The sequence below is a fragment of the Butyricicoccus intestinisimiae genome (assembly GCF_018918345.1).
Lineage (GTDB): Bacteria > Bacillota > Clostridia > Oscillospirales > Butyricicoccaceae > Butyricicoccus_A > Butyricicoccus_A intestinisimiae.
Map to the genome: position 1 here is coordinate 55802 of NZ_JAHLQI010000003.1, position 57671 is coordinate 113472.

Sequence of the window (57671 nt, forward strand, 5' to 3'; positions counted from 1 at the left end):
TGCGGTCACCGTTCCTTTTTTTCCAGCCAGATCTTTCTCGAAACGAAATTCCAGACCATCACGACAGCAGTTGCAAAAATCTTTGTCACCATATAGAAGATGCCCAAAACGCTGACACCCAGCCACATCATGGCTTCATTGATGAGCAATCCGATGATGCTGAGCAGCACGAACGTCACAAACTCCCGCGCACGGCTGATGTCCTCTCTGCGTGTGAACACAAATTTCATGCTGCACACATAGTTAAAGATAACCGAAACCGTGAACGAAATGCACGCAGACAGCAGATAATAAACGCCGAACAGCTCGGTCAGCGCAACCATGACGCCATAATCAATAAAAAACGCCAGAACGCCGACAATGCCGAAGCGCATAATTTGATCAATGAGTTTCTTCATGTGCTTCTCTCTGCTCCTTCATCGCGCGCTGCAGCTGCATCTCAAAATCCTGCTTGTTCTTCTGCACAATGTTCTGCAGCTGCATGCCTGCAAAAAAGCACTGTACGGCAGCCAGCGCGGTAAATCCGCACACAACCAGCGTCGGAAAACGCGGAACCAAGCCGTCTGCAAAATAGGTGCACAAAATCGGAACGAAAAACAGCAGGCTGATGATGAGCAACAGTGCCGCAATTGCGCCAAAGAACTTCTGCGGCTGATAGCAGCGGAACAGCCGCGCAATCGTGCGCAGCACCTTCATGCCGTCCGACACCGTATTGAGCTTGGATTCGCTGCCCTCCGGCCGATCCTGATAGTCAATAATGACGTTTTCCACCGCCAAGTTTTTATCCACTGCATGAATGCTCATCTCGGTTTCAATCTCAAACCCGTGCGAGAGCACCGGAAACGTCTTGACAAAGCGATAGCTGAACGCGCGGTATCCCGTCATAATGTCCTTGATGCTGTTGTGAAACAGCCAGTTGATGGATTTGCGCACGAACGTATTGCCGGAATTGTGAAAGCGGCGCTTATTTTCGGTAAAATATGTGGAGGACAAGCGGTCACCCACAACCATATCCGCATTGCGCTGCAGGACTTTATCCGCCATCTCGCGCGCATGCACAGCCGGATACGTGTCATCGCCGTCCACCATGATATAGCAGTCTGCTTCTACTTCCTGAAACATGCGGCGCACGACATTGCCCTTGCCCTGCTGGTATTCGTATCGAACCACTGCGCCCGCCTTGCGCGCCAGCTCATCGGTTCCGTCCGTAGAATTGTTGTCGTATACATAAATAACCGCTTCCGGAAGCGTCTTGCGGAAGTCCGTGACAACCTTTGTAATCGTCTGACTCTCGTTATAACACGGAATCAAAACTGCAATTCGATCCATGATTTTTTCTATCCCCTTTTATTTAATCTCCATGTCCATTTCTTTTTCGACATCTTCGATATTGAGCATGAGCAGCTTGGAAACACCGCGTTCCTGCATCGTGACACCGTACAGCATATTGGCTTCTTCCATTGTGCCGCGGCGGTGTGTGATGACGATGAACTGCGTCTTGTCGGACAATCGGTGCAAATACTGCGCAAACCGTGTGACATTGACATCATCCAGCGCCGCCTCAATCTCATCCAGCACGCAGAACGGTGTCGGACGAACCTTCAAAATGGCAAAGTACAGCGCAATTGCAACAAACGCCTTTTCGCCGCCTGACAGCAGCGACAAGTTTTTGAGTGTTTTTCCCGGCGGCGTGACACGAATTTCAATGCCGCAGCCAAGAATATCGGTTTCGTCCTCCAGTGCAAGCTCTGCACTGCCGCCGCCGAAAATTTCCTGAAACGTTTCACCAAAATACCGATTGAGCTGTGCAAACGATGCCGCGAAGATTTCCTTCATCTGCTCGGTCAGCTTTTCAATGATGCCGCGCAGTTCACGCTCCGCCTGTTCCAAATCGTCCTTCTGTTCGGTCAGGAACACCAATCTCTCGCTTAACTCGGAAAACTCCTCAATGGCAGCGAGATTGACTGGCCCCAGCGATTTGATAGAGCGGCGCAGCGATGCCGCCGTCTTTTCTTCTTCCTGCCGGTCGGCTATCTCATGTGCCATTGGACGCGCCGCCGTCGGCGTCAGCTCGTAGTTTTCCCACATTTTATCCAGAATCTGCTGTTCTTCGCTGTGGATTCGATGAGCATCCGCCTCCGCTTCCGCGTGCCGGCGTTCCAACGACACGATTTCATTTCCAATTTCCCGCGCCTGTTTTTCTGTTTCTGTTTTATTTTTCTCCAACCGCATGCGGTTTTGTCCGCACTCCTGCAGCTGCACGCGCAGCTGACCGGTGCGCAGTCCGCTCTGTTCGCTCGCCTGTTCCAGCTGGGTGCGCTGGGCATCCGCCTGCACAATGGTCTGTTCGTATTCCGCAATGCGGCGCTCGTGATCGGCTGCCGTCTGGCGGGTTGTATCCGCCATCTGCTGCAAATCGTCCAGTGCCTGCTTGACCGTATCACATTCGGTCTGTGCCTGCGCCAGCTGCGTATACAGCTGCGAGGCGTCGCGCGTCAGCACGGCCATCTGCTGTTCGGTCTCCTGCGCTTGTCCGGCAGCCTTGGCCAAATCTTCGAGTGCTTGTCCGCGCTGCTGTTCCAATTGCTCTGTCTGCAATTGCAGCGCTTCCAATTGATCCTGCAATTGCTGCTTTTGCTTTCCGGCAGTCTCCTGCTCGGCGCGGAACTGCTGTTCGGTCTGCCGCACGCTGTCCAACAACAGCTGATGCTGTTTGGTCTGTGCGGAGAGCGCCGCAAGCTTCTGCTGCAATTCCCGCAGCTGAACCGCGGTTTGTTCGGTCTCCTGTTCCGCGTCGCGCACGCGGTCTGCCAAATCTCTGCCCTGCTCGGAGATTTCCTGCAGCTTTTTGCGCTGCACACGGACTTTCTCCTGCCATTGCTCCAGCTGATTGGCGCGCGACAGAATACCCGACGATCTGCCCGCAGAGCCGCCCGTCATGGAGCCGCCCGCGTTGATGAGCTGCCCATCGCGTGTGACAATGCGGAAGCGGTTGCGGTACTGTCTGGCAATTGCCAACGCACAGTCCATATCCTCCGCCACAACGGTTCTGCCGAGAGCATTGTCCACGATGTCGCGGTAATCCGCTTCACATTCGACCAGATCCGCCGCCACGCCGCAAAAACCCGCTTGATGTTCCAAGGCGGTTTCGCGCAGCGACTGCGGACGAATCGTGTCCATCGGCAAAAATGTCGCGCGGCCGCCGTCACGGCGCTTGAGCATTTGAATGGCTTTTTTGCCGTCTTCCGCACACTCGACAATGATATTGGCAGCAGCTGCACCCAGCGCCGTTTCCACCGCTGTGACATAGCGATCCGACACATGGATGAGTGAGGACAGCGGCCCACGCACGCCCTTGAGGGCGCCACTGGACGCCTGATTCATAACCAGCTTGACTGCGCGCGAAAATCCTTCATAGTCGCGCTGCAGCTCGGTCAGCATCCGCACACGGTTTTCACTGTCTGTCAGCTCGGATTTGAGCTTTTGGTGCGCATTGCGCGCGGCGTGCAACGCCAAGCCCGCTTCCTGTGCGGCGTCATGACGAGTTTTATGCTCTAACTCCGCCTGTTTGATACTGCGGCGCAGATGCTCCAGCTCATCCTGCATGGACTGCTGTGCCTGCTGCTCTTGTCCGGTTCGCTGCTGCGCACTGCGCACGTCATCTCCGACATGCCGTTCCCGCTGATGCAGCGATTCCAATTGCGCCTGTACGGCACGAACATCCGCCTGCACGGCAAACAGCTGTTCTCCAACCTCGTCCGCGTGCAGACGCAATTTTTGTGTTTCCTGCTGTCCGCCGTCCATGCGCTGTGTCAATTGTTGTATTTCCGTCTGTTTTTGCGTATATGCAGCGTTTTTGCTGTGTATTTGCAGCTGCAAATCGGTCAGTCTCTGCTGACGCGCCTGCAGCTGCACAAGCAGCGCACTGCTCTGCTCCTGCTGTGCTTCCAGCTGTCCCTTTGCCAAGCCGATGTTTTCGGCGGCATTGCGGCGGCTCTCTGCGAGCACCGCCATCTGACGTGAAAGCTCGCCCGCCTGTTCTTCTTCGCGTGCCAGCTGCACTTGCAGCTGTTCGGTCTGAATGTCCGACTGCCGCATCTGCTCGGACAGCTGCTCGGAACGCGCATACTGCTGCTTTTGCTGTTCCCGCACGGCTTCCAGCTTTTCCTCCGCTTCAATGCGCGCGGCATCGCTGTTCTTTTTCGCGTCCTGCATGCCGTCCAGCGTATCCAGCCACAGAGAAATCTCATGCAGCCGCAGCGCATCGCGCAGCTCCATATATTTTTTGGCGCTCTGTGCCTGTTTTTCCAGCGGGCCGGAACGCGCATCCAATTCATTCCAAATATCACGGATGCGCACCAGATTTTCCGCTGTCTGATCCAGTTTTCGCTCCGCTTCTTCTTTGCGGGTACGGAATCGCGTCACGCCTGCCGCTTCTTCAAAGACTTCTCGGCGATCCGTGCTTTTTGTCGCCAAAATCTCATCAATACGACCCTGTCCGATGATGGAATAGCCGTCATGTCCCAAACCGGTATCCATGAACACATCGCGAATGTCGCGCAGGCGCACGCGTTTCCGATTCAAGTAATATTCGCTCTCACCGGAACGGAAATATTTGCGGGTGACCATGACCTCCGCCGCCTCGACCGGAAATTGTCCGGCAGAGTTGTCCAGAATCAGCGTGACCTGCGCCGCGCCCATGGCACCGCGCCGCGCCGTGCCGCCAAACACCACATCTTCCATTTTTGCACCGCGCAGGCTCTTGGTAGACTGTTCTCCCAGCACCCAACGGATTGCATCAGAAATATTTGATTTTCCGCTTCCATTCGGGCCGACAATCGCCGTCATGCCGTCAGAAAACCGAATGGTTGTCTTGTCCGGAAACGACTTAAAGCCCTGTAATTCCAGTGATTTTAAATACACGCAGCTACCTCTTATACCTCATTTCACCGGCACTTGCCGATATGAATTCTATTTTATAGCATACCATGTTTTGCCTGTCAATGCAATGTCAGCGCAAAAAAAGAAACACGGCATCGTACCGTGTTTCTGTCTATATGTTGTGCAGGATTTCTATTGCGCAACGATGTGCACGGCGCCAAACTGTTCCCGCAGCCGAAGAAGATTTCTTTTCTTGTGTCCGATCGCCCGCGACAGCTCACGCGGCGCAACAGAAATCGTCCGCTCGCCTGTCATTTGGATGTGCCGACACAGCCGGCGATACCACAGTTCTCCATACGCCAGCTCTCCCATTGCCGGATGATAGGCACCTGCCACAACCGTGCTGTCCAGCTCCTCGGTCGGGTTTAGCCCGACGCGAATGACCGGAATGTGTTCCCGCTCAAAAATCTCCAGCATATCCGCGCACCAGACCGCGGCAGTCTCCACATCCAGCGGCTGATAGCGTCCCGCCTGCCAGTCGTCATACAGCGGCGTGTTCGGCAAAACAGCAACCGGATAAATGCGCACCCCATCCGGCTTGAGCGCCGCAATGCACTGCGCCGTGTATCGAACCGTCTCCCGCGTATCTCCCGGAAGCCCCGCCATTGTCTGTAAAATGAGCGAGATGCCCGCCCGCCGAATCAGCGCTGCGGCGCGTTCGGTATTCGCCGCCGTGTGTCCGCGGCGGGCATTTTGCAGCACCGTGTCATCCATGGACTGTGCACCCAGCTCAATCACAGTCACATGATGCCGCTTCATGCGCGATAAAATTTCTTCGTCTATCGCATCCGGCCGTGTAGAGATGCGAACAGAAGAAATCTTTCCCGCCGCAAAAAATTCATCCGTGACGGCGAGCAGCTCCTCCTGTTGTTCCACGGGAATCGCCGTAAAGCTGCCGCCATAAAAAGCTGCCTGCGGGATATTTCCCGCAGGCAGAATGGCATGTGCGTGTTGTAAAATCTCGCGCGCCTGTGCCGGTGTCATGCGCTGCTTTTGTCCCGCAATCGTTCGCTGATTGCAAAAGACGCACTGACACGGACAGCCCGCATGCGGGACAAAAATCGGCACAATAGACGCCATTACTTGACTTCTCCCATGAGCTGCAGAGCAGCCTTTGCCGCCATCTGCTCGGCTTCCTTCTTGCTGTGTCCCGTACCCTCTGCAAAAACATTGCTGTTGAGCAGAACCTGCACGGTAAACCGCTTATCATGGTCCGGACCGCTCTCGCCGCTCAGCTGATAGCTCAGCGTTTCCTGACGGTTTTTCTGCACAATTTCCTGCAGCGCGGTCTTGTAATCGCGGAATGCGCCGCCCTGCTCTGCCAAATCAATCTTTGCCTCCAAGAAGGACAGAATAAACGTGCGCGCCGCTTCCAAACCGCCGTCCAGATAAATGGCACCAATCAGCGCTTCCACAGAGTCTGCAAGAATGGACGGGCGCTTGCGTCCGCCGCCGTTTTCCTCGCCGCGGCCGAGCCGCAGCAAATGATCCAGCCCAAGTTCCTTGGCGACCTCATACAGTGTTTGCTCACATACCACCGCAGCGCGCAGCTTGGTCAGCTGTCCCTCCGGTACATGCGGGTAACGGTGAAATACATAATCTGCCGATACCAGACCCAGTATGGAATCGCCAAGAAACTCCAGGCGTTCGTTGTTTTGGATATGCTGATCGCGATGTTCATTGGCATATGAAGAATGCGTCATTGCCGTCGTCAGCAGTCCTGTGTCGTGAAATTGATAAATCAATTCATCTTTTTCCATTGATTTCGCTCCTTTCGTTGTCATAATGGGATAAATGCCCTCCCTCCGAGCGAGGAAGGGCATACGTTCTTTAGTCATCCTCACCGATGCGGCGAACCAGATCGCCAATCGTCTTCATGCTGGCAGCTTCTGCCTCGTCGATTTCACCGATGTCAAACTCTTCTTCGATACTCATCATCAGCTCGACCAGATCCAGAGAATCTGCTCCGAGGTCCTCAATGAACGCAGTGTCCATATTCAGGGAATTTTCTGCCACACCGAACTGGTCTGCCAGAATCTTACATACCTTCTCGAATACCATATACGCTCACCTCCCTTGTTCTTTTCTCACGCAGGGCATTGCCATACTCTTCTTATCATATGTGCCGCGCGTCCTGCTGTCAATAGGGAAATGCCGTCACAAGGTCATATTATCAATATTGCGCTGAATTTCTCCAACAACATCGGCATTTACATAGGCAATTGCCTGTTTGACCGCCGAGCGAATGGCATAAGCGTCCGACGAGCCGTGCGCCTTAAATACCGGCTTGGAAATGCCGAGGAACGGCGCGCCGCCGACTTCCTTCGAGGACATCATTTTCTTGAGCCCGCCCATCGCCGGCTTGACGAGCAGATACGCAAGCTTGGTGCGTGCGCTGGTCAGGAACACATCCTTGAGCGTACCCATCAGAAAGCCTGCCACGCCTTCCACCGTCTTGAGCAAAATGTTGCCGGTAAAGCCGTCTGTCACAGCTACGTCACACGCGCCGTTCGGGATATCGCTTCCCTCTACGTTGCCGATAAAATTGATGCGACCGGCATCGCCCGCCGCCTTGAGCACATCATATGCCGCCTTGCGCAGCGGGTCGCCCTTGGTGTCCTCTGCGCCGTTGTTGACCAAACCGACACGCGGATTCTTGACGCCCATAACCTTTTCCATGTAGAAGCTGCCCATAAAAGCAAACTGCAGCAGATATTCTTCCGTGCATTCGACATTTGCGCCGGAGTCAATGAGCAGCACATGGCCGCCCTTGCACGGCAGCTGCGTCGGCAGTGCCGCGCGGCGGATGCCGCGAATGCGCTTGGTGACCAGCGTTGCGCCGGACAGCAGCGCGCCGGTATTGCCCGCTGAAATCATGGCATCCGCCTCGCCGTCCTTCATCATGCGCAGCGCCACCGACATCGACGCATCTTTTTTGCGGCGAACAGCCGTCGCCGGATCATCGTGCATATCAATGATTTCCTGTGCGTCATGAATGGTAATCGGCAGATTTTCCGCCTGCTCCTTTGCCAGCAGATCGCGTAGAACCGCTTCCTGTCCGACCAGAATATACTCCTGTCCAAATTCCTTGGCCGCCTGCACGCAGCCGGAAACCTGTGCCTGCGGTGCGTTGTCACCGCTCATGGCATCAATGATGATTTTCACGAAAGGGTCTCCTTTCCCTCCTGTACGGCATCCAACAGCGTGTCCAGATGCTCCAGCGCACGCTGAGCAATCTGGGTATTCTTTTCCCGCTTGCCCTTGACGCGATAGCCAAGCGGCTGAATGATGCCGAAATTGATGTTCATCGGCTGGAACTTCGCATTCGCCTCATTGGAAATGTACAGCCCCAGCGCGCCGATTGCCGTCAGATCGGAAAATTCAATCGGCTCCAGTCCCAGCAGCTCGCGTGCCAGATTCAAACCGGTTTCAAAACCGGATGCTGCGGACTCGATGTAGCCCTCTACGCCGGTCATCTGTCCGGCAAAGCGAATGCGCGGCTCTGCCTTGAGCCGATAGTGGTTGTCCAGCAATCGCGGAGAATCCATAAATGTATTGCGGTGCATGACGCCATAGCGCACAAATTCCGCATTTTTCAGCGCCGGAATCATCGAGAATACGCGCTTCTGCTCCGGAAACTTCAGATGCGTCTGAAAACCGACAAGATTATACAGCGAGCCCGCCGCATTGTCGCGGCGCAGCTGTACAACGGCATACGGCGTCTCTCCGGTGTGCGGATCGCGCAGACCGACCGGCTTGAGCGGACCGTACAGCAGCGTATCGTGTCCGCGGCGTCCCATCACTTCCACCGGCATGCAGCCTTCAAATACCTTCTTGTCCTCAAAGCCGTGCACCGGTGCCTGTTCCGCCTCACACAGCGCCTCCCAGAATGCATCGTACTGCTCTCTGTTCATCGGACAGTTGATGTAATCCGCCGTGCCCTTGTCATAGCGGGACGCAAAATAGGCACTGTCCATATCCACCGATTCAAAGCTGACAATCGGTGCCGCCGCATCATAAAAATGCAGGTATTCATGTGCGCCGAGTTTGTTGTGAATGCTCTCAAACAGAGCGTCTGAGGTCAGCGGGCCGGTTGCCACGATGACATGTCCCTCTGCGGGAATTTCTGTCACTTCACCTTCATGAACTGTAATGTTCGGATGGTTTTTGACTTTTTCCGTGACCAGATTGGCAAATGCCTCTCGGTCAACCGCAAGTGCGCCGCCCGCTTCTACGCGCGTCGCATCGGCACAAGAGATAATCAAGCTGCCTGCGCGGCGCAGCTCTTCCTTGAGCAGTCCCGGCGCCGTGCAGATTTCTGCACCGCGCAGCGAATTGGAGCAGCAAAGCTCCGCAAACGCGCTGCTGTGGTGCGCCGGTGTCATTTTAACCGGCTTCATTTCGTACAGATCCACATGGATACCGCGCTGTGCCAGCTGCCAAGCAGCTTCGCTGCCCGCAAGGCCTGCGCCGATCACAATGGCATTATGCATCAACTGGTTCCTCCGTAGCTTCGGTCTTTTTCTTGCGTGTCACGCGCTTTTTGGGCGCCTGTTCGCCGTCCTCCGCCTTCTTGGTCGTTTTCTTGGTTGTCTTTTTGGCTGTCGTTTTCTTCGTCGTTGTTTTTTTCGTTGTTTTCTTGGCAGTGGTCTTTTTCGCCGCGGATTTCTTGGTCGTTTTCTTTGGCTTGTCCTCTGCCTCAGCGGTCTCCGGATTCTCGCCTGCTGCCTCTGCTGCCGCCTTTGCCTCTGCTTCCTTCTGCGCCTTGGTCTTGCGCGGAGTGCGCTTGCTGATGAACTCCTTGTAGCCGCAGCCTTCCTTGTAGCACACGAAATGTGCCTCACCGGTCTCGCGGTCATAATGGCGGAACAGCGTGGAGCCGCACTGCGGGCACTGCTTTTTCGTCACCTTATCCCACGTCATAAACGTACATTCCGGATAATTGTCGCAGCCCAAAAACGGGAATCCGCGCTTGGATTTCAGCTCAACGATATTGCCGCCGCATTTCGGACAGTTCACACCGGTCTTGATGGCAATATTCTTGGTGTTTTTGCAGTCCGGATATCCGGAGCACGCCAAAAACTTGCCGAATCTGCCGGATTTGATAACCATGTGCTTGCCGCACTTTTCGCAGATTTCATCGGTCACTTCATCTTTGATTTTGATGCGCTGCCCTTCGAGATCCTTCTCTGCCTGCTGCAGCGCCGCTTCAAATCCGTCATAAAACCGACGCAGAACCTCTACATAGCTGATTTTTCCATTTTCAACTTCATCCAGCTCTTCTTCCATGTGCGCGGTAAATTCCAAATCCGAAATCGACTCGAATTTATCGACCAGCAGCTCGGTGACGCCCTCGCCGAGCGGCGTCGGCTTAAGGCTTCTGCCTTCCTTCGCCACATAATCGCGTTCCAAAATCGTCGAAATGGTCGGCGCATAGGTAGACGGTCTGCCGATACCCTTTTCTTCCATCGCCTTGATGAGCGATGCCTCAGTATATCGTGCCGGCGGCTGGGTGAAATGCTGTGCCGGTGTCAGCTTGCTGCACTGTAAGCTGTCGCCCTCATCAAAGTTCGGCAGCGGCTTGCCGGAGGTCGTATCCGATGCCTTGGCATCGTCTGTGGACTCCTCATATACCGCCGTAAAGCCCGGGAATGCCACTTTATAGCCGCTTGCGCGGAAAATATAGCCCTCTGAGACAATATCAGACGATACGGTATCCATGATGGCATCCGCCATCTGGCAGGCAACAAAGCGGCTCCAGATCAGCTTATACAGCTTGTACTGTTCCGGCGTCAGATAGTCCTTGATTTCATCCGGAATCAGCTGTACATTGGTCGGGCGAATGGCCTCATGCGCGTCCTGCGCATTGCTCTTGGCGCGGAACGTCCGTGTCTTTTCCGGATAATAGTCTGCGCCGTACCGGCCGAGAATGTATTCCTTTGCCGCGGTCTGTGCCTCCTCGGACAGTCGCAGGGAGTCGGTACGCATGTAGGTAATCAAACCGGTCAAGCCCTGCTCGCCGATCTCAATGCCTTCATACAGCTGCTGGGCAATCGCCATCGTGCGGCGCGGCACAAAGCTCAGCTTGCGGCTGGCTTCCTGCTGCAGCGTAGAGGTGATAAACGGCGGCGCCGGTCTTTTGCGTTTTTTGCCGCGCTTGACCTTGCCGACGGTAAACGCCTTGCCGGTTACCGCTTCTACGATGTGCATGGTCTGTTCTTCGGTTTTCAGTTCGACCTTGCCCGTCGCATCGCCGTAGAATGAAGCGGTAAACATGCCGCCTTCCTGCGTTTTCAGTTCTGCTTCAAGAGACCAATATTCCTCCGGCACAAAGGCACGGATTTCCATCTCTCTATCCACAACCATACGCGTTGCAACCGACTGCACACGGCCGGCGGACAGACCGCGCTTGACCTTTCGCCACAAAAACGGCGACAGCTCATAGCCCACGATGCGATCCAAAATGCGGCGTGCCTGCTGGGCATCGACCAAATCCAAATCAATATCGCGTGGGTGTGCAATGCCGTCCTGCACGGCGTGTTTGGTAATTTCATTGAATGTGACGCGTTTGCTGAACGAATCGCTCAGGTGAAACAGCTCTTTTAAGTGCCAGGAAATGGCTTCGCCCTCTCGGTCCGGGTCGGTTGCGAGATAGACGAAATCGCTGTTGTCGATATCTTCGCGCAATTCTTCAATCAGTTTTTCCTTGCCTTCAATCGGCATGTACACCGGCTTAAAATCATGCTCGATGTCCACACTCATCTTTTTTTTCGGCAAATCCCGCAGATGTCCCATCGAAGCCTTTACCACATAGTCGGTACCGAGGTACTTTCCGATGGTCTTTGCCTTCGCCGGAGACTCCACGATGACAAGTTTTGACATATCTGTCTTTCCTCCTGTGCCGCTGCCGATGCCGGCAGACGGTTCTCCAATCTATTCGATCAATGGTGATTGTTTTCTATAGTTCTACATCGGCTGCCGCCTGATACCCGCTCTCGGTCGCGGCGATATATTGCCCGACTTCCAGCATGGTCAGCGCTGTCAGCACGCTGGCGGCGGGCAGGCCGGTTTTCTCTACGATTGCATCGACGGTTTCCTGTCCGTCATGCACGGCGCACCAAACTGTGCGCTCCTCCTCGGAGCCTTCCAGCCGCCGCAGGAGCTTTTTTCTCTCTTTCTCTCTCGGCATCTCCTGTATGGATGCCTGTTTTACCGGCTGCAGCTTGCGCTGTATGCGGCTGTCCGTCAGTTGATACTGCGCCAAAATATCCGCCGGTTCCTGTACCAATTCCGCAGCGCCCTGCCGAATGCGTGCATTGCATCCCGCACTGGACGGCCGATTGATATCTCCCGGCACGGCGAACACATCGCGCCCCTGTTCCAGCGCCAAATCCGCTGAAATCAGCGCACCGGATTTTTTAGGTGCCTCTACAATCAGTGTGCCCTTTCCCAAGCCGGTTATAATGCGGTTGCGCACGGGAAAATGCGTTCCCTTCGGCTCTGTGCCAGGCGGATATTCGCTGATGACCGCACCGTGCTGCATAATATCATCCATCAGCTGTTTGTGCTGCCACGGATAGCATACATCGACACCACAGCCGAGCACAGCAACGGTCTCTCCGCCCGCTTCAATCGCCGCACGATTGGCGGTTCCATCAATGCCAATCGCCATACCCGACACGATAATGACGCCGCGCTGGGCAAGGTTGCCCGCGAAATGCCACGCCGCCTGCTTGCCGTATCGGGTACACTTCCGCGTGCCGACAATGGAGACAGACACTCTGTCTGTGAAATCCGGCAAGGTGCCGCGCACATACAGCACGAGCGGCGGATCCGGAATCTCGCGCAGCAGCTGCGGATATCTTTCATCTTCCAATGTCACGATTTGAATGTCCTGCTTCCGGCACGTCTCCTCGATGTGCTGCGCGACCGTCAAATCTTTTTCCATCAGCGAATCCATTTTTACCTTGTTGAGCCGCGGAATGTCCTCAAACTCCTGCTGCTCCGCACGCCAAATCGCTTCCGGAGAGCCGAATCGCTCGAGCAGATGTCCGCAAAATCGCGCGCTGCATCGCGGTCGCGTTGCCAGCCACAGCCAATAGATCCCATTCGTCATCAGCCATCAGACCTTTCTGCTCATCTCATACATGATAATTGATGCAGCAACCGATGCATTGAGCGACTCTGCACGGCCGTCCATCGGAATGATGATCTGCTGGGTGCACAGAGCAGCCGCTTTTTTTGTAATGCCGCGTCCCTCATTTCCAATCATGACAGCGGCGCGGGTCAAATCAACATGCGTCAACGGCACACTGCTCTCGCTGAGTGCTGCTGCATACAGCGGCATATTCTGCTCACGCAAAAATGCCACGGTTTGTTCCAACGGCGCCGCCGCAATTGGCATGCGGAACGCCGCGCCCATCGTCGCGCGAACGACTTTCGGAGAGGTCGGGTCGACGCACCCCTCGCACAAAATGATGCCGTCCAAGGCAAATGCATCCGCCGTGCGGATAATGGTTCCCAGATTTCCCGGGTCCTGCAAGCCCTCCAGCACCATCAGACGCTTGGCGTCCTGCAAAACGCGCAGCTCTGCCACCGGTCTTTCGCAGGAAAACACCACACCCTGCGGCGTTTTGACGTTGGACACCTTACCCAGCAGGCTGGACGGGCAGATATACAGCTTTGCGCCCTGTCCTTCCGCCTGCCGCAGCAGCTCTGTGTCCAATTCTGCATCCTCTGCAAGGAGAATATCATGGATGTCCATGCCGCTGGACAGCGCTTCTCCCAGCATTTTTTCGCCTTCGCAGACCATTTCCTGCATCTCTTTGCGGAACTTTCGGTCATTGGACAAGCGAACAAGCCGCTTGACCAAAGAATTTTCACGGCTTTCTATTCGTATACTCATGGCAGTTTCTCCAATTTCCGAATATTTTGATTTTTTCCCACAACAATCAAAACATCTCTATGTTTCAGCAAAAATTCCGCTTGCGGAGAAACATAGATTTCCTTTTCCCCGCGGCGAACCGCCAGTACATTGATTCCAAACTGTTTTCTCACTCCAATTTCCGCCAGCGTCTTATCCTGCCATACATTCGGCAGCGGCAGCTCCACGATAGCATAATCTGGCGACAGTTCGATGAAATCCAGCGCGCGGCGGGACGAAATCGTCTGTGCCAGCCGCACGCCCATATCCTGCTCCGGAAAAACGATGCGATCCACGCCGATCAGCTCCAGCATCCGTGAGTGCTGCTTTGACTTCGATTTCGCAATGATATACTTCGCTCCCATATCTTTGAGCATCAGAGCAATCATCACGCTGTCCTCAATATCCGTCATACAGATAATCACACCGTCAAAATTGCGCACTCCAATAGACTGCAGCACGGATTCGTCTTTGGCATCGGCGATAATCGTATGAGTGACTATCTCTGACACGCGCTGTGCGCAGCCTTCTTCTCGGTCAATAGCCAGCACCTCATGTCCCAGCGCATACAATTCTTCCGCCACAGCGGTTCCAAATCTGCCCAAACCAATGACAACAAATGATTTCATGTGAACTCCTTATCCTACGATGACTTTGCTTTCCGGATACCGGATTTTCGGCTCAAAGATGCGCCGCATAAACACAGCGGCTCCCAATGTCAGAATGCCGATGCGTCCCAAATACATCTCCAAAATCAACCAGCATTTGGATACTACACCCAACGTCGGTGTTAAATTTTCCGACAGTCCTGTCGTGCTGAAAGCGGAAGTCGTCTCATACAAGGCGCGCTCCACAGAGACATTATCCGCCGTGTACAAGATAAAGCTTCCCATCAAAATCAAGCCCAGGGCCGCCATCACCAACGCGACGGCCTGCAGAACCAATCGTTCTTCAATCCGTCTGTGAAAGACGGTGATATCCCGTCTGCTGCGCAGCACGCTCCACGCCGCCAATATCAGCACCGCAACAGAAGTCGTCTTGATGCCGCCCGCCGTGGAACCCGAGGAGCCGCCGATAAACATCAGCAAAATACAGATGACAGCGGTACCGCTGCGCAGCGCCCCCTGATCAATGGTATTAAATCCGGCAGTTCGGCAGGTTGTTGCCTGAAACAGCGATGCCAGCACACGATTTCCGACCGGCATATTCCCCAATGTCTGCGGATTGCTGTATTCCAGTACAAATATTGCCAAGGCACCGCCAATCAAGAGCAATGCCGTCATAATCAGAACCAAACGCGTGTGCACGGACAGGCGATTCCATTTGCGGTTGGCGCGCAAATCGCGCCAGACGAGAAAACCCAATCCGCCCATGACAATCAATGCAATAATCACGAGATTGACGAGCGGGTCTTGCGCATAGTCGCTCAAATTAGAGAATGCCTCTCTCTGTCCCATCAAATCAAAACCTGCATTGCAAAACGCAGAGACCGCGTGAAAGAACGCCTTCCACAAGCCTTCTGCAATACCAAACTGCGGAATAAACCGAATGGAAAGCAAAGCGGTTCCCGCCAATTCTATTGCGGCCGTAAACAGCATCACTTCCCGCATCAAGCGGACAATTCCCGATATATCGTCCAGACTGAGCGACGCAGACATTTCCAATCGTTCCCGCACGGTAATCGTCCGTCCCATAAAGAAGGACACCAATGCCGTCACCGACATAACGCCCAAGCCGCCGATTTGAATCAAACCTAAAACAACAATCTGTCCGAATACCGTCCAGTGCTGCCACGTATCTACCACAACAAGCCCTGTCACACAGGTTGCGCTTGTCGCAGTAAACAAGCAGTCAACAAACGCTGTCACGCTGTGATCCCGCGCCGCAATTGGGAGATGCAGCAGGCAGGCACCGAATAGGATGACAAATAGAAAACCAAGTAAAATGGTGCGTCCGGGGCGTGCAGCCCGTCGATGACCCCGTTGCATCGGAAAAATATTTTGCATGATACGCCTCTTTATGTAATATGGCAAAAGCCTGAGCAGCAGACTGGCAGCTCCTCAGGCTTTCCGTATTCCATTAGTCCAGCGGCTTCATGGTCGGGAACAGCAGGACATCGCGAATGGATGCGCTGTCGGTCAGGAACATAACCAAACGGTCAATGCCCATGCCCATGCCGCCCGTTGGCGGCATACCATATTCCAGAGCGCGCAGGAAGTCTTCGTCCATCATGTTCGCTTCGTCATCACCTGCATTGCGCAGCTCTACCTGACGCTCGAAGCGGCCTCTCTGGTCAACCGGATCATTCAGCTCAGAGAATGCATTGCACAGCTCGCGGCCGTATACAAAGCACTCGAAGCGCTCGGTCAGGCGCGGGTCAGATGCCTTGCGCTTTGCCAGCGGAGAAATTTCTACCGGATAATCCGTGATAAAGGTCGGCTGAATCAGATTTTCTTCTACGGTTGCATCGTAAACCATAGCGAGCAAATCGCCCCAGCTCTCCTTGTTCTTGTCGATTTCATAGCCGGCCTTCTTGCAAGCCTCCAGAGCCTGCTCGCCGTCCATTGCCATGAAGTCCATGCCGGAGTACTGCTTGACAGCCTCTGCCATGGTCATGCGCTTCCAGCCCTTGGAGAAGTCCAGCTCGGTGCCCTGATACATCACCTTGGTCGTGCCCAGAACCTTCTCGCAGCAGTGGATGACCATGTTCTCGGTCAAATCCATCATGCCGTTATAGTCGGTATATGCCTGATAAATCTCAATGGTGGTGAACTCCGGATTGTGTCTGGTGTCCATGCCTTCGTTGCGGAAGATACGACCGATCTCATAGACACGCTCCATGCCGCCGACAATCAGTCGCTTCAAATGCAGCTCGGTCGCAATGCGCATGTACATGTCGATGTCCAGCGCGTTGTGATGCGTGATAAACGGACGCGCAGCAGCACCGCCCGGAATCGTGTTCAGACACGGTGTCTCTACTTCCATAAAGCCCTGGCTGTCACAGAAGTTGCGGATTTCGCGAACGATCTTCGAGCGGTTCTCAAAGGTGCGGCGCACTTCCGGATTGACAATCAAATCCACGTAACGGCGGCGATAGCGAATGTCGGTGTCCTTCAGACCGTGCCACTTTTCCGGCAGCGGGCGCAGGGACTTCGACAACAGCTGGAGCTTGTCCACGCGAACGGAAATTTCGCCCTTCTGGGTGCGGAATACTTCGCCCTCGATGCCGATGATATCGCCAATGTCATACTTCTTAAACTGCTTGTACTCCTCGGTGCCCAGCAGATCGCGCTTGACGCACAGCTGGATGCGGCCATACCGGTCGGTGATGTCCGAGAAGGTCAGCTTGCCCATGATGCGCTTGCTCATCATGCGGCCTGCCAGACGGACGATTTTGCCTTCCATCTCCTCGAAGTTCTCGGTGATGTCCGTGGTATAGTTGGTGCGGTCAAACCGAACTTCCGTAAACGGGTCCTTGCCCTCCTCCTGCATTGCCTGCAGTTTTGCGGTGCGGATCTCATACTCTTCGGATTCCGAGCGAACCGGCTTTGCGTTCTTCGGCTTGCTCTGTTCAGCAGCTGCGTTCTGATCCATGTTTTTCCTCCTAATTATAATGCAAAAGGACTGTCCGCCATCCGTTCCGGCGTGGCAGACAGCCTGTTGTTGGTTCTTGTTTACTTCTGGATGTCGGTGATGCGGAACTTTACCACGCTGTCGTTCGGTGCTTCTACCTCGACAACCTCGCCAACCTTGTGACCCAGAACAGCCTTGCCTACCGGAGATTCGTCAGAAATCAGACCAGCCATCGGGTCTGCTTCCTGCGAGCCGACAATACGGTACTGCTCTTCGTCACCAAACTCCAGATCCTCAATCTTGAAGGTGCATCCCGGAGATACCTCATCTGCTGCGTACTCATCTGCTGCGATGATGACAGCCTTGGAGATCATGGTCTCCAGCTCCAGAATGCGGGAGTTTACCTTGCCCTGCTCATCCTTCGCTGCATGGTACTCTGCGTTCTCGGAAAGGTCGCCGAAAGAAAGGGCTTCCTTAATCTGCGCGGTGATTTCGCGCATGCGGACGGTGCTGAGGTACTCCTGCTCTTCCTTCAGCTTATCCAGACTTTCCTGTGTCATTCTATACTCTTGTTTCATGGAATGTTTCCCCTCGATCTATTACAGATTTTTCATCAGATATCGTTTATGCAAACGTGCCTTGTTATTCATTATATAAATCCCATCGTATGATGTCAAGCACGTGTTGTACCGATTTTCACTTTTTCAGCACAGAAATTGCCGCTTGCAGCTGGTCATCTTCGCTGTCCCGCAGCACATAGAAGTGCTCTTTTTTCTCGTCGCTCAGGTCTGCTTGCTTGTCCGGCGTCACGCCTTTTCCAATCAAGCTGACGCCCTTCGGCGTGTAGTAACAGTGCGTCGAAATATTCAGGCAGCCGCCGTTGGACAGCTCAAAGCCCTGCTGGGAGTATCCCTTGCCGACGGTCTTTTCTCCGACAATCGTTGCCTTGCCGTATTCCTGCAGCGCAGCCGCGAAAAACTCCGCCGCGCTGTACGAATCCGCATTGACGAGCACCGCCATCGGCAAATCCACCGCGTTTGCATCCGATGTATATTCTTCGGTCTTTCCCGCTTTGTCTTTGAGCGAAATAATTTTTCCCTCCGGCAGCAGCGTGTCCAGACAATTGACCAGTGCCGTCAGCTGTCCGCCCGGATTGTTGCGCAGGTCAAACAGCAAGCTGGCTGCGCCCTGCTTCTGCATTTCTTTGACAGCGGCATCAAACTGCTCATCGGTATTGTCTGCAAACTTCTCAATCCGAATGTATCCAATCTGATTGTCCAGCATACGCGATGTCACATGAATTTGCTCATATTCCGCGCGCGTTACAGACAGCGTGACATCCTGATTCGTTGCATATTGGTGAATGCCCAGCTGCACAACGCCGCCCGCCTTGCCGCGGACTGCGGCAACCGCCTTGTCATAGCTGCCAAAATCGTCTATGCGCTTGCCGTTGATGGCTGTAATTTTATCGTAGCAGCCAATGCCCGCCTTTTGTGCCGGAGAATCGGTCGCCACCGTGTTTACATATAAATAATGTGTGCCATCGTCATTTTCCAGATAGCTGACGGTCACGCCGATGCCCACGGTGGAATCTGCCGAAGATTCCCGATAGCTCTGATAATATTCCGGCGTCATATAACTTGTCCAGCGGTCACCGAGCCCCTGTGCATATCCTGTCAGTGCGCCGTTGATGAGGTCATCCGTGTCGTAATCCTCGCCGACAAAGTATTTCTGGCTGATGCTGTCCGCCTGCCGCAGAACATCATAGATTTCTCCAGCCTGTCCGCTCGGATGCACGGCGTGATACACAACCACGCCGGTGACCAGTCCGCCCGCAATCGTTGCCGCCGCGCCGGCAGCCACTGCCCGACGCAGCGATACCATGCGTTTCAAATCGCTCTCGCTTCCTTTCGTATGAAATCATCTCTATAAAAAGAATACCGCAGGACAAAGCCTGCGGCAACTATTTTTTGCTGTGTTCACAAAAATATCAAATTTTGTGCGCCCTCAAAACAGAACGGAAACCGAGCTGAGCAGCATCAATACGACCAAAATCAGCGCGACAACCGCCATAATACGTTTTGCAGTCGTTGGTTTAATCAAAAAATTTCACCTCGATTACAAGATTACAGGCGTCCAGCCTCACGAGAAGCCAAGTACTTGCGTACCATCAGCGCAACCTTAAATACAATCGCATGGTCGAATTCACGCAGATCCAAGCCCGTCAGCTTTTTAATTTTCTCCAGACGGTAAACCAGCGTGTTTCTGTGTACAAACAGCTTACGAGAGGTCTCAGACACGTTCAGGTTGTTTTCAAAGAACTTCTGGATGGTGAACAGGGTCTCCTGATCCAATGCGTCAATCGAGCCCTTCTTAAAAATTTCGTTCAGGAACATCTCGCACAGGGTCGTCGGCAACTGATAAATCAGACGCGCCAAGCCCAGCGTGTCATAATTGACAATGTTCTGCTCGTTGTCGAATACGACGCCGACTTCCAGCGCAGTCTGTGCTTCCTTGAAGGATTTTGCAACGTCCTTGAGCTGGCTGCAAACGGTACCGATACCGATCAGGCACTTAATCTGCAGTTCATTCTCCAAGGTCTCCTCGATGCCCTTGGCAATCTTCATGAGTTCCTTGTCGTCGATGGTCGGTTTTACTTCCTTGACAAGAACGATATCATTTTCATTGATGTGCAGGACAAAGTCGTGCTGCTTATCCGGGAACAGCCCCTGAATGACGTCCAGTGCAGCGACGTCCGCATGTTCTTCCTGACGAACCAGGAATACGGCGCGGGTGGTGTCTCCCTCAAAGTGCAGCTCGCGGGACTTAATATAAATATCTCCCGGCAGGATATTATCGAGAATGATGTTCTTGATAAATGTAGCCTTGTCGTGCTTTTCGTCGTACAGCGTCTTGATGTTGCTGACGGCAATCGCTGCCATCGAGCAGATGCTGCGGGCATTTTCGTCTTCGCCGTGTACAAACACTGCGTACTCAAAACGAGTCGAACGGTCTGCAACCGGACGATAAGTATATCCGCCAAAGCGAATCATGTCACCGACATAGGACAGCTCAGCTGCTGCGTCCTCGCGCATCTCACCGATCCGTTTGAGGTCGGTACAGGCCACGACTGCGCCGCTGGCATTGATAATGCCGATTGTGCGGTCAACCGCATCTTTCATCTGTAAAATTATAGACTGAAACATTCTTGATGCCATCATACTTCACCCTTCTTCAACGAAATTGTTTTCTGTACCCGCATATTCTGCTGAAATCCTGCACTTGTCAGCAGCTGTTTTTATCCGCGGGAGCAAAACCATCACCAATCATATTGACAGCAAAACGCTGTCCTATCGTTCACTTTTTTTATTATATCACAAATCGACAGAAATTTGTACAAAAATTTTGACTTTATTTTGTCGACTTTTCCCTATGTAACGTGATTGCTTTTTCTCAGCCGTCTTTTCCCGCCTGGCAGGCGAGCAACTGTGCAATTTCCTCCTGCGTCAGTTCTCTCCACTGTCCCGGCTGCAGTGCCGCATCCAGTTTGAGCGGGCCTTCCGACAAGCGTTTCAGCGTCTTGACCGGCGCACCGCGGGATGCCAGCATGCGCCGCACCTGATGATACTTGCCCTCATGAACCGTTACCAAAACCTCGGCGTACCCTTCGCGCGCTTCGCAGATTTCCAGCTTTGCCGGCCGGCAGCGCGTGCCGTCGCGCAGTGTGATACCCTGCGCAAATGCCTGTACATCGGTATCGCCCAATGCGCCCTCCGTCTGCGCCCGATAGACTTTATCTACCGCGTGCTTGGGCGAGGTCAGCGCATGTCCCAGTGCACCGTCATCCGTCAGCAGCAGCAGTCCGGATGTGTCCTTGTCCAGCCGTCCAATCGGAAACACGCCGCGCTTTTTATAGCCGGCAGGCAGAAGATCCAGCACGGTTTGTTGTTCTCTGTCCTCGGTTGCAGACAGCACGCCAAGCGGCTTATGCATCATCAGATATACATGCGTCTGATAGCTGACCGTCTGTCCGCAAAAGCAAATCCGCGCGGTTTCCGGATCTACTTTTTGGGAGGCGTCCCGACACACCGCACCGTCAATGACAATCGCACCGCGTTTTGCCGCTGCCGCCGCTTCCCTGCGGGAACACAGTCCCATCGCCGTGAGCAGTTTGTCTATTCGCTGTGCCGCCACTTCATCGCCTCCTGCCAATAATCAAGAGCATTATATCACCTTTGGTACATTTGCACAAGAGTGTTTTCAAAAAAATATAAAAGCAGGCGGGATTTCTCGCCTGCTTCTTTGGGCAATGTGTTGATTTTGCGAAAAAAGCTGTTGTCAGGATGCACCAGAATCCGCTTGGCTGCTTGTGGATTCTGACGTATCCTTTGTGTCATTTGACTTCTGTCCGGTGCGATCCATCAGCCCGCGCGTAAAGCCGCCGTCCGTCTTCATGGAGCAAATATCCCCCGCAACGATTTTTCCTCGATAGATCAGCAATTCCGCCAAAACATCCGATTCTTCTGAATTTGTGACGGAGTAAACGACCTGCTTGACGCGTTTGCCTTTGAGCTTCTCCAAGTCAAATCCCTGCCGCGCCTGTAAGTCCGCATAGCTCTGATAGGTCTCGTCGAAATCCGACGGAATAATCACTTCCCGCACCGTGCAGGACGCGGCATCCACTTCCCATCCGCACGCTTTTAGGTATGCTGTGCGCTCCTCGTCTGTCAGTGCCAGCGTTGAAACCGTCTGCTGCGCAGCGTCGTTTGCCTCGCTGTCCGCACGATTTCCCATCGCCGCCACATCTCCTGCCAAGTGTGCCGCCGCGCCCGCCGTCAGCAGCAGCGCCGCCGTCACCGCAATGCCAAAGAAAAGCTTCCGCTTACTGAATTTCGCCGTTATGATAAACATAGTTTTCCCGCTCCTTGCCGTCTGTTCCAGCTGTTTCTGGTACAGCGTATGCACGCCACGGAACATTTATGATGCAAACAAGCCCCTCCGGAAAATCCGGAGGGGCTTGGATACAGCATGTTTTACTGTGCCTGTGCAGCTTCGATAACCTTCTCCTGCACTGCCGGAGGCGCGTCCTCATAGCGCTCAAACGCGGATTCAAAGGAACCTCTGCCCTGCGTCATCGAACGCAGCGTGATCGCGTAGTCGCTGATTTCTGCCATCGGCACTTCGGCAAGAATTTCCTGTCCGTCATCGGTCGGGTTCATGCCCATGATGCGGCCGCGGCGCTTGTTGATGTCACCGATGACATCGCCCATGTACGAATCCGGAATGTAAACCTTCATCGAGCAAATCGGCTCCATAATAACCGGCTTTGCCTGTGGGATGCCCGCCTTATACGCCAGCTTGGCAGCCATCTTGAACGACAGCTCGTTGGAGTCTACATCATGATAGGAGCCGTCAAGCAGAATTGCCTTCAAGCCAACCATCGGATAGCCGGCCAGCACACCGTGCTCCATGGCCTCCCGAACGCCCTTGTCAACCGCCGGATGGAAGTTCTTCGGAACTGATCCGCCAAAAATACGTTCTTCAAATACATAATCGCCGTCTGCATACGGCTCAAAGGTCATCTTGACGTGTCCATACTGACCGTGACCGCCCGACTGCTTCTTATGCTTGCCTTCCACCGTAACCGATGCGCGAATCTTCTCGCGATACGGAACAATCGGCTTGCTCAGCACCGGCTCTGCGCCAAAGCGGGACTGCAGCTTGGAGCAAATGACATCCAGATGAATGTCACCCATGCCGCTCAGCAGGCTCTGATGCGTCTCCGGATTGATGGTAAAGCCAAAGGTCGGATCTTCATCCGCGAGCTTGGTGAGACCCGCTGCGATTTTTTCTTCGCCGCCCTTGGTTTTCGGCGCGATTGCCTGTGTATAGCACGGCTTTGCAAACTGTACCGGTGTCAGATTGACTGCGCGCACACTCATCGACAGCGTATCACCGGTCTTTGTGGTCGCGAGCTTGGATACGGCACCGATATCGCCGCAGGTAATTTCCTTGACTTCGGTTGCCTTCTTGCCGCAAATCGAGTACAGATGACCAATCTTTTCCGTGGCATCCATGCGATGATTGAGCAGCGTCATATCCTGCTTGACGGAACCGGCAACAACCTTGAAGTAGCTGAATCTGCCGTACTGATCCGCAGTGGTCTTGAACACAAATGCACACGGCGTGCCGTTCGGGTTGCACGGAATCTCAACGAGATCGTCGCCTTCCTCGCAAACTTCTACTTCGCCCTGATCTGGAGACGGCATGTAATCGCAGATGCCCTTGAGCGTTGCAACGGTGCCGATGCCGGTCGCTGCAGTGCCGCAGAATACCGGAATAACCGCGCGCTCAAGCACGCCCTGACGCAGACCGGCAATCAGTTCTTCATCCGAGAACTCCTCGCCTGCGAAATAACGCTCCATCAGGTCCTCCGACAGCTCTGCCACGCTCTCGCACAGAGCGGCGCGCTGCTGGTCAACCTTTGCCATCATGGCTTCCGGAATCGCAACCTCCTTGCGTTCGTTGCCCTCCATATGGTACGCCTTGCGGATGACACAGTCGACAACGCCGACGGTCTCGCGGTTGCCCTCGAAAATCGGGATAACGATCGGAACAACGTGTGCGCCGAACGCCTTCTGCAGCTTATGCAGCGATGTATCATAATCGGAATTTTCTTCGTCAATTTTAGAAATATAAAACGCACACGGCTTGCCCTGATCTGCCAGACGCTTCCACGCCTTTTCCGTGCCAACGCTCGGTCCGGACTTGCCCGGAACGACAATCAAACCGGATTCGCACACGCGCAGTGCGCTCTGTACTTCGCCTTCAAAATCAAAGAAGCCCGGCGTGTCCAGCATGTTGATCTTGCAATCGCCGTATTCTACCGGCGCCACTGCGGTGGAAATCGAGAACTTTCTGCGGATCTCCTCCGGGTCATAGTCACAAACGGTATTTCCGTCCGCGATCTTTCCCATGCGGTCTGTCGCCTTGGTCATATACAGCATGCTTTCGATCAGGGAAGTCTTGCCTTCTCCGCCGTGTCCCATTACACAAACGTTGCGGATTTTATCTACAGAATATACGTTCAACGATTCCATCTCCTTAACTTTTCTTATCCAGAACGGGATGCCCGTCCTCATGTTCGTAATTATACCCTACTTTCACCATTATCGCAAGCAAAACATTGTGAATTTTCTCCAAATGTTTCGCAAGTCTTTTACGAACATCACCAGAACCCGTCAATTTTTTCGCACTTAAACCGTGCTTTATGCACAAAATCACGCATTTTTCGCATAAAAGCACCGCTGGCACAGATTTGAAAATTTTCTGTAAAAAAAGAAACGGAGACTTCCCGCCCGAAAACCAGGCGTTCTGTCTCCGTTTTTTCTCATTCCCGTCCTACTCCATTATCTAGGAAGAAAATCGGGATAAAGCACAAAACCATATAAATTAACAGACGAATCGGATGCGCATCGGATGGAACAAACGCATAGCACAGATACATCATCAGCAGCATGCACACAATGGATGCGCAAATACCAATGAGCACACCGGCGCGCTGCGCCTTTCGCTGTGCGCGTGCGGCGCAAATGCAGTCCGCAATTCCCATCAGGCCATCCCGCATGAGCAGTGCGCACAGCCGTGCATCCTGCACACGTGCCGGATTTTGCAGCGCACGGCTGCATTCCAGCTCTGGCACGACAACCGTTCCCTTCGGCAGACCATATAGCTGTTCTACCAGCTGCGGTGTAATCTGCTGATTGTGCGAGTTCAGCCAAATCGTCGTTTTTTGTTCCGTCAATTTCTGCATCGCATGGAACAGTACCGCCGGCACCGTATAATCAACGGTCAGAACGGCAGCCAGACTGCCATCCAGCGACAGCGCAAGTGCATTGTCTGTCATTCCGCCGACCGAGACGCCGCGCGATGTCATAAACCGTTCATTGCCCAGCAAGACCTGCAAGCCGCCAATCTGACCGCCCACACCGCCGTCATACCGCAGCACGCGGTGTGCAGCGAGCGGCGCACCATATCGCGTGCGCACTTCTTCCGCCAGCATATTGCCCAGAGACGAACCCTGCGTCAGCGCCGCCGCATAGGCAAGCGCCGTTGCATCGTTCAAATTGCTGTGCAGCTCCAAGCTGACCAACACCACAGAGCCATTGGGAAACAAATCTTCATCGGTCAGCACAACCGTCTGTGTCGTCGCCAGTTTATCCGAGCCTTCATCGCTGTCGGAAGCCGCACCGCAGTGCGCCAGACGGCGCGCCGCACTTTGCCGCGCCATGACCGACGCGCTGAGCAGTGCAACCTGACAGGAGCCGGTCACCGTCGCCGCAAGCACATAAATCAAGCGTCCGGCATCACCCGTTGACGCGCACACAATCACAGATAAAATCACGGCAACCGCAAGGGCAGACAGGGTAAACAGCCGCTCCATGCGTTTGCGTTCTTCCTGTTCTGTCGTCTGTGCGGCAAAGGTGTTGATATCCGCCAGAGGCGCCTTTACCAAATGCGGTGTTTTTTCTCTGCGGCAGAATATGCCGATTGGCTCACGCGCCGCCCCCGCAACTTTATATGTATAGTGTTTGATGGTCTCCTCGCTGACCTGTGCGCGCAGCTGTGCAAACAAAATCAGCATCGCAATGCAGGCAAACGGAATTTCTTCTCCTTCTGAAGCCAAGCGAATGCAGCAGTGCAGAATATTGAGCAGCAGCGCGGCATCTGCCAGCGTGGCAAAATTCGGACTGCCCTGCAGCACAGCTCGTATGCCGTCCCACACGACGTCATATGCCAGCGCAAGCGCGCACGCCAGCAGCAGCAAAAAAACGCCGAGCACGCGGCCGGAATGCGAGGCATAATCCATAGCACTTGGCAGCGGCAGGATGGTAAAATCCGCCGCACAGGAAATATAAATGCAAATCAACGTCAGCACGCCGAGAATCGTCGAGCGCAGCGCCTTATTTCGCGCACGCAGACGGCAGACACGGCTCTCCTGTGTCCAATCCCGCCGTATGATTTTCTTTTTTGCGGAAGATTTTGGTTTTTGTTTTCGGTCAGCAGCCGTGTTCTCCGCGGCACTGCGCGCCGGCTGTTCGGTTTTGGTCTCCGATGCCTGAATCTCTATGACGGATTCATGGGTGGATGGTTTCTGGTCGGCCGCCTCCGTTTCCGGTTTGCCGGTCGACCCCTCAGGAAAAACCGAATCTTCCTCTGTCTGTTCCTGCTCATGCATCTCGTCCAATGCTTCAGAGGCATGGATAGGCTCCATTGTCGGCTCAGGCTGCGGCTCGGATTCCGGCTGCGGCGGGTATGGCTCTCCGCGCTGCTCCGCCTGATAGCGGCGAATGCGTTCCGTAATCCATTCCTTGCAGCGCAGCACCTCGCGCGTCATAACCGGACCTTCCTTGCGCAGTACCTCCAGAGAAGGTGCTGTTTTGCAGATATCCTCCAGCGGTTTTCCCAGCCATTCCGGTTCCGGAAGTGGTTCATCCGACTCTTTCTCCGGCTCTTGTTCCGGTTCTTCCTGCTCTTGGGATCTTTCAAACAGCGGCTTTTGCTTCAGCGCCTCTTCGACGTCAAACAGCTCCGTCTGCCGCGGCTGCGGATGTTCCAAAACCTGCTTGCGAACCGGTACATCTACATAGACCGTTGTTTCTTCATCCGGAAACTCTTCCGGCATAGCGGATTTCTTGCGCAGCACATCCTGTTTTTCGTCAGAGCTCTCCTCCATGCTGTCCTCCAGCAATTGTTCGAAGCTGGCGCACTGTTCCGATTCTCCTGCATCGACATCCGACATAAATGCCGCAAATTCATCTTCACTGATAACCGGTGTATCTTCCGGACGCGGCTGCGGCGGCTGCTTTTCCGGTTCCTGCTGTGCCGATTCCGGCGGTGTCTCCTGCGCCGGTTCAGACGGCTGCGGCTGTTCCGGTGCTTCCTCGCCTTCCTCTACGAGTTCAAAGCCCAGTGCATCCATAACTCTATCGAAAATACCGGCTTTTGGTTTTTCCGGTTCTCGTTCTGATTCCTGCGGTTGTTCCGGCACATCCGGCTGTTCGGATTCTTCCGGTTCGTCATCCAGCAGCTGCGCAAATACTTCCTTCGGTGTTTCCTGCTCCAGCTGTTCCTGTTCCGTTTCCAGTTCTTCTTCCGGCTGCTCCGGTTCCAGCATCTGTGTCTCGGGTTCTTCTTCCGGCTGCTCCGGTTCCAGCATCTGTGTCTCGGGTTCTTCTTCCGGCTGCTCCGGTTCCAGCATCTGTGTCTCGGGTTCTTCTTCCGGCTGCTCCGGTTCCAGCATCTGTGTCTCGGGTTCTTCTTCCGGCTGCTCCGGTTCCAGCATCTGTGTCTCGGGTTCTTCTTCCGGCTGCTCCGGTTCCAGCATCTGTGTCTCGGGTTCTTCTTCCGGCTGCTCCGGTTCCAGCATCTGTGTCTCGGGTTCTTCCTCCGACAGACTTTCCGGTGCCGCTTCGTCCAATCCCTGCAGCTGGGTCAAATCAATCGGTGTCTCAACCTCCTCCAGCTCCTCTTGTGTCGAAAACAGCCGAGAGAACAAGCCCTTGCGCGTTTGCGGCTGTGCCGTTTTCTCGGATGGTTCGGGATTGTCCGGCTGCTCCGGCACTTCCTCGCGTCCTTCTTCGTCCAGCGCGTCCGTATCTGCTGCGTCCTCTACAACGTCCGGCGGCGCAAACAGCCGAGAAAGCAATCCCTGTTTTTCAGGCTGTTCCTCTTCCTGCTCTTGCGCAGCCTGTTCCGGCTGTTCAGACAATGCTTCTACAATTTGCGAAATCGCTTCATCGTTTGATGTATTGAGTTTCTGTTCCGGCACAGTCTCCTGTGTTTCCGATTCTTCCTCGTCATCCTCTTCACTCTGCTGCACGCGAAGGGTTGCTTGTTCTATCAAATCCTCATAGTCATGCCGGTTCATACGACGCGTCGGCATGTCCGATTCCAGAATTTGCGTTTCCGGTTCTTCATCAATTTGCACTTCCGATTCCAGAATCTGCGTTTCCGGTTCTTCATCGGCCTGTACTTCCGGTTCCAGAATCTGCGTTTCCGGTTCTTCATCGGCCTGTACTTCCGGTTCCAGAATCTGCGTTTCCGGTTCTTCATCGGCCTGTACTTCCGGTTCCAGAACCTGCGTTTCCGGTTCTTCATCGGCCTGTACTTCCGGTTCCAGAACCTGCGTTTCCGGTTCTTCATCGGCCTGTACTTCCGGTTCAGACGGAAACAGCCGTTCCATCAAGCTCGGTTCTTCCTCCGGTTCCAGCAGCGGTTCCGTCAAACGCGGATCTGTCGGTGTCTCCTCGCGTTCCAGCTCACCGAGCTGCGCGAACAGAGAACCAAACACGTCATCCTCGTCCGGCTGCTCTGCCTCTTTGTCTTCCTCCGGCTTAAGCCACTGCTGCATTTCCTGCTGTTCTTCGATCATCGCCTGCGTCTGCTCGGATGCCTGCTGCAAAGAATCCAACGTATCTTGCTCCTGCTGCTCCGGCATCTGCACGCCCAAGCTCTGCAGCAGCTGTTCCATGCTGGCACGGCTGCCGCTCTCGGAAGATCCCGCTTCCTCCATAATCTGATCCACATCATAGAGGCTGCTGCCGGAAACATCATGCAGTTCCTTTTTTAATTTTTCGAGATCCAGATCATCCATGCTGTTCCTCCCCGATTCTCTGCCGCACCGCCTCATACAGCAGGACAGCTGCAGCAGCCGATGCATTCAGAGAATTTACTCTTCCCTTCATCGGAATGCTGACAATGCCGTCACATTTCTCGCGGACAAGGCGGCTGAGACCGCTGCCCTCCGAGCCAATAACAATGGCCGTCGCGCCGACAAAATTGGTCTGGTACAGGCTGGTATCCCCGCCCGCATCCGCGCCGAATACCCAGACGCCTTTTTCCTTCAGCGTGTCAATCGCCGCGGAAAGATTGGTGACGCGTGCCACACCGATGTGCTCAATCGCACCGGCAGACGCCTTGGCAGCCGTCGCCGTCAAGCCGACCGAGCGGCGCTTCGGAATGATAACGCCGTGCGCACCGGCGGTTTCTGCCGAACGAATGACAGCGCCCAGATTGTGCGGATCGGTCAGACCATCGCAAATCATGATGAGCGGCTGTTCTCCGCGGTCTGCGGCAGTCTGCAAAATATCCTCCAGCGAGACATATTCATGTGCCGCTGCCTGCGCAATGACGCCCTGATGCACGCCGGTCTCACTCATGGCATCCAGCTTGCGGCGGTCTACCTGCGTCACAACAGCACCGGCAGCCTTCGCCATAGCGACAATATCCGCCATGCGGCCGTTCTGATCCGGTGCGACAAACAATTTATCCACAGTTCTGCCTGCGCGAAGCAGCTCCATGACCTCGTTTCTGCCCTCATACAGCGTGGTTTCGGTTTCTTCCTCATGCTGCGGGCGTTTATGAAATGTCTTTTTTGTTTTCTGACTCATATGTATAACTCCATTTATCCGTACTAGATACGTCCAGTATAACACAAAACTTTGAGACCTGACAGCAAAACCGCAAACTTTATGTCCTGTTCACGGATTTTTCACAAGCTGCTTGCCGCTCCCGCCGGGGAATCAGTCGCAGCGATAGACTCTGTGAATCTTTTTCGGGTGAACGGTATCGGCTTCCAGCCATTCGCAGAAATCTTCTACCACTTTGTATGCATTTCCCGTTTTGCAAGTCATAACTGTTTGCTCTACGGTCAACAATTCTATCACCCACTGCGTATAGTTCGTATATTTTCCTGAATGTTCTTCTTGATGGGTTTCTCTTACGTCCTCAATATATCTCTTATTTACAGCAAATACGCCATCTTCAGACAAGGCAACAAACCAATCCCCATGCGCGATAATTTCTACACCACGCCTAAGAATCCCCTGCATGCAGATACCCTGCATATCCTTATTAAAATCAACATGTAAATAATTTTCTTGTCTTTCAATCCACCGAATGACTGTTTGATTTTTCCTTCTCAATGCACAATACATCACTCCAACACACAGAAAAACCAGCAAAACTCGGCCGAACACGCCTAGTATGTCCTCTTGTGTCATGGAAGAAATATCTATGTCTTTCACAGCGAACCACATGAATCCAATCAATAAAACAACAATAAGTCCCAACATTGCTGTACTCTGCCGCCTCACGATATTTTTCTTCGTAACTGGTGTTTTCATCTTTCTCTCCTTCTTTCGGCAAATCAACTCTAATTATAAAATCGGTGAATCTCTCCCTGATGAATCGCATCGGGGAAGTGTTCCTCTCGCTCCGGTGGGAGAATACCGTTGAGGTGCATGTTGTGATATATTTCTTTCAAGTTATCCTCAAGTCCCGGCGCTTGTATCTGTTTTTGATATGCTTCAATTTCATCCAACTGCGCAAAGATCCGTTCTCGACTTTCTTTTAACCCGTCACAGATTTTCCGCCCAATTTCTTCATTTGCAAACCAACGATCTGTCATGTCATCTAAATAGCAACAGGTCTCTTCTAACATTTCCGTTAGACAGTCCACCTGATGTTCCGCGTCCGCTTGATGCAACGCTTTCTTTACTCGTTCATAGTTCTCACAAAACGGCGCATCACACGGAAATAATGTATCTGCCGTGATAAAACAGCTTTCTCTTTCTTCGTTTAATTCACATCTCTGTCGATCAATCATATAAAATATATCCCGTAACTGCTGCAAGTTATGTTCCAACAGTTCTATACAATCCGGTTTACATTTCGGATAATATTCCCGCCAATGTTCTTCCGCGGAATGCACTTTTGATTCTAATTTTTTTAACAGCCGAATCTGTTCTTGCCTATCCGACTGCTTTGCTTTTTCGTCCCACTCTCGCTGGATTTGTTGCAATTTTTCCCAAGAGCGATTCCACGCCACACGCGCATCAACAATTTCTGCCAATTCTCCGTTTCTGTCCTTGCTATTATCAACACCCCAACTCGCCAATGCCGCAACGGCAAGCATTCCCATAGCAATATTTGAGTAAATATCTGTTACCCTAAGAAAATTTCCTTTACATTCCAGCGGAAAAACCAGCATGGCAACAATCCCCAAATAAAACTGCCATCGCAAAATAAAAAATGCTATTGGCTTTTCTTTGACATATTTTGCATATCCTATATACAGCAATCGTTTGAACAGAGATTTTTCTTTTCTCACTTCTTCTACTTTCTCAGCACCAACTTCATATCTGAAAATGATATGCATAGCAACCCAAGTAGCAAGCAGCGCCGCTATCCAAAACATAAGCGGCTCACTCCATTCTCTCAATGATCTAGCCAATGTGCTCACCTTTTTCTGCCCTCTCTAATCTCCGTCATGGGATGACCCAACCATTCACACAAATCCATAATTACCTGTTCTGCATCGCTCAAGCGAAAGCGGAGCGGTGTATCATCTATGGTATCGAATACAATCGTTATTTGCCAGTGCAGTCCTCTCCCGAGGTATTTTTCCTGTTTATACACATCTCTGACAGCAGCAATATAGCGTCTATTGATTACCAGTCTTTCGACCTCCGAAAGCAGAACATACCAATCTCCGCAGGCGACCACTTCTACTGTTCCCACTTTGCCGCCGCACATAGTGATTCCTTTCATGTCTGCATCAAAGTCCACGTTTAAGCATTCTTCCTGTCTTTGAATCAGCTTGATCACCTTTTTCTTTTGCACCCATATGTATACCCAGACGAACAAAATACCAGCCAATGTCGCCGCACTGCCCAGATAGATTTCTATTCTTTTCTCATAAGATACATTGCGAACATGAAGCAGATCCCACCCAAAACCAAAAATAAAAATTACCAATATAAAGTATTTTGAAACGTATGCTATCCGCCTCACGATATTTTTCTTCGTAACCGGTGTATTCATCTCTCTCCCTCCTTGTCGTGCTTTCAGTATAACACAAAAGCAGGCCTTCTCCCAAGAGAAAAAGCCTGCCTTGCGCGTATCTGTCACTTGACGTTTTCCACCATGCGTTCGAGCATCACAGCGGTCTCTGCGCGCGTCGCGCCGGAGCGCGGAAGCAGCATCAGCGTGCCGTCGTTCATCTTCGAACCGGAAAGAATTTTATTGTTCACAGCCCACTTCACAGCATCCTTCGCCCAATCGGATACATCGTTCGCATCGGCAAACGCGTCCAAGCTGCACTGTGTCTGCTGACCGTTTTTGAAGCGATAGAGCAGCGCTGCGAACTGCTCGCGCGTAACCAAATCATTGGGAGAAAAGGTTGTCTCCGATGTGCCCGCGGTAACACCGTTCTCTGCCGCCCAGCTTACCGCCTTGCAGTACCAGTCTCCCTGCTTGACATCGGAAAAACGATTGCTGTCCGCTGTCTCCGGCTTGCCGGAATAGTTGTACAGCGTCTGTACTGCCATGGCACGGGTCAGCGTGTCCTGCGGAGAAAACGTGCTGTCAGACGTGCCGGTCATCAAGCTGTGCTGATATGCAAACACAACCGGTGCATAATACCAGTCGGTCGTATATATATCTTCAAACGGTGCATCGCCCTTGGAAGCGGCGGAATTGTTCGACTTGAGATGCAAATGATATGCTGCGACAATTGCCTTTGCATCTGCCTGTCCCATCTTTTGAATCATATCGTCCGAGGACAGATACTTCGTATAGTCATTATAATTAGAAATAAACGCGTGCTCAATAATCATACTCGGAATATTCGCCATCGTAGAATTTCGAAGAATGCTGTAATAATCCGCCTTTGAGCCGTCCGGATAGGTATTTTCGCTGCTGTTTCGCTGCAAATATCCACGGTTTCTCAGTCCCAAGCTCTCCAAATTGCTCAGCACACGGCTTGCTGTTTTCTTGGATTCCTCGAGCAGCTCCGGCCGGTAATTGCCATTTGGCACAATGACCAGCTCGCCCTGCGCGCTGCTGTTGTCAGAGGAATTGATGTGCATGCTGACCATCAATTCCGCATTGACGGACTGTGCATATCTGACACGGTCAGACAATTCCAAAAACGTGTCGTCATCGCGCGTCATGTACACTTTGACACCGGCGTATTTACTCAGTTCTTCACGGCATGCCAACGCGATTTTCAGGTTGATATCCTTTTCCATCGCGGTCGTACCATTCCATTCCTCGGTCGCGCCGCTGTCTTTGCCGCCGTGTCCCGGATCCAGTGTGACAATCAATGTGCCATTCGAACCGGACTGCTTGCTGCGTACACCATAGCTCGGCTGCAAGGTTACATCTTCCTCTCCTTCCATCTGCGGATGTTCTGCTGCCCACGCCGATGCGCTGAGCGGCAGCATCATGCAGGCGGCAAGCAGGAAACTCGTCAATCGCTTTTTCATCATATGTTTTCCTTTCTCTATGTTTTGGAAAAAGCAGACTTCACTGCGCCGGGAAGTCTGCTTTTTTTCTATTAGTTAAAAAACTTATCGTGTACGGCACGAACCGCACGGGTTGCATCCGATTCATCAATCAAAACGGAAATCTTGATTTCCGACGTGGAAATCATGCGAATATTGACCTGTGCACTTGCCAGTGCGTCAAACAGCTTGGCTGCGACACCCGGTGTTGACGTCATGCCTGCGCCGACAACCGACACCTTTGCGAGATCCGACTTTCCGGAGAAGCTCGTAAAGTGCAGGCGATCCTTGTTTTCTTCCAAAATCTGCATCGCCGCGTCCAGCTGTCCGCGCTTGATGGTAAAGCTGATGTCGCGCACATCATCATGTCCGATGGACTGCAGGATAATGTCGACATTGATGCCGTTGTTTGCCAAAAGAGAGAACAGACGAAACGCATGACCCGGCTTGTCCGGAATGCCCATGACAGCAATTCGTGCTGTATCTTTGTCGCAGGCTACACCGCTGATAATCATCTTTTCCACAGAAACAACCTCCTTAACCTTGGTTCCCGGATTTCTGGTCAGGCTGGACAGCACTTCCAAATCAATGTTGTACTTTTTTGCCATCTCAACCGAACGGTTGTGCAAAACCTGTGCGCCCAACGACGCCAGTTCCAGCATTTCATCAAACGTGATTTCCTCCAGCTTGCGCGCATTGGGTACCACACGCGGATCTGCGGTATATACACCGTCTACATCGGTATAAATCTGACACAAATCTGCGCCCAGCGCCGCCGCAATGGCAACCGCTGTCGTATCCGAGCCGCCGCGCCCCAGCGTTGTGATGCTCTGATGGCTGTTCACACCCTGAAATCCTGCGACAACAACAATCCGATGCCGATCCAGCAGACTGCGGATGCGCTCCGGCTTCACACGATGAATGCGGGCTGCGCCGTATTCCAAACTCGTCTCAATGCCGGCCTGCCAGCCGGTCAGACTCGTGGCATGATAGCCCAGCTTTTCAATCGCCATCGCGAGCAGCGCCATCGAGATCTGTTCGCCTGCGCTGAGCAGCACGTCCATCTCTCTTGCCGGCGGCTTGTCTGTGATTTCTGCTGCCTTTTCGATAAAATCGTCCGTGGTGTCGCCCTGTGCGGATACCACCACAACAACCTGATTTCCGGCGGCCGCCGTTCTGGTTACAATATCCGCGACGTTAAAGATGCGTTCTGTGTTCGCAACGGAAGTTCCGCCGAACTTTTGCACAATTAAAGCCATGTGCCTGTCTCCTACTCCTCTCTCGTATGTGCTGGGATTACAGATCCAGCTTGTCCAGCGCGCCTTCCTCCGTCGGTGTCACAAGGGCACCCACTTCGTCACACGACAGCAGAACCGGTTTCCAATTCGGAAAACGTTCTGCAAAATACATGCAGGCACGGCTGTAATAGGTCTTGTCTTCCTTATCTACCATAGCAATGATGGTCGGGCCCGCGCCGGACAGGAATGCACCGAGGGCGCCCAGTCCCTTTGCGCTCTTGACAACTTCCTCGCCATCCGGAATCAAGCCGAAACGATACGGCTGATGCAGGCAGTCTCCCGCCGCTACCATCAGATTGTGCAGATCACCTGTTACCAGCGAACCGGTCAGCAGTGCTGCGCGCGACAGATTGAATACCGCATCCTTGTGCGGAATGGTTCTCGGAATCGCCTGCCGCGCTTTTTCCGTAGACAGCTCAAAGTTCGGGATAAATGCCACAAAATCCAGCTTGTCTGCAATCGGCACGCGCACACTCCACACCTTGCCGTATTCCAGCAGCGAGGTGCAGAAGCCGCCGAGAATGGCCGGCGTCGAATTGTCCGGATGGCCTTCAATGGCAGCTGCCAGATCTATGATGTTTTCCTGATGCAGCGGGTTGCCCAGCAGGGCATTGGCGCCGATGAGACCGGCAACCGTGCACGCCGAGGAGGAACCCAGTCCGCGCGTCTGCGGAATGTCACAGTCCTCGATAAGTTTGAGACCCGGCATCGGCTTGCCGCAAATATCATACACGCGCTTTGCGCACTGATAAATCAGATTGCTCTCATCGCTTGGCACATGTTCGCCATGCGTCGCGAAAATCTCAATGGAGTCGTTCTCCTCCATATAAAATGTATTGTATAAATTCAGCGCAATGCCAATCGAGTCAAAGCCCGGACCCATATTTGCGCTTGTTGCAGGTACTCTTACAGTAATCATATCACAGCAGCCTCATGCAGCCCAGAACATTGCCGAGCTGTGCTTTCTTTTCATTCATTTCAGCAGTCGTCAGAACATCAGTCAGGACAGCAGCTTCTTCTGCCTGTACCGGTTCCAGCACCTTGCTGTTCGGGAACGCCTGTGCCAGCTTGTCTGCGGCATCTGCTCCCTGTACGCGAATATACCAGTTGGAAGCGAACGTGTCAAGCGAACGAACCAGATTTTTGCTGCCGTCACCCCAGCCAATGCTGCGGCGCTTGTTTTTGTGTACTGCGCAGTCGATGACGTCGGCAGCAACAGCGGAAGCGGTTGCGAGCTTGCCGGCGCCCTGACCGTAAAACATCGCATCACCGAGCATATCGCCGGTCACGAGAATGCCGTTAAACACGCCGGTCACGCAGGCAAGCGGGCTGCTCTTCTTGACAAAATGCGGAGCCACAAACGCATAGAACGTGCCGTCCTCCTGCAAAACGGTTCTGCCCAGCAGCTTGACAACACTGTCAGCCTGCTCTGCATATGCTACATCCTGCAGCGTAATCGCCGTAATGCCTTCGGTCTCAACCTTTTCCGGCGCCACGTTGTCTCCGTATGCGATGTCCGCCAAAATACAAACCTTGCGGCAGGCATCAATGCCCTCTACGTCAGCTGCCGGATTTGCCTCTGCATAGCCGAGCTCCTGTGCTTCCTTGAGCGCGGTCGCAAAGTCCAAGCCGCCGTCAATCATGCGGTTCAGGATATAGTTGGTCGTGCCGTTGAGAATGCCGGTAATCTGCGTCAGATGGTTTGCGGTCAGGCAGCGCTGCATCGGGCGGATAATCGGAATGCCGCCGCCGACGGATGCCTCAAACAGATAATTGACGTTTTTCCGTGCCGCAATCTCCAGCAGCTCTGCGCCGTGTGTTGCCACCAATTCCTTATTGGACGTGACGACATTTTTTCCCGCTTCCAAGCTGCGCTTAGTAAAGGTATAGGCTGCGCCCTTGCCGCCCATGGTCTCGATGACGATGCTGACCTCCGGATCATTTTCAATGACGGCAAAATCCTTGACAAATCGCTCCTGATGCGGTTCGTTCGGAAAATCGCGCAGATCCAGAATATATTTTACTTCGATTGCCTCTCCTGCATTGCGGGCAACGGTGTCCGCATTGCGCTCAAGAACTTCAAGGGTGCCGGAACCGACGGTTCCAAAACCCAAAATTGCAGCTTTCAACATGGTTTTTCCTCCTTATTTGTCATTCCTTCGCCAGAATCTCCATACGAGATACACCGGCAATGGCAAGAATCTCAGACATCATCTGCTCCACCGGCCGGTTCATTTCGCCGGTGCGCGCCGCTACGGTCACAGCCGCCTGCCCGTTGACAGGAATTGACTGGTTAATGGTCAGAATATTTGCACCGGCGCGGGCAAATACAGACAAAATCACGGACAGAACGCCCGCCTCGTCCGTGACCATCAAATTAAACGTGATGATGCTGTGTGTTGCCGCCTCAAACAGCGGTTTGATTCCATCTTTATATTTGTAATATGCGCTTCGGCTAAGCCCCACCTGCTGCGTTGCTTCGCCAATGGTTCGGCATATGCCGCTTTGCAGATTTCGATTGACCTGCGCCACCTTCAGGAATACCTCCGGCAGCAGGGACGAGTCTACAATATAATATTTCGGCTGCTGTTCCAATTGTCTCTCGGCTCCTTTCAGAAGGCGTATTTGTGTCTTTCTGTGAAAAACATTTGTTTTTGCAGCATTGCTATCATACCATAAAAACCGACAACCGCGCAACCCTTTTTCGGCAAAATTCTCATATGTCCCGCAATCTCCGCACAAAAGAAGGGAGAACCGGTGTCTTCCGGTTCTCCCTGAGAATGTTTTGGTCACTTTGTAATGTTGGTGATAATGACGGCGCTCTGTGCGCGGGTTGCGTTGCCGCGCGGATCCAGTGTTCCGTTTGCATTGCCGCTGATTACACTGGACGCAACCGCCCAGTTGACAGCCTCCCATGCGTATTCATCAATCTGATTCGTATCGGTGAATCTGCCCTCCAGATCCTGCTGCTCCGCGCTCGGACTTCCCGCACGATGGAACAGAATCACGGCGATATCTTCGCGCTTGATGGGGTCATTCGGTCCGAATTTGCCGCCCGGATATCCGCTGACCAAACCGGTCTCTGCCGCCCAAGTGACGGCTGCTGTATACCACTGGTTCTGCGGCACATCCGAGAACTGTCCCGCATACGTCACTGCCGGTCTGCCCGCGATGTTGTACAGGATCTGTGCGAACTGCGCACGGGTTACCTTGCCATGAATGCCAAAGTTGACACAGGTCATGCCTGCCATATAGCCCTTGTTATAGACATTGTGAATCTGCGAGGTGCCCCAGAAGCCTGCGTATACATCGTAGTACGGCAAAATCTTTTCCTTTGTCACGCCGGTCTTATACTGCGGCAGCGTGTCATTTGCGGAGAATGCAATCAGGCTCGGATACTGCATCCGATCGACAAAGTCCACGTCATCTACGACATGACCGTCCATGTTGTTTACCGTTGTGCAGAAATACTCCGTGCGGTCGCTGCCGGTATCATTCCATGTGACGTCTATGCCGGTCCAATACAGGCCATACTTGACATTGTTCCACATGTGATTGCCGGATTCACTGACAATCACGGTTGCATTGATGCCGAGCTTGCTGCACAGCAGCTGCAAGGCACGGGAATAGCCCTCGCACACCGGACCTACCGTCTTGCCGGAGCTGCTCAAAATCGCACCCGCCGAAGACCACGGCGCACCGGATACGTTCTTCTGGTATTCTTCCATGCTTCCATTTACTGCGTCATAATTGTACGAATTATTGTCACACAGCCAAGTATTCAAAAAATCCAGCTGCTCATAGGCGGTCTCATATCGCGCTGCCTGCTTGGTGATTTCGTTCACCTTGCTGTCCAGCGCCTGCTTCATAGCCGCACGCTCTTCATAGGTCTCAAATCCCTTGCGGAATCCCGGCGAAACATAGACCGTAATCTGGTTTTCTCGCTCTCCCAGAGAATAACCCATATACATAAAACCGTTGGAGTAGAACATCTCCGGACAATCACAGTCGATGCTGCGATATACGAGCCAGCCTATATCCATCGCGAAATTGTACAGCATCTGATGATAGTCATCCTGACTGACGCCGAGCTGCGAACGCTCCGGAACGGAAAACGTAACGCCCAGCTTTCGTTCGCCGGTGTCGTCATCGCGGAAGATGGCACTGTTGGTGCCCTTCTGCAAATCCGCCTTGATATTGTCATACATTTTTTTCATCGCAGAGCCGACATAAATGGACTTTTTGCCAAAATTATAATAGTAATTCGGCAGCTGCTCGCCATAGCTGCTAAAATTATCCGTCGTCATTTCCGCCGCATTTTTGCTCACTGAGCCATCGTTCTGTGCATAGTTTTTGCTGCACGCAATGGTCGTAAAAGTTGCATTCTTCAGCTGTGCTTCATGTTCCGCCTGCGAGTACACCTTCGCTTGGTACACCGTGCCGGACACTCCCGCCCGCGTGACGAACCGGTTGGCATCCGGTCTGACCTCGGTTTGCACCGCAAACGCCGATGGAATGCTTGCGCACAACAGGGCAAATGCCAGCAGATACGCCGTAATTCTCTTTTTCATATGATCCCTTCCTTCCATGTTTTGTGGATAGCCCTATTGTACCATATGACCGAATCAATGTCTATCTTTCCGGCTCATTTGCACATTCTTTCACAAAAAATCAATATACAAAAAAGAGAGCGCACAAGCGCCCTCTTTTTGTATTCGTCAGCAATCAAATATGAAAATCCGATTTTTCGCTCATCAGCATGACCATAACAGCCTTCTGCGCGTGCAGTCTGTTCTCGGATTCTTCGAAAATCTCATCTGCATGCTCTTCCAGCACTTCATCCGTGATTTCTTCCCCGCGATGTGCCGGCAGACAGTGCTGTACCATGACACCTTCCTTGCAGCAGGACAGCAGGTCGTGATCCACCGTGAAGCCTGCAAACGCTGCGCGGCGCTTTTCTGCTTCGGCTTCCTGTCCCATGCCAATCCATGCATCCGTAAACAAGACATCTGCGTTGTCTGCTGCCTGATGAATGTCATGGCTCAGTTCAAACGATGCGCCTTGCTTTTTCATCTCCTCTGCAAATGCCAGCACCTTGGCGTCCGGCTCATAGCCCTCCGGCGTTGCCACCGACACCTTCATGCCAACCTTCAGACAGCCGACAATCAGAGAATTGCACATGTTGAAGCCGTCACCGACAAAGCCCATCTTCAAACCTTCCAGCTGCGCAAAATGCTCGCGCACGGTCATGAGGTCGGCGAGCACCTGACACGGATGTGCAAAATTCGTCAGGCCATTGATGACCGGAATGCTGCCGCAGTCCGCCAAGGTTTCCGCCTCTGCCTGATCGTAGGTGCGGATGACAATGCCGTCCAGATACCGAGACAGCACGCGCGCGGTGTCCTTGACCAGCTCGCCGCGGCCGATCTGCAAGTCGTGGTTGGTCAGAAACAGCGCCTGACCGCCCAGCTGATACATGCCGGTTTCAAACGAAACACGTGTGCGCGTCGAGAACTTCTGGAAAATCATGCCGAGGCTCTTGCCTTCCAGATGGCGATGCGGGATGTTGTGCTTCTTTTCATACTTCAGCTGATCTGCCAAGTCCAGAATATTGATAATCTCATCCTTGGAGCAGTCGAGCAGCTTTAACAAATGATTCATGGTTCGCGCCTCCTTGCTCACTTGCAGAATACAGACTGCATCACAGCGAGTGCCTCATCCATTTCCTCATACGAAATGGTGAGCGGCGGCAGCAGACGGATAACATTGGTGCCTGCGGTCAGAACCAGCACGCCCTTGTCCATGATCTCAGCGACCAATGCAGCGCGCTCTTCTGCATCGACAACGATGCCGACCATCAGGCCGAGGCCGCGCACGCCCTTTACCTTGTCAGAGCCCATAGCCAGAATCTTGTCTTCCAGATACTTGCCCTTTTCCTGTACCGCCTGCAGGAATTCCGGCTTGGTCACTTCGGACAGCACAGCATTGGCGGATGCACAGCACATCGGCGTGCCGCCAAACGTTGTCGCATGGGTGCCGGGGCCGAGAACCTCATCACAGGTGGTGTTTGCCATGACAGCGCCAATCGGCACACCGCCGCCGAGTCCCTTTGCCATCGAGACAACATCCGGCTTGATGCCGTACTGCTGGAAGCAGAACAGCGAACCGGTACGGCCGATGCCGGTCTGTACTTCGTCGATGAGCAGCAACAGGTCATGCTCCTTACAGAACGCAGCAACCTCCTGTACAAAGCTCTTATCCAGCGGCATAACGCCGCCTTCTCCCTGAATCAGCTCCATCATGACAGCGCAAGTATGTTCGTTGACATTGGCACGGATGGAGTCCATGTTGTTTGCCTCAGCGTATGCAAAGCCCTCGGTAAACGGGAAGAAATACTGATGGAACTTGTCCTGACCGGTCGCCTTGAGCGTTGTGACGGTGCGGCCATGGAAGGAATTGCGCAGGGTGACAATCTCTGCACGTCCCTCGCCGTACTTGTCATACGAATACTTTCTTGCGAGCTTGATCATGCCCTCGTTTGCCTCCGCGCCGGAGTTTGCGAAGAACACCTTGCCCATGCCGGTCTGTTCAACCAGCGTCTTGGCTACCTGTACCATCGGAGCTGTCGTAAACAGGTTGGACACATGCATAATCTTGTGTGCCTGCTCCGTGATGGCATTCACAATCTTCTCGTTGTCATATCCCAGACAGCAAACGCCGATGCCGCTGGTCAGATCAATGTAGCGCTTGCCCTCTACATCCCACAGCTGTGCGCCCTTGCCGTGATCCAGTGCAATGGAAAAACGACCGTAGGTATGCATCACATACTGATTTTCCTGATCTTTCAGTTCCTGATATGTCATAATCTTCGATTTCCCTTCCTCTTAATAGAACATCGTACCGACACCCGCATCGCTGAACAGCTCGATCAGAATCGAGTGCTCCACGCGGCCGTCCTGAATGTTCGCCTGACGCACGCCCTCGCGGACAGCTTCCACACAGCAGTCCACCTTTGGAATCATGCCGCCTGCAATGACGCCGTCCTTGATGAGCTTCGGCACGGCGGATACCTTAATTTCCGGAATCAACGTATTTTCATCGTTGCGGTCACGCAGCAGACCGCGCACATCGGTGAGCAAAATCAGCTTTTCCGCCTGCAGCGCCACTGCCAGCTTGGAAGCGGCGAGGTCTGCATTGATGTTGTAGCTGGTGTCATCGTCCACGCCCATGGCAGCCGTGGACACAACCGGAATATATCCATCCTCCAGCATATCATTGACGAGTTTCGGATTTACCTTGACAATATCGCCGACATAGCCGTAATCCGTGCCGTCCTCGTCTTTTTTGCGAACCGCCTGCAGTAGACCGTCATCCATGCCGCTCAGACCGACACCGGAACCGCCCGCCTTATTGAGCAGGGATACCAATTCCTTGTTGACCTTGCCGCACAGAACCATCTGCACGATGTCCATGGTCTCACGGTCGGTATAGCGCAGACCCTTGACGAATTCGGATTTCTTGCCGATTTTCTTGAGCATACCGCTGATTTCCGGTCCGCCGCCGTGCACAACAACGATGCGCACGCCGACCAGACTCAGCAGAACGATGTCATGAATCACGGCGTCCTTGAGGTCTTCGTTAATCATGGCATTGCCGCCGTATTTTACAACAACGGTCTTGCCATAGTATTTCTGAATGTGCGGCAGCGCCTCAATCAGCATCTGCGCACGGTATTTCTCCATATTTTCGAAATTTTCCAGCATTGTCTTTCGTTTTCCTCCGATTACGTGCGATAGTCGCCGTTGATGCGAACGTAATCATAGGTCAGGTCACAGCCGTAGGCGGTTGCTTCCTCGTCGCCCTCCTGAATATCTACATCAATGGAAACTTCCTTTTCGAGCAGAATCTTCTTGGCGATGTCCTCATCAAAGTCTACTGCTTCGCCGTTTTCACAAACGGTGATGGAACCCGCTGCGCTGGAGAAACCAATGTTGACGAATTCCGGACGGAACGGTGCCTTGGAATAGCCCATCGCACACAGTACACGACCCCAGTTTGCATCTGCGCCGTACATCGCCGCCTTGACCAGACTGGATGCAATGACAGCCTTTGCCAGACGCTCTGCGTACTCCTCGGCGCGGGAATGCTTGACCGTGCAGGAAATCAGGCGGGAAGCACCCTCGCCGTCTGCTGCCATCTTCTTTGCCAGCGTCAGTGCCACTTCGTACAGTGCATCGTAAAAGGCATGATACTCCTCGCTCTTCCAGTCGAGCAGCTCGTTGCCTGCCATGCCATTTGCCATGACAATGCAGGTGTCATTGGTAGAGGTATCGCCGTCCACAGAAATGCGGTTAAAGGTCTTGGAAACGACCTCGCGCAGCGCGGAGCGCAGCAGAGACGGGTCAATCGCACAGTCTGTCGTGATGAAGCACAGCATGGTACCCATGTTCGGATGAATCATACCAGAGCCCTTGGCAATACCGCCGATACGGCAGGTCTTGCCGCCGCAGGTAAACTCAACTGCTGCCGTCTTCTCCACGGTATCCGTGGTCATGATGGCGTTGTTTGCCGCCTGCGATGCTTCAGCAGAAGCCTCCAGCTTAGAAGCGACTTCGTCCATATGTGCTTCGATGGTCTCGACATTCAGTCTCTGACCGATGACGCCGGTGGAGCCAACGAGTACCTTGTCCTCATCCACACCGGCAGCCTTTGCGGCAGCTGCTGCCATGCGCTTGGCGTTTTCCATGCCTTCCGGTGCACACGCATTGGCGTTGCCGGAGTTTGCGACAATCGCCTGAGCCAGACCATTTTCCAGATGCTCCATGCAGACATAGATCGGTGCAGCCTTTACACGGTTGCTGGTAAAGGTCGCTGCCGTTGCTGCAACGGTATCGCTGACGATGAGCGCCAGATCGTTTTTATCTGCCGGACTGTTTGCCTTGACGCCGCAGTGCACGCCTGCTGCGCGGAAGCCTTTTGCGGCGCAAACGCCGCCTTCAATCTTTTTCATGATGATTCCTCTTTATATATCAATCGCGGTGGTTATATTCGTATCAAATGGTAAGACCAGTGGTCTCTTCAAAGCCCAGCATCAGGTTCATGTTCTGAACCGCAGCGCCGGATGCGCCCTTGCCCAGATTATCAAACAGTGCCGTGACAATGGTCTGTTCTTCATGACCGCACACAATGAGCTGCAGGCTGTCGTGTCCCGCCATGCCGCTGGAATAAATAACCGGTTCTTCGCCGCCAAACGGTGCGGTGCGCACGAGCTTCTGTCCCTCATAGTACTTGGTCAGTGCCGCATGAATGTCCTGCGCAGTCGGCTGACCCGGCAGACGGCTGTTGTGCAGCATAATGGTCGATGCCATGCCCTTATAGTAATCGCCCAGAATCGGGACAAACACTGGCTTTTCCTGCAGACCGCATACGTGCACCATCTCCGGCAGATGCTTGTGTTTGAGCGTCGTGCCGTAAATGCGGTGTGAATCGTGACGCGGATCTCTGTTCGGGTCCTCATACTCGGCAATCAGCTTCTTGCCGCCGCCGGAATAGCCGGTCAGGGACGAGCAGGTGAGCGGATAATCCGCCGGAACAATGCCCAGCTTGACGAGCGGATACACGGAGGAAATAAATCCCGATGCATGGCAGCCCGGATTGGCAACGCGCTTGGACTGCATAATCGCTGCGCGATGCGCCTCGGACAGTTCAGCAAAGCCGTAATCCCATGCCGGATCGGTTCTGTGTGCCGTTGATGCATCAATAAAACGCGTCTTATCGTTTTCACACAGGGCAACTGCCTCGCGTGCCGCCGCGTCCGGCAGACACAGGAATACAATATCCGCCGCATTGATAAATTTCTTGCGCTCTGCGGTATCCTTGCGCTTGTCCTCATCAATGAGAATCAAATCAATGTCATCACGGGAACCCAATCTCTCAAAAATTTGCAGACCGGTCGTTCCTTCTTTTCCATCTATATATACTACAGGTTTCATGGTCATCTCTCCCAACAATTACGTGCGCAGCTCTGCGCGCATGTCTTCCAGCTGTTCCTCTGCGTCCTTCAGGAACGACTCCACCTTCTTGATCTGGCGTGTCACTTCCTTCGGAGCCGGACCGCCGATAACCGAACGTCCCTCTACACAGGTCTTGAGATCCAGTGCCTCATATACATCGGCATCGAAATAGTTCGAGATAGACTTGAAGTCCTTGAGCGTCATGGTTTCCAGCGTCTCATCTGCATGAATGCAGGTATTGACCAGACGTCCGACAATCATATACGCATCGCGGAACGGAACACCCTTCTTGGTCAGGTAATCCGCACAGTCGGTTGCATTGATAAAGCCCTGACTTGCCGCCTTGCGCATATTCTTCTTGCGCAGGGTCATGGTGCGGAACATCGGCGCAAACACCTGCAAGCACTGCTTGACGGTATCAATCGCGTCAAATACGCACTCCTTATCCTCCTGCATGTCCTTGTTGTATGCAAGCGGCAGCGCCTTCATGGTCGTGAGCAGCGTCATCAAATCGCCGTATACACGGCCGGTCTTGCCGCGAATCAGCTCGCAGACGTCCGGATTCTTCTTCTGCGGCATAATGGAGGAGCCGGTGGAATATGCATCGTCCAGCTCGGCAAACCGCCACTCCCAAGAACACCAAGAGATAACTTCTTCGGACAGACGGGACAGATGCATCATCATCAGAGACAGGCAGCTCATCAGCTCAATGCAGTAGTCACGATCGGATACGCCGTCCAGAGAGTTTTCCGTCACGCGGGCAAAGCCCAGCTTGTCACAGACAAACTGACGGTCAATCGGGTACGTTGTGGAAGCCAGCGCACCGGAGCCGAGCGGCAGCTCGTCCATACGCTCATAGCAGTCTTCCAGACGGGAAATATCGCGGCGCAGCATCTGCGCGTATGCCATCATGTAATGGCCAAATGTGGTCGGCTGTGCGCGCTGCAAGTGGGTGTAGCCCGGCATAACGGTGTCGAGGTTTTCCTTTGCCTTGGCAACCAGTTCCTTCTCAAACGCGATTGCCAGCTCCATAATCTCGCAGATTTCCTTCTTTACATACATACGCATGTCGAGGGCGACCTGGTCATTTCTAGAACGCGCGGTGTGCAGGCGCTTGCCTGTATCGCCGATGCGCTGAGTCAGAGCGACCTCGACATTCATATGAATATCTTCATATTCCGGATTGAATACATCCAGCTCTCCGGCTTCTACTTCCTTCAGGATCTCCTTGAGGCCTGCTACGATCTTTTCTGCTTCGTGCTCCTCAATGATGCCCTGCTTGCCCAGCATGGTGGCGTGTGCGATAGAACCGGTAATATCCTCCCGATACAGACGACCGTCGAACTGAATGGAGGAATTGAAATCATTTACTACGTCATTGGTTTCCTTCTGGAAACGTCCAGCCCAAAGTTTCATGGGATTTTCTCCTTTGTTCCGGCGCAATCGCCGGTATTTTCGTGTTCTTTTGCTAAAACTGCTAAAACGCACAATGGGCGGGCAATCACGCCCGCCCGATTGCGAAAATCGTGCTCGATGTTATCTTGCTTTTACTCTACGCTCGGGAACGCAACGTCTGCCTGCTGTTCCTTCAGCGCACGAACCTTGAGCGGCAGGCCGAACAGATTGATGAATCCTTCGGAATCTGCCTGGTTGTACATGTCATCCTCAGCGAAGGTTGCCATTGCCTCGGAATGCAGGGTGTACGGAGAGGTTACGGATGCCGGAATGATGTTGCCCTTGTACAGCTTCAGCTTGACATCGCCGGTAACCGTCTTCTGGGTCTCGTCAACAAATGCGCTCAGCGCCTTGCGCAGCGGGGTGTACCACTGACCGTTGTAAACCAGCTCGCCGAACTTCTGTGCGATCAGCGCCTTGTAATGTGTGGTTTCCTTGTCCAGCGTGATTTCTTCCAGCTTCTTGTGTGCTGCGTACATGATTGCACCGCCCGGTGTCTCGTATACGCCGCGGCTCTTCATGCCTACCAGACGGTTCTCTACCAAATCCAGCAGACCGATGCCGTTTGCGCCGCCCAGCTCATTCAGCTTCTTGAGCAGTGCAACGGATTCCATCTCCTCGCCGTCAACAGCGGTCGGAACGCCCTGCTCGAAATGAATGGTAACGTAAGTCGGCTTGTCCGGTGCCTGCTCCGGAGAAACGCCCATCTCGAGAATCTCGTCATACTTCGGCTCGTTTGCCGGATCCTCCAGATCCAGACCCTCATGGGACAGATGCCAAATGTTCTTGTCCTTGGAGTAGTTGGTCTCGCGGTTAATCTTCAGCGGAATGTTGTGTGCTTCTGCGTAATCAATTTCCTTGTCGCGGCTGTCCAGCTCCCAGAAACGCCACGGAGCCAGAACCTGCATCTCCGGTGCGAAAGCCTTGATAGCCAGCTCGAAACGAACCTGATCGTTGCCCTTACCGGTGCAGCCATGTACGATGGTGTCTGCGCCTTCCTTCTTAGCGATCTCAACAAGACGGCGAGCGATGATCGGACGAGCGAAGGAAGTACCCAGCAGGTAGCCCTCATAGTCTGCGTCGGCCTTCATGGTCGGGATAATGTAATCATCAACGAATTCCTTGGTCAGATCCATGACGTACAGCTTGGAAGCGCCGGTCTTGAGTGCCTTCTCTTCCAGACCGTCCAGCTCGGTTCCCTGTCCTACGTCGCCGGAAACAGCGACTACTTCGCAGCCGTAGTTTTCCTTCAGCCACGGAATCAGAACGGAAGTATCCAGTCCGCCGGAATATGCCAGAACTGCCTTTTTAATCTTCATATCTTTCGTTGCCATCGTATATAAGCCTCCATAAGAAGGGCGGTTTGTTTCGTATCTGACGCAAAACCAATGTTTTGCTGTGCGAATCGCCCCTGTTTTTGTCATGACCATATTATAATCCTGTCGTACGCAGAATGCAAGGAAAACTTTTAAATATTTTCTAAAATGTATATTTATACAGTTTGTCTATTACTTTTCCGCCGGTTTTTTCCTCTTTTTCCGCATTTTCCCGTTCTCTCACGGAAAGCTGACAGAAAAAATCGAAAATCTTTGCACTTTTTGCGCGATTTATCTTGCAAATTTTCAATTTTTATTCTATGATAGGCATGATACGTGAAGTGATAATTTATAAGTACAAAAGTGAGTAGATTGTGGATGTTTCCGTATATTTGCTACATTATCGGAAACATTTCGCGTTCTGCCAACGAAAGGAGCTTGTCAATGAAACGATGCAACCGCCTGCTGTGTCTTACGCTTTCCGTCAGTCTGCTTCTCGGCCTGCTTACCGGCTGCGGCAAAAAGAACGCAGATGACAACGGCACGCCCGCGACGACACAGGCACTCACCGCACAAGATACAGACACCATGCACTTGAACATGCTGTTTTCGCTGATTAGCACGCCGGACAGCGGCGTAACCGAGCTGCTGGGCGACGGCAGTTCCCAGAAATATAACGCGGACGGCGAACTGACTGCACGCGAATTTGACGACGGCATTGTATACGGCTGCAAGGTGACATTCACTGTGTATTATAATACATACGGCGATGTGACTTCGATTTGCATTCTGTTCCCGAAATCGGATGACATGACGGAAGATCAGCTGCGCGATACCGTCACCGAGTTGGTCGGCAGAAATCCGGACGGAGACGAATGGAAAGCAGACACTGCAACCGTCACACTGTCCGACACAGAGGACGGGCTGACGCTTCAGCTGGAGCAGTTTGAAGCGGATACCGCCGACAGCGGCACACAGCACTGACCCAAACCGGCAGTCTCACAGAGGCTGTCGGTTTTCTTTGCTTTTTTGCGCATATTTTGAAGGTTTTTGTTCTTTTTTCGCCGTGCACGTGCACAAAATGTATAAATTTTACACATTATTCATAACTCTTTTATGCGTTTCGTTGACCCGCGAGGGATGAATGTGTTACACTGGTACTATGATAAAGGATAGGTATTTACGCGGCAGATTTGCCGCGGCGCTTCGCTGACACGCTCTGTTTTCCATGCACGCAGTCTCTATCAACGATGGTTCATGGCGACGGATGGCTGTCAGCTCTTTTTACTTTTCCTGCGCCGCAGGGGGAGGGCATGACCACCAAAGGGAGGGGTGGGATTATGTATCATTTTAATCCGCAGGAAGATATTCAGACGAAATATATTGTCTTTGCCGGTCCGGGCGGTTCCGGAAAGACCTCTGCAGCTTGTGCGGCGGCGGTCTCTCTGGCAGACCATGGACACCGCACCTTGTTCATCGGAACCGATGCCATCAGCCATTTGTCCGAGCTGTTTGATATGCAGCTGACGACACCGACCACCACGGTTCCTCAAATCCCCAAGCTGGACATCATGGCGATTGATCCGCTGCAGGATTTTGAGCATGTATTTTTACAGCTGGAGCAGTTTCTGATGAATCCGAAAAATCGGTTCCGATATTCGTATGTCATTGCGGATATCTGGGACACGGAATGGATGCTGCAGGAGCTGCGTTCTCCGCTGTTTTCCGATCATCACGAATTGATGGATGTGCTGACCAATCCGAGTCAGACCAGCGCATTTCTCGTCTCGCGCCCGCTGACAACGGAATTTTGCAAGACCGCACAGGCGGTGCAGCGCCTGCGTTCCATTGGCATCACCAATTTGCTGCTGCTCGTCAACAGTCTTGCGCTGCGGGATGACGGCGCAGCAGCCCGCATCATTTACCAATTACAGCAAAAGGCGATCGCAGCGATGCCTGCGATTCTGTACGAGCTGCCCGCACGGCAAATTCCCATGCGTTCGTATTCCATCTCCAATACATCCAGTGTTCGTTCCTCTCTGCGAGAGGACTACTTCACATCATCTCCGGAGAGGATAGACGCCAGCGAACCGCGTCAATTGCAGGACATCGTGCATTCCATCCAAACAAACAATCGAAAGCTCGTCATTATTCTCGGCAGCAGCGGCTCCGGCAAATCGACGCTCGCAAGAAATCTTGCGCGCAGGCTCTCGCATCAAAACAAACGCGTACACTTGTATTCCAGCAGCAACATGCCGCTCAAGTACCTGCTGTCAGACAATCTCGTCGCGTTTCACGAGCTTTTGGAGCAGCCAAACACCGTGGTTATTTTGGATTATTCCGCCAAAGAGTATGCGCTGGGCGGCATGCGCCGCGACGGAAAGAAAATCACCACGGCACAGCATTTGCTGCCGCAGATACAGCTTATGCTCAGCGATGTGACCGAAATCATCATGGTCACAACACCGGAAAAGGAACCCGCCACGCAGGCAATGCGGATGCAGAATTTCTTACAGCATCTCGGCATCTGCATCGACTACTGGGTTGTCAATCAATCCATTTATCCAATGAAGCCGGACAGCTCTCTGCTCAAGGCGAAAGCCAGCTTTGAAATCCCTTGGATTAACGAAATTTGCCGCCGCAGCAACGGGCATTTTGTTCTGGTTCCTTGGGAGGATCATGCAGGCTGATACTATCCTGCAATAAAACAAAAAGCCAGAATCGGGACATCCGATTCTGGCTTTTCTTATCTCTATTATGCGTGTCTCTTTTCTGTAAACTCGCCAACGTAGCAGGTTTCCATCATCTTCTTGACTTCATCCAGCTTTTTCGTGTGGCCAAGCACCCACATCAGCTTGACAGCCGCCGCTTCAATGCTCATATCATATACCGACATCGCACCCTCACGGGCAGCCTGTACATTGACATCATAGACACCCAGATCTACATTGCCGTACTTACACTGGGTTGCAACGAGAACGGCAACACCAAACTGCTTTGCACGCTTCAGGCACGGCAGCAGATTGCGGTTCTGATTCGGAATGCCGCCGCAGCCAAATGCTTCGAGAATGATGCCGTAATATCCCATGCCCAGCATGGATTCCAGCTGCTTCGGCTCAATGCCCGGCAGCAGCTTGAGCTGTACAACCTTAGGCTCCAGCCGTGTATCCAGCACCGGCTCACCGACCGGCGTTGGAACGCTCTGATTGAGGAACACTTCGCCGTCCTGTACATAGCCGGCGTCACCCGCATTGATGCTGTGGAACGCATCCAGCGCGCGCGTATACATCTTCTGTGCGCGAATGCCTCGGATGATGCGTCCGCCAAATACAACGTATACGCCCGGAATGCCGGAAACCGCCGCGTGTACAGCGTCCAGCAGGTTCTTCTTGCCATCCGTGTCCGGATCAACCATGGCGATTTGTGCGCCCGTGAAAATGACCGGCTTTTGCAGATTCTGTACCATCAGGCTCACCGCGCAAGCAGAATATGCCATCGTGTCGGTGCCATGGGTGATAATCACACCGTCGTAGGCTTCCTGTGCGTCATATACTTCCTCAGCGATGGTAATCCAGTCTTCCGGCTGTACATTGGTTCCATCCAGCTGCATGATGTCCTTACATTCCAGCTCGCAGTATTCGCGCAGCTCCGGCACCATAGAAACCAGCTGTTCTCCGGTATATACCGGCACCAGACCTGTGTCCGTATGCTCGCCGGCGATGTCTCCGCCCGTGGTCAGCATCAGAATCTTTTTCATATTCCAAGTCTCCTTTATATTTTGCAAATGACTGGCAGCTATGCTCCGGTCTTTTCTGTTTCTGCTTTTTATGATACCACAAAAAGCGCGTATCTGTAAAGAAACAGAAACAAATCATTCAGACGAAGTCTCGGCTCAGCAGAAGGGAAAGGCTGAGTAAAGAGTACTTCGTCTGAATGATTTGTTCGGGAGCATCAGCTGCACGATGCGTTCCAATTCATATTGCAGCCGAAAGGGTTTCGCAATGTAAGCGGATTTCCGCTTGTTTCAATCACTGTTTGTATTATATCCAGAAACAGCATATAAATCAAATATTGTTTTTTTATATTTGATATAATTAAATGCTTATGATATACTTTCCTTGGAGGTGTCCGCATGTTTCGCAATATGGAATACGTATATGCTGTGTACAAAGAAATGAGCTTTTCCCGCGCCGCAGAAAAGCTGTTTATCTCACAGCCCGCGCTGAGCGCCATGGTCAAAAAAGTAGAAAAGCGCATCGGCAGCCCGATTTTCGACCGCTCCTGTTCCCCGATTCGGCTGACCAACTGCGGCAAGGAATACATCAGCTGCATCGAACAAATCATGGATGTGGAATACCAGTTTTCCCAATACTTAAACCAAACCGAACATCTGCTCATCGGCTCGCTGTCCATCGGCGCAAACAGCATCTTTGCGTCTTTTTTGCTGCCGTCCTGCATGACGGCATTCGCCCGTTTTTATCCCGGCATTCACGTATCTATGACCGAGGCGAACACGGATATATTGCTGGATGCGCTCAACGCCGGAACTCTGGACATTGTTCTGGAAAACTATGATTTGCCCGAGGACATGTATGACAAGCACTATTTATTTACGGAAAATCTCGTCTTGGTCGTTCCCAAGCAGCTGCTTTCCGGAGACATGCTGACCGAGTATCAATTGGATGTCTCGCAAACCGGCAGACCCGTCAATTGGGACGATGTGCCATGCGTGCCGCTGTCCCGCTTTTCACAGCTTCCCTTTTTGGCGCTGCGTGAGGGCAACGACACCCGCACGCGCTTTGACCGGCTGTGTGCACGGTATCACCTGCATCCGGACATCCGGTTGGAGCTGGATCAGCTGACAACCTCGTATCAGGCCGCATGCAGTGGTCTCGGCGCCGCGCTCATCAGCGAGACGATTCTGCACCACACGCGCCAGCCGGATTCTCTGTGCTATTTCCGTCTGGACGAGGATATTTCTTCCCGCCGTGTTTATTTTTATTGCCGGAGAAAAAAGCACATCACGCGCGCGATGGAGGAATTTATTCGCATCAGCACGCAAATGACACATCCGGAACGATAAAAAAAGAACCATTCTGTTGATTCAGAATGGTTCTTCTTCCAGCAATTGTTCTTCTTGTTTGATTGGATCGACTTCCAGACCGCGAATACGCGAGCAGAACTGAAAAATATCGCTGCATACGGCGAGCACAGTTCGACTGCACAGTACATCATGTCCGCCTTCCGGATAGTAGCGAAGACTTTTGTCCGGCACATGCATCTGTTTAAAGAGATGTTCTGCATTGGACGGGTCGCATACGGTGTCATCGCGCGTCTGCAGTACCAGTACCGGACACTGCACACAGCCTGCACCCTGCTTTTTTGTCCGCCGAATCAACTGCCTGAGCTGATGACGAGCGGGCACAGCGCGCACGCCATTGATTCTCGGCTGTAAATCCGATTGGAAAATCCGATTCCACAGATGTATCTGTCGTTCAGAGACACACGGTGTGTTGACAAAAATGCTCGCAGCAGGTTTTAAATCCTGCATATGCAGCAGCAAAACACCGCCCAAAGACAAGCCAACCAGTGCAACTCTTTGGTATTGCTTGCGCAGCGCCAAATATTCCATGCGGACACCATGAACCCAATGGTCCTTATCCAGCCGCAGTTCTTCGCTTCCAGAAGGTGTGGTCAGAAATGTGTCAATGCCGCTGTCACACATGTGATCGCGCAGAATAACGCCAGCCTGACTGCCCGCGCCAAAACCGCTGACAATGAGACAGCAGAAGTCGTTTTTGGTTTCATTCGGCACGTTTTGCTTCCTCCACATTCGAGCAAGCCGCGTTTTGCAGCCTGCGTTCTTTTCACGTTTACCATTATAGCACTCATGCCTTTCAAATGAAACGAACAATCTGTGAACAATTTAGCAACAGTTTGGTTACAAAAATCGCACAGGATTATGCATTTTTATGTATTTATCGTTCTTTTTCCTGCAAAAAATCACAAGCCTCTTTCCAGACCGGAAAGAGGCTTGTTTTATGATATCAGCTTATTCTTCTTCACTGCTGTCCAATGCCAGCGCCAGATGCAGCTCATCCAGCTGCTTCTGATCGACAGCAGACGGGCAAGCGGTCATCAATTCGGATGCATTCTGTACCTTCGGGAAGGCAATGACATCGCGGATAGAATCCAGACCTGCCAGCAGCATGCACAGACGATCCAGACCGTATGCCAAGCCGCCGTGCGGAGGTGCACCATACTTGAACGCGGTCAGCAGATGGCCAAAGCGCTCCTGTGCGTCCTCGTCCGAGAAGCCCAGTGCACGGAACATGCGCGCCTGTGTCTCGGTGGAATGGATACGGATGGAACCGCCGCCCAGCTCGCAGCCGTTGAGGATGATGTCGTATGCCTTTGCGCGAACCTTTGCCGGATCGCTCTCCAGAATATCCAAATCCTCGTCCATCGGAGCGGTGAACGGATGGTGCATCGCAACATAACGATTTTCTTCTTCGCTGTACTCAAACTGCGGGAATTCAACAACCCACAGCAGCTTATAATCATGCGGATCAATGACGCCGAGACGCTTTGCCAGCTCGCAGCGCAGCGCGCCCAGAGCGGTCACAGCGGTCTGCCAATCGCTGTCAGCGACAACGAACAGCAGGTCGCCGTCCTTTGCCTGTGCCTTTGCCTTGATTGCTTCAATTTCGTCCTCAGACAGGAATTTTGCGAACGAGGAAGTCATCTTTCCGTCGGCAGCCAGCTTCATCCAAGCCAGACCCTTTGCGCGATACGTCTTGACAAAATCCTGCAGCTTGTCGATTTCCTTGCGCGGGAACTTGTCTGCGCCGCCGTTGATGTTAATCAGACGAACGGTACCGCCGTCTTCTACGGCACCCTTGAATACCTTGAACGAGCAATCCTTTGCAATATCAGAAATATCTACGATTTCATAGCCAAAACGCAGATCCGGCTTGTCGGAGCCGTACTTGTCCATGGCATCCTGCCACTTCATGCGCGGCAGCGGCAGCTGAATGTCCACATCCAGCACTTCCTTGAATACGCGCTTGAGGAAGCCTTCGTTGACGGCAATGACATCGTCCTGCTCAACAAAGGACATCTCCAGGTCGATCTGGGTAAACTCCGGCTGACGGTCAGCGCGCAGATCCTCATCACGGAAGCAGCGCGTGATCTGCATATAGCGGTCAACGCCGGACAGCATGAGCAGCTGCTTGTACTGCTGCGGAGACTGCGGCAGAGCATAGAACTTGCCCGGATGTACGCGGGACGGTACCAGATAGTCGCGGGCGCCTTCCGGCGTGGATTTCTGCAGCATCGGGGTCTCGATTTCCAAAAATCCCTGCTCGTCAAAATAATTGCGGGCGATCTGGGTCACGCGGTGGCGCAGAGCCAGATTGCGCTGCATGGACGGACGGCGCAGATCCAGATAGCGATACTTCAGACGCAGCTGATCGTTGACTTCCTTGTTGTCGGAAATCTCAAACGGAGTGGTCTCCGACTTGGACAGCACACGAATATCCGTAACGGCAATCTCTACTTCGCCGGTCGGCATCTTCTTGTTGATGGCGTTGGCATCACGCAGAACAACCTTGCCGCGGATTGCCAGCACATACTCGGTGCGCACGCCGAACGCAATATCAAACAACTCTGCATTGACGGACTTGTCAAAGGTGCACTGGATGGTACCGGTGCGGTCACGCAGCAGCAGGAACAGGACGCCGCCGTTGTCACGGGTGCGCTCGCACCAGCCGTTTACGGTTACTTCCTTTTCTGCATCCGCTGCACGCAGCTCGCCGCACCATACGGTGCGCTTCATGCCATGAATGGATGTATTCATAAAAAACCTCTTCCTTTTATCTTGGATATTTATGCCATGACAACAGCAGCAATTGCCTCTGCCGTCAATTCTGTCTCTGTCTGTTCGCCGGTTTCCATGTTCTTGACGCGCAGCACCTTGCTCTCCAGCTCGCCATCACCGATAACGGCAGAGAAACGCGCGCCGATGCGATCCGCATGCTTCATTTGTGCACGCAGTCCGCGGCCGACCAGATCGCGCTCTGCAGATACACCGAGCTGACGCAGGTCATATACCAACTTCTGCACCGGACGATCCGCCTCGTCACCCAGCGGCGCCAGATAGATATCCGCCTTCGGCGGCTCCGGGAACGGCGCGTCGACAGCTTCCATCACCATAATCAGACGCTCCAGACCGCAGCCAAAGCCCATGCCCGGTGTTGCCTGGCCGCCCAGCTGGGAAATCAGACCGTCATACCGGCCGCCGCCGCAAATCGTGCCCTGCGCGCCGATATTGGTGGAAACGAACTCAAAGACCGTCTTGGTATAGTAGTCCAGACCGCGAACGATGTTGGTGTCAATTTCATACGCAATGCCCATATCGTCCAGATAGGTCTTTACTTTTTCAAAATGCTCACGGCAGTCATCACACAGATAATCCAGCGCAATCGGCGCGTCTGCTGCCACCTTCTTGCAGGATTCCTGCTTGCAGTCGAGAATACGCATCGGGTTGCGATCCAGACGGTTCAGGCAGTCCTCACACAGACAGTCCTTGTGCTGGTTGAGATAGCCCTTGAGCATGTCATAGTACTTCGGGCGGCAGTTCGGGCAGCCAATCGAGTTGATGTGCACCTTTACCTCGGTGATGCCCAGACGCTTGAGCGCGGTATCTGCCAGAGAGATGATCTCCGCATCGGTTGCCGGTGTCGGTGCGCCAAAACATTCCACGCCGAACTGATGATGCTCGCGCAGACGACCCTTCTGTACATTTTCGTAGCGATAATTCGGCACGATGTAGTATGCCTTGAACGGAAGTCCCTTTGCATACAGGGAATTTTCCAGATATGCACGGACTGTGGAGGAAGTTCCTTCCGGACGCAGAGTTACGGAGCGTCCGCCTTTATCGGTAAACGTGTACATTTCCTTCTGTACAACGTCTGTTGTGTCACCGATGCCACGGTTAAACAGCTCCGTGTGCTCAAAATTCGGGAAGCGAATTTCCTCAAAACCATACTCCATCGCAATGGTTCGCAGTACGCCTTCCACATAATGCCATTTGTATACCTCGGACGGTACAATATCCTTGGTGCCCTTCGGGGCTTTGATGAGTTCAGCCATAAATGGTTATTCCTTTCCGGCGCACGGCACGCGCCGCCGCCCTTTGTTTCTGCTGCGAACAAATCACAGTGACGAAAAACAGGCGGTCTTGGAAAACCGCCTGATTCTTTTTTCTTTTGTCGCCGTTATCTCTTCGGCTTCGGGTTGACGATATCGCGCCAATCCAAATCGCCGCGATCCAGACCAAGAACCAGCATTTCCGCCGTTGCAACATTGGTTGCAATCGGGATGTTGTGCATGTCGCACAGTCGGATCAGGGAATGCAGATCCGGCTCGTACTCGCTGTTGGAGTTCGGGTCACGGAAGAACAGCACCATGTCAATCTCGTTGTACGATACACGAGCACTAATCTGCTGCTCACCGCCCTGCATGCCCGCAAGATACCGTTCAATCTTCAGACCGGTAGCATCTGCCACCAGCTTACCCGTCGTTCCTGTCGCGCAAAGATTATGCTTGGACAGAATTCCGCAGTATGCCATACAGAACTGAATCATCAGTTCCTTTCTTTTATCATGTGCAATCAGTGCAATATTCAAGTTCAGACACCCTCCTTACCGGTCTTTCGCTGCTTTTCACTTCTTATTTATAAACGCATCAGCGGTACTTCTTCACCGTGCAGCCGCCGCGCAATGTTCTGGTAGGCAGCTGCT

The 57671-nt window shown here is 53.1% G+C and carries 48 protein-coding genes (2 of these 48 running past the window's edge); 3 read left to right on the top strand and 45 right to left on the bottom strand.

All coding sequences use genetic code 11. The annotated features are described in order from the left end of the window. The 39 genes from KQI75_RS06830 to KQI75_RS07020 all read right to left on the bottom strand — a co-directional run. Position 1 carries a 1-nt sliver of a DUF6020 family protein gene (locus KQI75_RS06830; RefSeq protein ID WP_216469997.1) on the bottom strand. 1601 nt of this gene lie to the left of the window's left edge, so only 1 of the gene's 1602 nt is visible here; the start codon is cut by the window's left edge — 1 of its three bases falls inside, at position 1; the stop codon falls past the left edge of the window. 4 nt (positions 2 to 5) lie between these two features. Then, entirely contained in the window at positions 6 to 398 is a 393-nt protein-coding gene (locus KQI75_RS06835; RefSeq protein WP_216469998.1) for a GtrA family protein, read from the bottom strand. Beyond that, positions 382 to 1329: a glycosyltransferase family 2 protein gene (locus KQI75_RS06840; protein ID WP_216469999.1), complete on the bottom strand. Its 948-nt coding sequence runs from the start codon at positions 1327 to 1329 to the stop codon at positions 382 to 384. The genes KQI75_RS06835 and KQI75_RS06840 overlap by 17 nt, the downstream gene beginning before the upstream one ends. A gap of 18 nt (positions 1330 to 1347) precedes the next feature. Then, on the bottom strand, positions 1348 to 4923 hold the full coding sequence (gene smc, locus KQI75_RS06845) for a chromosome segregation protein SMC (RefSeq protein WP_216470000.1): 3576 nt from the start codon (positions 4921 to 4923) through the stop codon (positions 1348 to 1350). A 150-nt stretch (positions 4924 to 5073) separates the two neighbouring features. Continuing rightward, entirely contained in the window at positions 5074 to 6021 is a 948-nt protein-coding gene (locus tag KQI75_RS06850; RefSeq protein WP_216470001.1) for an elongator complex protein 3, read from the bottom strand. Then, positions 6021 to 6701 (bottom strand): ribonuclease III, encoded by a 681-nt coding sequence (rnc, locus tag KQI75_RS06855; protein WP_216470002.1) that lies wholly within the window; start codon positions 6699 to 6701, stop codon positions 6021 to 6023. The genes KQI75_RS06850 and rnc overlap by 1 nt, the downstream gene beginning before the upstream one ends. Positions 6702 to 6771: 70 nt before the next feature. Further along, positions 6772 to 7002: an acyl carrier protein gene (gene acpP, locus KQI75_RS06860; protein ID WP_216470003.1), complete on the bottom strand. Its 231-nt coding sequence runs from the start codon at positions 7000 to 7002 to the stop codon at positions 6772 to 6774. A 96-nt stretch (positions 7003 to 7098) separates the two neighbouring features. Further along, positions 7099 to 8106, bottom strand: coding sequence for a phosphate acyltransferase PlsX (plsX, locus tag KQI75_RS06865; RefSeq protein ID WP_216470004.1), 1008 nt, complete (start codon positions 8104 to 8106; stop codon positions 7099 to 7101). Beyond that, positions 8103 to 9434 (bottom strand): methylenetetrahydrofolate--tRNA-(uracil(54)-C(5))-methyltransferase (FADH(2)-oxidizing) TrmFO, encoded by a 1332-nt coding sequence (trmFO, locus tag KQI75_RS06870; RefSeq protein ID WP_216470005.1) that lies wholly within the window; start codon positions 9432 to 9434, stop codon positions 8103 to 8105. The genes plsX and trmFO overlap by 4 nt, the downstream gene beginning before the upstream one ends. After that, positions 9427 to 11823: a type I DNA topoisomerase gene (topA, locus tag KQI75_RS06875; protein WP_216470006.1), complete on the bottom strand. Its 2397-nt coding sequence runs from the start codon at positions 11821 to 11823 to the stop codon at positions 9427 to 9429. Before topA ends, trmFO begins: the two co-directional genes overlap by 8 nt. Positions 11824 to 11899: 76 nt before the next feature. Beyond that, entirely contained in the window at positions 11900 to 13057 is a 1158-nt protein-coding gene (gene dprA / locus KQI75_RS06880) for a DNA-processing protein DprA (RefSeq protein ID WP_216470007.1), read from the bottom strand. A gap of 6 nt (positions 13058 to 13063) precedes the next feature. Then, a complete protein-coding gene (locus tag KQI75_RS06885; RefSeq protein ID WP_216470008.1) occupies positions 13064 to 13846 on the bottom strand; it encodes a TrmH family RNA methyltransferase in 783 nt (260 codons plus the stop codon). Beyond that, the gene (locus tag KQI75_RS06890) at positions 13843 to 14493 is read right to left on the bottom strand and encodes a potassium channel family protein (protein ID WP_216470009.1); all 651 of its coding nucleotides are present in this window, start codon (positions 14491 to 14493) and stop codon (positions 13843 to 13845) included. Before KQI75_RS06890 ends, KQI75_RS06885 begins: the two co-directional genes overlap by 4 nt. A 9-nt stretch (positions 14494 to 14502) precedes the next feature. Continuing rightward, positions 14503 to 15870, bottom strand: coding sequence for a TrkH family potassium uptake protein (locus KQI75_RS06895; protein WP_216470010.1), 1368 nt, complete (start codon positions 15868 to 15870; stop codon positions 14503 to 14505). 73 nt (positions 15871 to 15943) lie between these two features. Next, complete coding sequence (gene lysS / locus KQI75_RS06900) at positions 15944 to 17458, bottom strand: lysine--tRNA ligase (protein ID WP_216470011.1); 1515 nt, start codon at positions 17456 to 17458, stop codon at positions 15944 to 15946. 80 nt (positions 17459 to 17538) lie between these two features. Continuing rightward, positions 17539 to 18015, bottom strand: a complete 477-nt coding sequence (gene greA, locus KQI75_RS06905) for a transcription elongation factor GreA (RefSeq protein WP_216470012.1) — start codon at positions 18013 to 18015, stop codon at positions 17539 to 17541. Positions 18016 to 18133: 118 nt separating this feature from the next. Beyond that, positions 18134 to 19321 carry a S41 family peptidase gene (locus KQI75_RS06910; RefSeq protein ID WP_246566514.1) on the bottom strand — a complete coding sequence of 396 codons (1188 nt, stop codon included), beginning with the start codon at positions 19319 to 19321 and terminating at the stop codon, positions 18134 to 18136. A gap of 242 nt (positions 19322 to 19563) precedes the next feature. After that, positions 19564 to 20655, bottom strand: a complete 1092-nt coding sequence (locus tag KQI75_RS06915) for a PucR family transcriptional regulator (RefSeq protein ID WP_216470249.1) — start codon at positions 20653 to 20655, stop codon at positions 19564 to 19566. A gap of 235 nt (positions 20656 to 20890) precedes the next feature. Continuing rightward, positions 20891 to 21631 (bottom strand): pseudouridine synthase, encoded by a 741-nt coding sequence (locus KQI75_RS06920; protein WP_216470014.1) that lies wholly within the window; start codon positions 21629 to 21631, stop codon positions 20891 to 20893. Between the two features lie 144 nt (positions 21632 to 21775). After that, on the bottom strand, positions 21776 to 22348 hold the full coding sequence (locus KQI75_RS06925; protein WP_216470015.1) for a DUF4830 domain-containing protein: 573 nt from the start codon (positions 22346 to 22348) through the stop codon (positions 21776 to 21778). A 122-nt stretch (positions 22349 to 22470) separates the two neighbouring features. After that, the gene (locus KQI75_RS06930) at positions 22471 to 24528 is read right to left on the bottom strand and encodes an elongation factor G (protein ID WP_216470016.1); all 2058 of its coding nucleotides are present in this window, start codon (positions 24526 to 24528) and stop codon (positions 22471 to 22473) included. Positions 24529 to 24827: 299 nt separating this feature from the next. Further along, positions 24828 to 29093, bottom strand: a complete 4266-nt coding sequence (locus KQI75_RS06935) for a hypothetical protein (protein WP_216470017.1) — start codon at positions 29091 to 29093, stop codon at positions 24828 to 24830. Further along, complete coding sequence (gene rlmB / locus KQI75_RS06940; RefSeq protein WP_216470018.1) at positions 29086 to 29889, bottom strand: 23S rRNA (guanosine(2251)-2'-O)-methyltransferase RlmB; 804 nt, start codon at positions 29887 to 29889, stop codon at positions 29086 to 29088. Before rlmB ends, KQI75_RS06935 begins: the two co-directional genes overlap by 8 nt. A 132-nt stretch (positions 29890 to 30021) precedes the next feature. Continuing rightward, entirely contained in the window at positions 30022 to 30624 is a 603-nt protein-coding gene (locus tag KQI75_RS06945) for a hypothetical protein (RefSeq protein ID WP_216470019.1), read from the bottom strand. 29 nt (positions 30625 to 30653) lie between these two features. Next, positions 30654 to 31733, bottom strand: a complete 1080-nt coding sequence (locus KQI75_RS06950; RefSeq protein ID WP_216470020.1) for a hypothetical protein — start codon at positions 31731 to 31733, stop codon at positions 30654 to 30656. Positions 31734 to 31738: 5 nt separating this feature from the next. After that, positions 31739 to 32323, bottom strand: a complete 585-nt coding sequence (locus KQI75_RS06955; protein WP_216470021.1) for a hypothetical protein — start codon at positions 32321 to 32323, stop codon at positions 31739 to 31741. Between the two features lie 83 nt (positions 32324 to 32406). Beyond that, complete coding sequence (locus tag KQI75_RS06960; protein WP_216470022.1) at positions 32407 to 33768, bottom strand: N-acetylmuramoyl-L-alanine amidase; 1362 nt, start codon at positions 33766 to 33768, stop codon at positions 32407 to 32409. Positions 33769 to 33839: 71 nt separating this feature from the next. Further along, positions 33840 to 35045, bottom strand: coding sequence for an aspartate kinase (locus tag KQI75_RS06965; protein ID WP_216470023.1), 1206 nt, complete (start codon positions 35043 to 35045; stop codon positions 33840 to 33842). A gap of 37 nt (positions 35046 to 35082) precedes the next feature. Next, the gene (gene thrB / locus KQI75_RS06970; RefSeq protein ID WP_216470024.1) at positions 35083 to 36003 is read right to left on the bottom strand and encodes a homoserine kinase; all 921 of its coding nucleotides are present in this window, start codon (positions 36001 to 36003) and stop codon (positions 35083 to 35085) included. A 1-nt stretch (position 36004) separates the two neighbouring features. After that, complete coding sequence (locus KQI75_RS06975; RefSeq protein WP_216470025.1) at positions 36005 to 37216, bottom strand: homoserine dehydrogenase; 1212 nt, start codon at positions 37214 to 37216, stop codon at positions 36005 to 36007. A gap of 19 nt (positions 37217 to 37235) precedes the next feature. After that, positions 37236 to 37679 (bottom strand): ACT domain-containing protein, encoded by a 444-nt coding sequence (locus KQI75_RS06980; RefSeq protein WP_216470264.1) that lies wholly within the window; start codon positions 37677 to 37679, stop codon positions 37236 to 37238. Positions 37680 to 37873: 194 nt separating this feature from the next. Continuing rightward, complete coding sequence (locus tag KQI75_RS06985; protein ID WP_216470026.1) at positions 37874 to 39655, bottom strand: S-layer homology domain-containing protein; 1782 nt, start codon at positions 39653 to 39655, stop codon at positions 37874 to 37876. 154 nt (positions 39656 to 39809) lie between these two features. Beyond that, on the bottom strand, positions 39810 to 40745 hold the full coding sequence (gene argF / locus KQI75_RS06990; RefSeq protein WP_216470027.1) for an ornithine carbamoyltransferase: 936 nt from the start codon (positions 40743 to 40745) through the stop codon (positions 39810 to 39812). A gap of 17 nt (positions 40746 to 40762) precedes the next feature. Continuing rightward, positions 40763 to 41947 carry an aspartate aminotransferase family protein gene (locus tag KQI75_RS06995; protein ID WP_216470028.1) on the bottom strand — a complete coding sequence of 395 codons (1185 nt, stop codon included), beginning with the start codon at positions 41945 to 41947 and terminating at the stop codon, positions 40763 to 40765. A gap of 21 nt (positions 41948 to 41968) precedes the next feature. Further along, on the bottom strand, positions 41969 to 42847 hold the full coding sequence (gene argB / locus KQI75_RS07000; protein WP_246566484.1) for an acetylglutamate kinase: 879 nt from the start codon (positions 42845 to 42847) through the stop codon (positions 41969 to 41971). Between the two features lie 20 nt (positions 42848 to 42867). Then, positions 42868 to 44094, bottom strand: coding sequence for a bifunctional ornithine acetyltransferase/N-acetylglutamate synthase (gene argJ / locus KQI75_RS07005; RefSeq protein WP_216470029.1), 1227 nt, complete (start codon positions 44092 to 44094; stop codon positions 42868 to 42870). 43 nt (positions 44095 to 44137) lie between these two features. Further along, positions 44138 to 45076, bottom strand: a complete 939-nt coding sequence (argC, locus tag KQI75_RS07010; protein WP_216470030.1) for an N-acetyl-gamma-glutamyl-phosphate reductase — start codon at positions 45074 to 45076, stop codon at positions 44138 to 44140. A gap of 18 nt (positions 45077 to 45094) precedes the next feature. After that, positions 45095 to 46513 (bottom strand): argininosuccinate lyase, encoded by a 1419-nt coding sequence (gene argH, locus KQI75_RS07015; RefSeq protein WP_216470031.1) that lies wholly within the window; start codon positions 46511 to 46513, stop codon positions 45095 to 45097. 131 nt (positions 46514 to 46644) lie between these two features. After that, positions 46645 to 47886 carry an argininosuccinate synthase gene (locus KQI75_RS07020; protein ID WP_281416194.1) on the bottom strand — a complete coding sequence of 414 codons (1242 nt, stop codon included), beginning with the start codon at positions 47884 to 47886 and terminating at the stop codon, positions 46645 to 46647. A 426-nt stretch (positions 47887 to 48312) separates the two neighbouring features. Here KQI75_RS07020 and KQI75_RS07025 point away from each other — a divergent pair, with 426 nt between their 5' ends. Both KQI75_RS07025 and KQI75_RS07030 read left to right on the top strand, forming a co-directional pair. Continuing rightward, a complete protein-coding gene (locus KQI75_RS07025; RefSeq protein ID WP_216470032.1) occupies positions 48313 to 48852 on the top strand; it encodes a hypothetical protein in 540 nt (179 codons plus the stop codon). Positions 48853 to 49208: 356 nt separating this feature from the next. Further along, complete coding sequence (locus tag KQI75_RS07030; RefSeq protein WP_216470033.1) at positions 49209 to 50558, top strand: ArsA-related P-loop ATPase; 1350 nt, start codon at positions 49209 to 49211, stop codon at positions 50556 to 50558. A 65-nt stretch (positions 50559 to 50623) separates the two neighbouring features. On the opposite strand, the gene KQI75_RS07035 is transcribed toward KQI75_RS07030, so the two are convergent. Next, a complete protein-coding gene (locus KQI75_RS07035; protein WP_216470034.1) occupies positions 50624 to 51625 on the bottom strand; it encodes an asparaginase in 1002 nt (333 codons plus the stop codon). Between the two features lie 375 nt (positions 51626 to 52000). Here KQI75_RS07035 and KQI75_RS07040 point away from each other — a divergent pair, with 375 nt between their 5' ends. Beyond that, entirely contained in the window at positions 52001 to 52951 is a 951-nt protein-coding gene (locus KQI75_RS07040) for a LysR family transcriptional regulator (RefSeq protein WP_216470035.1), read from the top strand. Between the two features lie 21 nt (positions 52952 to 52972). Here KQI75_RS07040 and KQI75_RS13760 read toward each other — a convergent pair whose 3' ends face one another. The 5 genes from KQI75_RS13760 to minD form a co-directional block, all read right to left on the bottom strand. Next, positions 52973 to 53683, bottom strand: a complete 711-nt coding sequence (locus KQI75_RS13760) for an alpha/beta hydrolase (protein WP_216470036.1) — start codon at positions 53681 to 53683, stop codon at positions 52973 to 52975. A 237-nt stretch (positions 53684 to 53920) separates the two neighbouring features. Continuing rightward, a complete protein-coding gene (aspS, locus tag KQI75_RS07050) occupies positions 53921 to 55726 on the bottom strand; it encodes an aspartate--tRNA ligase (protein ID WP_216470037.1) in 1806 nt (601 codons plus the stop codon). 29 nt (positions 55727 to 55755) lie between these two features. Continuing rightward, positions 55756 to 57021, bottom strand: coding sequence for a histidine--tRNA ligase (gene hisS / locus KQI75_RS07055; protein ID WP_216470038.1), 1266 nt, complete (start codon positions 57019 to 57021; stop codon positions 55756 to 55758). Positions 57022 to 57146: 125 nt separating this feature from the next. Continuing rightward, on the bottom strand, positions 57147 to 57557 hold the full coding sequence (gene mgsA, locus KQI75_RS07060; RefSeq protein WP_216470039.1) for a methylglyoxal synthase: 411 nt from the start codon (positions 57555 to 57557) through the stop codon (positions 57147 to 57149). 47 nt (positions 57558 to 57604) lie between these two features. After that, positions 57605 to 57671, bottom strand: partial view of a septum site-determining protein MinD gene (gene minD / locus KQI75_RS07065; protein ID WP_216470040.1) — the 3' end only. Its footprint extends 683 nt past the window's final position; only the last 67 of its 750 coding nucleotides appear in the window; its start codon lies off the right edge, out of view; it ends in the stop codon at positions 57605 to 57607.

Coding starts and splice junctions, on each gene's coding strand:
- KQI75_RS06835 (WP_216469998.1), bottom strand. CDS start 398: ATGAAGAAACTCATTGATCAAATTATGCGCTTCGGCATTGTCGGCGTT.
- KQI75_RS06840 (WP_216469999.1), bottom strand. CDS start 1,329: ATGGATCGAATTGCAGTTTTGATTCCGTGTTATAACGAGAGTCAGACG.
- KQI75_RS06850 (WP_216470001.1), bottom strand. CDS start 6,021: ATGGCGTCTATTGTGCCGATTTTTGTCCCGCATGCGGGCTGTCCGTGT.
- rnc (WP_216470002.1), bottom strand. CDS start 6,701: ATGGAAAAAGATGAATTGATTTATCAATTTCACGACACAGGACTGCTG.
- acpP (WP_216470003.1), bottom strand. CDS start 7,002: ATGGTATTCGAGAAGGTATGTAAGATTCTGGCAGACCAGTTCGGTGTG.
- trmFO (WP_216470005.1), bottom strand. CDS start 9,434: ATGCATAATGCCATTGTGATCGGCGCAGGCCTTGCGGGCAGCGAAGCT.
- topA (WP_216470006.1), bottom strand. CDS start 11,823: ATGTCAAAACTTGTCATCGTGGAGTCTCCGGCGAAGGCAAAGACCATC.
- dprA (WP_216470007.1), bottom strand. CDS start 13,057: ATGACGAATGGGATCTATTGGCTGTGGCTGGCAACGCGACCGCGATGC.
- KQI75_RS06885 (WP_216470008.1), bottom strand. CDS start 13,846: ATGAGTATACGAATAGAAAGCCGTGAAAATTCTTTGGTCAAGCGGCTT.
- KQI75_RS06890 (WP_216470009.1), bottom strand. CDS start 14,493: ATGAAATCATTTGTTGTCATTGGTTTGGGCAGATTTGGAACCGCTGTG.
- KQI75_RS06895 (WP_216470010.1), bottom strand. CDS start 15,870: ATGCAAAATATTTTTCCGATGCAACGGGGTCATCGACGGGCTGCACGC.
- lysS (WP_216470011.1), bottom strand. CDS start 17,458: ATGGATCAGAACGCAGCTGCTGAACAGAGCAAGCCGAAGAACGCAAAG.
- greA (WP_216470012.1), bottom strand. CDS start 18,015: ATGAAACAAGAGTATAGAATGACACAGGAAAGTCTGGATAAGCTGAAG.
- KQI75_RS06910 (WP_246566514.1), bottom strand. CDS start 19,321: ATGGTATCGCTGCGTCGGGCAGTGGCTGCCGGCGCGGCGGCAACGATT.
- KQI75_RS06915 (WP_216470249.1), bottom strand. CDS start 20,655: ATGGCATCAAGAATGTTTCAGTCTATAATTTTACAGATGAAAGATGCG.
- KQI75_RS06925 (WP_216470015.1), bottom strand. CDS start 22,348: ATGTTTATCATAACGGCGAAATTCAGTAAGCGGAAGCTTTTCTTTGGC.
- KQI75_RS06935 (WP_216470017.1), bottom strand. CDS start 29,093: ATGGATGATCTGGATCTCGAAAAATTAAAAAAGGAACTGCATGATGTT.
- rlmB (WP_216470018.1), bottom strand. CDS start 29,889: ATGAGTCAGAAAACAAAAAAGACATTTCATAAACGCCCGCAGCATGAG.
- KQI75_RS06945 (WP_216470019.1), bottom strand. CDS start 30,624: ATGAAAACACCAGTTACGAAGAAAAATATCGTGAGGCGGCAGAGTACA.
- KQI75_RS06955 (WP_216470021.1), bottom strand. CDS start 32,323: ATGAATACACCGGTTACGAAGAAAAATATCGTGAGGCGGATAGCATAC.
- KQI75_RS06960 (WP_216470022.1), bottom strand. CDS start 33,768: ATGAAAAAGCGATTGACGAGTTTCCTGCTTGCCGCCTGCATGATGCTG.
- KQI75_RS06965 (WP_216470023.1), bottom strand. CDS start 35,045: ATGGCTTTAATTGTGCAAAAGTTCGGCGGAACTTCCGTTGCGAACACA.
- thrB (WP_216470024.1), bottom strand. CDS start 36,003: ATGATTACTGTAAGAGTACCTGCAACAAGCGCAAATATGGGTCCGGGC.
- KQI75_RS06975 (WP_216470025.1), bottom strand. CDS start 37,216: ATGTTGAAAGCTGCAATTTTGGGTTTTGGAACCGTCGGTTCCGGCACC.
- KQI75_RS06985 (WP_216470026.1), bottom strand. CDS start 39,655: ATGAAAAAGAGAATTACGGCGTATCTGCTGGCATTTGCCCTGTTGTGC.
- argF (WP_216470027.1), bottom strand. CDS start 40,745: ATGAATCATTTGTTAAAGCTGCTCGACTGCTCCAAGGATGAGATTATC.
- KQI75_RS06995 (WP_216470028.1), bottom strand. CDS start 41,947: ATGACATATCAGGAACTGAAAGATCAGGAAAATCAGTATGTGATGCAT.
- argB (WP_246566484.1), bottom strand. CDS start 42,847: ATGCTGGAAAATTTCGAAAATATGGAGAAATACCGTGCGCAGATGCTG.
- argJ (WP_216470029.1), bottom strand. CDS start 44,094: ATGAAAAAGATTGAAGGCGGCGTTTGCGCCGCAAAAGGCTTCCGCGCA.
- argC (WP_216470030.1), bottom strand. CDS start 45,076: ATGAAACCTGTAGTATATATAGATGGAAAAGAAGGAACGACCGGTCTG.
- argH (WP_216470031.1), bottom strand. CDS start 46,513: ATGAAACTTTGGGCTGGACGTTTCCAGAAGGAAACCAATGACGTAGTA.
- KQI75_RS07020 (WP_281416194.1), bottom strand. CDS start 47,886: ATGGCAACGAAAGATATGAAGATTAAAAAGGCAGTTCTGGCATATTCC.
- KQI75_RS07025 (WP_216470032.1), top strand. CDS start 48,313: ATGAAACGATGCAACCGCCTGCTGTGTCTTACGCTTTCCGTCAGTCTG.
- KQI75_RS07030 (WP_216470033.1), top strand. CDS start 49,209: ATGTATCATTTTAATCCGCAGGAAGATATTCAGACGAAATATATTGTC.
- KQI75_RS07035 (WP_216470034.1), bottom strand. CDS start 51,625: ATGAAAAAGATTCTGATGCTGACCACGGGCGGAGACATCGCCGGCGAG.
- KQI75_RS07040 (WP_216470035.1), top strand. CDS start 52,001: ATGTTTCGCAATATGGAATACGTATATGCTGTGTACAAAGAAATGAGC.
- aspS (WP_216470037.1), bottom strand. CDS start 55,726: ATGAATACATCCATTCATGGCATGAAGCGCACCGTATGGTGCGGCGAG.
- hisS (WP_216470038.1), bottom strand. CDS start 57,021: ATGGCTGAACTCATCAAAGCCCCGAAGGGCACCAAGGATATTGTACCG.